At 71.8% G+C, this 54621-nt stretch carries 54 protein-coding genes and 2 tRNA genes (1 of these 56 cut by a window edge); 27 read left to right on the top strand and 29 right to left on the bottom strand.

The genetic code is table 11. The features are described 5' to 3' along the window. Window positions 1-440 precede the first annotated feature (440 nt). The 3 genes from BKA00_RS30975 to BKA00_RS30965 all read left to right on the top strand — a co-directional run bounded on the left by BKA00_RS30975 (window position 441) and on the right by BKA00_RS30965 (window position 2818). The gene (locus BKA00_RS30975) at window positions 441-1163 is read left to right on the top strand and encodes a S1 family peptidase (protein WP_185031069.1); all 723 of its coding nucleotides are present in this window, start codon (window positions 441-443) and stop codon (window positions 1161-1163) included. A gap of 29 nt (window positions 1164-1192) precedes the next feature. Next, window positions 1193-1750 (top strand): snapalysin family zinc-dependent metalloprotease, encoded by a 558-nt coding sequence (locus tag BKA00_RS30970; RefSeq protein ID WP_185031067.1) that lies wholly within the window; start codon window positions 1193-1195, stop codon window positions 1748-1750. Window positions 1751-1969: 219 nt separating this feature from the next. Continuing rightward, window positions 1970-2818 (top strand): class II glutamine amidotransferase, encoded by an 849-nt coding sequence (locus tag BKA00_RS30965; protein WP_221493355.1) that lies wholly within the window; start codon window positions 1970-1972, stop codon window positions 2816-2818. Between the two features lie 18 nt (window positions 2819-2836). Here the strand turns inward: BKA00_RS30965 and BKA00_RS30960 are convergent, their stop codons facing one another. From BKA00_RS30960 to BKA00_RS30950, 3 genes are all read right to left on the bottom strand, one after another. Further along, window positions 2837-3718, bottom strand: coding sequence for a diacylglycerol/lipid kinase family protein (locus BKA00_RS30960; RefSeq protein WP_185031065.1), 882 nt, complete (start codon window positions 3716-3718; stop codon window positions 2837-2839). Between the two features lie 154 nt (window positions 3719-3872). Further along, the gene (locus tag BKA00_RS30955) at window positions 3873-4649 is read right to left on the bottom strand and encodes a class I SAM-dependent methyltransferase (protein WP_185031063.1); all 777 of its coding nucleotides are present in this window, start codon (window positions 4647-4649) and stop codon (window positions 3873-3875) included. A gap of 88 nt (window positions 4650-4737) precedes the next feature. Next, the gene (locus BKA00_RS30950; RefSeq protein WP_230299042.1) at window positions 4738-5724 is read right to left on the bottom strand and encodes a sigma-70 family RNA polymerase sigma factor; all 987 of its coding nucleotides are present in this window, start codon (window positions 5722-5724) and stop codon (window positions 4738-4740) included. Window positions 5725-5881: 157 nt separating this feature from the next. Here BKA00_RS30950 and BKA00_RS30945 point away from each other — a divergent pair, with 157 nt between their 5' ends. Then, the gene (locus BKA00_RS30945) at window positions 5882-7303 is read left to right on the top strand and encodes a DHA2 family efflux MFS transporter permease subunit (RefSeq protein ID WP_185031059.1); all 1422 of its coding nucleotides are present in this window, start codon (window positions 5882-5884) and stop codon (window positions 7301-7303) included. Between the two features lie 45 nt (window positions 7304-7348). On the opposite strand, the gene BKA00_RS30940 is transcribed toward BKA00_RS30945, so the two are convergent. The 4 genes from BKA00_RS30940 to BKA00_RS30925 all read right to left on the bottom strand — a co-directional run bounded on the left by BKA00_RS30940 (window position 7349) and on the right by BKA00_RS30925 (window position 11076). Further along, entirely contained in the window at window positions 7349-8506 is a 1158-nt protein-coding gene (locus BKA00_RS30940) for a sulfotransferase family protein (protein ID WP_185031057.1), read from the bottom strand. Between the two features lie 13 nt (window positions 8507-8519). Continuing rightward, window positions 8520-9305, bottom strand: a complete 786-nt coding sequence (locus BKA00_RS30935; protein WP_185031055.1) for an SDR family oxidoreductase — start codon at window positions 9303-9305, stop codon at window positions 8520-8522. Beyond that, a complete protein-coding gene (locus tag BKA00_RS30930) occupies window positions 9305-10525 on the bottom strand; it encodes a hypothetical protein (protein ID WP_185031053.1) in 1221 nt (406 codons plus the stop codon). The genes BKA00_RS30935 and BKA00_RS30930 overlap by 1 nt, the downstream gene beginning before the upstream one ends. A 92-nt stretch (window positions 10526-10617) precedes the next feature. Then, a complete protein-coding gene (locus BKA00_RS30925) occupies window positions 10618-11076 on the bottom strand; it encodes a nuclear transport factor 2 family protein (RefSeq protein ID WP_185031051.1) in 459 nt (152 codons plus the stop codon). Between the two features lie 284 nt (window positions 11077-11360). Here BKA00_RS30925 and BKA00_RS30920 point away from each other — a divergent pair, with 284 nt between their 5' ends. The 8 genes from BKA00_RS30920 (at window position 11361) to BKA00_RS30885 (ending at window position 22308) form a co-directional block, all read left to right on the top strand. Continuing rightward, entirely contained in the window at window positions 11361-13037 is a 1677-nt protein-coding gene (locus BKA00_RS30920; RefSeq protein ID WP_185031049.1) for an NAD(P)/FAD-dependent oxidoreductase, read from the top strand. 9 nt (window positions 13038-13046) lie between these two features. After that, window positions 13047-13835, top strand: a complete 789-nt coding sequence (locus BKA00_RS30915; protein ID WP_185031048.1) for a glutamate ABC transporter substrate-binding protein — start codon at window positions 13047-13049, stop codon at window positions 13833-13835. Between the two features lie 28 nt (window positions 13836-13863). Beyond that, complete coding sequence (locus BKA00_RS30910; RefSeq protein WP_185031046.1) at window positions 13864-14505, top strand: hypothetical protein; 642 nt, start codon at window positions 13864-13866, stop codon at window positions 14503-14505. Window positions 14506-14521: 16 nt separating this feature from the next. After that, window positions 14522-15559 carry an XRE family transcriptional regulator gene (locus BKA00_RS30905; RefSeq protein WP_185031044.1) on the top strand — a complete coding sequence of 346 codons (1038 nt, stop codon included), beginning with the start codon at window positions 14522-14524 and terminating at the stop codon, window positions 15557-15559. 158 nt (window positions 15560-15717) lie between these two features. Beyond that, window positions 15718-16584 (top strand): helix-turn-helix domain-containing protein, encoded by an 867-nt coding sequence (locus BKA00_RS30900; protein WP_230299041.1) that lies wholly within the window; start codon window positions 15718-15720, stop codon window positions 16582-16584. A gap of 105 nt (window positions 16585-16689) precedes the next feature. Further along, a complete protein-coding gene (locus BKA00_RS30895) occupies window positions 16690-18624 on the top strand; it encodes an ABC1 kinase family protein (RefSeq protein WP_185031042.1) in 1935 nt (644 codons plus the stop codon). Between the two features lie 38 nt (window positions 18625-18662). Further along, the gene (locus tag BKA00_RS30890; protein ID WP_185031041.1) at window positions 18663-19280 is read left to right on the top strand and encodes an alpha-ketoglutarate-dependent dioxygenase AlkB; all 618 of its coding nucleotides are present in this window, start codon (window positions 18663-18665) and stop codon (window positions 19278-19280) included. Between the two features lie 73 nt (window positions 19281-19353). Beyond that, window positions 19354-22308, top strand: a complete 2955-nt coding sequence (locus BKA00_RS30885; protein WP_338072178.1) for an AAA family ATPase — start codon at window positions 19354-19356, stop codon at window positions 22306-22308. Between the two features lie 122 nt (window positions 22309-22430). Here BKA00_RS30885 and BKA00_RS38405 read toward each other — a convergent pair whose 3' ends face one another. From BKA00_RS38405 to BKA00_RS30870, 4 genes are all read right to left on the bottom strand, one after another. Then, window positions 22431-22979 carry an alpha/beta hydrolase gene (locus BKA00_RS38405; protein ID WP_221493354.1) on the bottom strand — a complete coding sequence of 183 codons (549 nt, stop codon included), beginning with the start codon at window positions 22977-22979 and terminating at the stop codon, window positions 22431-22433. 183 nt (window positions 22980-23162) lie between these two features. Beyond that, entirely contained in the window at window positions 23163-23933 is a 771-nt protein-coding gene (locus BKA00_RS38400; RefSeq protein ID WP_221493353.1) for an alpha/beta fold hydrolase, read from the bottom strand. Window positions 23934-24212: 279 nt separating this feature from the next. Further along, a complete protein-coding gene (locus tag BKA00_RS30875; RefSeq protein ID WP_185031036.1) occupies window positions 24213-24425 on the bottom strand; it encodes a DUF397 domain-containing protein in 213 nt (70 codons plus the stop codon). A 252-nt stretch (window positions 24426-24677) separates the two neighbouring features. Then, on the bottom strand, window positions 24678-25550 hold the full coding sequence (locus tag BKA00_RS30870; protein WP_185031034.1) for a helix-turn-helix domain-containing protein: 873 nt from the start codon (window positions 25548-25550) through the stop codon (window positions 24678-24680). A gap of 873 nt (window positions 25551-26423) precedes the next feature. Here BKA00_RS30870 and BKA00_RS30865 point away from each other — a divergent pair. Further along, window positions 26424-27911 carry a Crp/Fnr family transcriptional regulator gene (locus BKA00_RS30865; protein WP_185031032.1) on the top strand — a complete coding sequence of 496 codons (1488 nt, stop codon included), beginning with the start codon at window positions 26424-26426 and terminating at the stop codon, window positions 27909-27911. A 104-nt stretch (window positions 27912-28015) separates the two neighbouring features. On the opposite strand, the gene BKA00_RS30860 is transcribed toward BKA00_RS30865, so the two are convergent. After that, the gene (locus BKA00_RS30860) at window positions 28016-29311 is read right to left on the bottom strand and encodes an ATP-binding protein (protein ID WP_230298990.1); all 1296 of its coding nucleotides are present in this window, start codon (window positions 29309-29311) and stop codon (window positions 28016-28018) included. A gap of 222 nt (window positions 29312-29533) precedes the next feature. Between BKA00_RS30860 and BKA00_RS30855 the strand changes: the two genes are divergently transcribed. Then, window positions 29534-30415, top strand: a complete 882-nt coding sequence (locus BKA00_RS30855) for a LysR family transcriptional regulator (protein ID WP_185031028.1) — start codon at window positions 29534-29536, stop codon at window positions 30413-30415. Window position 30416: 1 nt separating this feature from the next. Here BKA00_RS30855 and BKA00_RS30850 read toward each other — a convergent pair whose 3' ends face one another. The 3 genes from BKA00_RS30850 to BKA00_RS30840 all read right to left on the bottom strand — a co-directional run bounded on the left by BKA00_RS30850 (window position 30417) and on the right by BKA00_RS30840 (window position 34679). Next, window positions 30417-31367, bottom strand: a complete 951-nt coding sequence (locus BKA00_RS30850; RefSeq protein WP_185031026.1) for a glycerophosphodiester phosphodiesterase — start codon at window positions 31365-31367, stop codon at window positions 30417-30419. A gap of 117 nt (window positions 31368-31484) precedes the next feature. Next, the gene (locus tag BKA00_RS30845) at window positions 31485-33173 is read right to left on the bottom strand and encodes an adenylate/guanylate cyclase domain-containing protein (RefSeq protein ID WP_185035011.1); all 1689 of its coding nucleotides are present in this window, start codon (window positions 33171-33173) and stop codon (window positions 31485-31487) included. Between the two features lie 84 nt (window positions 33174-33257). Next, window positions 33258-34679: an amino acid permease gene (locus BKA00_RS30840; RefSeq protein WP_221493352.1), complete on the bottom strand. Its 1422-nt coding sequence runs from the start codon at window positions 34677-34679 to the stop codon at window positions 33258-33260. A gap of 274 nt (window positions 34680-34953) precedes the next feature. On the opposite strand from BKA00_RS30840, the gene BKA00_RS30835 reads away from it, so the two are divergent. Both BKA00_RS30835 and BKA00_RS30830 read left to right on the top strand, forming a co-directional pair. Beyond that, window positions 34954-35031 (top strand) — tRNA-Asp (locus BKA00_RS30835). 20 nt (window positions 35032-35051) lie between these two features. Beyond that, window positions 35052-35125: transfer RNA gene (locus BKA00_RS30830), tRNA-Phe, on the top strand. A 459-nt stretch (window positions 35126-35584) separates the two neighbouring features. Here the strand turns inward: BKA00_RS30830 and BKA00_RS30825 are convergent. Both BKA00_RS30825 and BKA00_RS30820 read right to left on the bottom strand, forming a co-directional pair. Further along, window positions 35585-37000: a DEAD/DEAH box helicase gene (locus BKA00_RS30825; protein ID WP_185031024.1), complete on the bottom strand. Its 1416-nt coding sequence runs from the start codon at window positions 36998-37000 to the stop codon at window positions 35585-35587. A gap of 338 nt (window positions 37001-37338) precedes the next feature. Beyond that, entirely contained in the window at window positions 37339-37542 is a 204-nt protein-coding gene (locus BKA00_RS30820; RefSeq protein WP_089315009.1) for a cold-shock protein, read from the bottom strand. Window positions 37543-37930: 388 nt separating this feature from the next. On the opposite strand from BKA00_RS30820, the gene BKA00_RS30810 reads away from it, so the two are divergent. Further along, on the top strand, window positions 37931-38260 hold the full coding sequence (locus tag BKA00_RS30810; RefSeq protein WP_185031022.1) for a helix-turn-helix domain-containing protein: 330 nt from the start codon (window positions 37931-37933) through the stop codon (window positions 38258-38260). 226 nt (window positions 38261-38486) lie between these two features. On the opposite strand, the gene BKA00_RS30805 is transcribed toward BKA00_RS30810, so the two are convergent. Both BKA00_RS30805 and BKA00_RS39420 read right to left on the bottom strand, forming a co-directional pair. Next, window positions 38487-38900, bottom strand: coding sequence for a hypothetical protein (locus tag BKA00_RS30805; protein WP_185031021.1), 414 nt, complete (start codon window positions 38898-38900; stop codon window positions 38487-38489). Then, a complete protein-coding gene (locus BKA00_RS39420) occupies window positions 38821-39150 on the bottom strand; it encodes a site-specific integrase (RefSeq protein WP_230298993.1) in 330 nt (109 codons plus the stop codon). The genes BKA00_RS30805 and BKA00_RS39420 overlap by 80 nt, the downstream gene beginning before the upstream one ends. Before the next feature lie 61 nt (window positions 39151-39211). On the opposite strand from BKA00_RS39420, the gene BKA00_RS30795 reads away from it, so the two are divergent. Then, on the top strand, window positions 39212-39472 hold the full coding sequence (locus tag BKA00_RS30795) for a hypothetical protein (protein ID WP_185031019.1): 261 nt from the start codon (window positions 39212-39214) through the stop codon (window positions 39470-39472). A 79-nt stretch (window positions 39473-39551) separates the two neighbouring features. Here BKA00_RS30795 and BKA00_RS30790 read toward each other — a convergent pair whose 3' ends face one another. Continuing rightward, the gene (locus tag BKA00_RS30790; RefSeq protein WP_185031017.1) at window positions 39552-39950 is read right to left on the bottom strand and encodes a hypothetical protein; all 399 of its coding nucleotides are present in this window, start codon (window positions 39948-39950) and stop codon (window positions 39552-39554) included. A gap of 295 nt (window positions 39951-40245) precedes the next feature. On the opposite strand from BKA00_RS30790, the gene BKA00_RS30785 reads away from it, so the two are divergent. From BKA00_RS30785 to BKA00_RS30770, 4 genes are all read left to right on the top strand, one after another. After that, complete coding sequence (locus BKA00_RS30785) at window positions 40246-41208, top strand: esterase/lipase family protein (protein ID WP_185031015.1); 963 nt, start codon at window positions 40246-40248, stop codon at window positions 41206-41208. A 190-nt stretch (window positions 41209-41398) separates the two neighbouring features. Next, window positions 41399-42022, top strand: a complete 624-nt coding sequence (locus BKA00_RS30780; RefSeq protein ID WP_185031013.1) for a dihydrofolate reductase family protein — start codon at window positions 41399-41401, stop codon at window positions 42020-42022. 42 nt (window positions 42023-42064) lie between these two features. Beyond that, window positions 42065-42397, top strand: coding sequence for a YciI family protein (locus BKA00_RS30775; protein WP_221493351.1), 333 nt, complete (start codon window positions 42065-42067; stop codon window positions 42395-42397). Then, on the top strand, window positions 42394-43629 hold the full coding sequence (locus tag BKA00_RS30770; protein WP_185031011.1) for an RNA polymerase sigma factor: 1236 nt from the start codon (window positions 42394-42396) through the stop codon (window positions 43627-43629). Before BKA00_RS30775 ends, BKA00_RS30770 begins: the two co-directional genes overlap by 4 nt. 194 nt (window positions 43630-43823) lie before the next feature. Here the strand turns inward: BKA00_RS30770 and BKA00_RS30765 are convergent, their stop codons facing one another. Then, a complete protein-coding gene (locus BKA00_RS30765) occupies window positions 43824-44315 on the bottom strand; it encodes a hypothetical protein (RefSeq protein ID WP_185031009.1) in 492 nt (163 codons plus the stop codon). A 442-nt stretch (window positions 44316-44757) separates the two neighbouring features. Between BKA00_RS30765 and BKA00_RS30760 the strand changes: the two genes are divergently transcribed. After that, window positions 44758-45201: a hypothetical protein gene (locus BKA00_RS30760; RefSeq protein WP_185031007.1), complete on the top strand. Its 444-nt coding sequence runs from the start codon at window positions 44758-44760 to the stop codon at window positions 45199-45201. 96 nt (window positions 45202-45297) lie between these two features. On the opposite strand, the gene BKA00_RS30755 is transcribed toward BKA00_RS30760, so the two are convergent. Beyond that, window positions 45298-45651 carry a DUF4190 domain-containing protein gene (locus BKA00_RS30755; RefSeq protein WP_185031005.1) on the bottom strand — a complete coding sequence of 118 codons (354 nt, stop codon included), beginning with the start codon at window positions 45649-45651 and terminating at the stop codon, window positions 45298-45300. Between the two features lie 90 nt (window positions 45652-45741). Then, window positions 45742-46677, bottom strand: a complete 936-nt coding sequence (locus tag BKA00_RS30750; RefSeq protein ID WP_221493350.1) for an AraC family transcriptional regulator — start codon at window positions 46675-46677, stop codon at window positions 45742-45744. Between the two features lie 92 nt (window positions 46678-46769). Between BKA00_RS30750 and BKA00_RS30745 the strand changes: the two genes are divergently transcribed. Then, a complete protein-coding gene (locus BKA00_RS30745; protein ID WP_185031002.1) occupies window positions 46770-47513 on the top strand; it encodes a class I SAM-dependent methyltransferase in 744 nt (247 codons plus the stop codon). A gap of 57 nt (window positions 47514-47570) precedes the next feature. On the opposite strand, the gene BKA00_RS30740 is transcribed toward BKA00_RS30745, so the two are convergent. Further along, window positions 47571-47909 carry a hypothetical protein gene (locus BKA00_RS30740; protein WP_185031000.1) on the bottom strand — a complete coding sequence of 113 codons (339 nt, stop codon included), beginning with the start codon at window positions 47907-47909 and terminating at the stop codon, window positions 47571-47573. Between the two features lie 393 nt (window positions 47910-48302). On the opposite strand from BKA00_RS30740, the gene BKA00_RS30735 reads away from it, so the two are divergent. Next, window positions 48303-48992, top strand: coding sequence for a class I SAM-dependent methyltransferase (locus BKA00_RS30735; protein ID WP_221493349.1), 690 nt, complete (start codon window positions 48303-48305; stop codon window positions 48990-48992). A 10-nt stretch (window positions 48993-49002) separates the two neighbouring features. On the opposite strand, the gene BKA00_RS30730 is transcribed toward BKA00_RS30735, so the two are convergent. Next, window positions 49003-50253 (bottom strand): MFS transporter, encoded by a 1251-nt coding sequence (locus BKA00_RS30730; RefSeq protein WP_185030996.1) that lies wholly within the window; start codon window positions 50251-50253, stop codon window positions 49003-49005. Window positions 50254-50272: 19 nt separating this feature from the next. Then, a complete protein-coding gene (locus BKA00_RS30725; protein WP_221493348.1) occupies window positions 50273-50848 on the bottom strand; it encodes an ArsR/SmtB family transcription factor in 576 nt (191 codons plus the stop codon). Between the two features lie 216 nt (window positions 50849-51064). On the opposite strand from BKA00_RS30725, the gene BKA00_RS30720 reads away from it, so the two are divergent. Beyond that, the gene (locus BKA00_RS30720; RefSeq protein ID WP_185030992.1) at window positions 51065-51493 is read left to right on the top strand and encodes a DUF7144 family membrane protein; all 429 of its coding nucleotides are present in this window, start codon (window positions 51065-51067) and stop codon (window positions 51491-51493) included. A gap of 159 nt (window positions 51494-51652) precedes the next feature. Then, window positions 51653-53035: an MFS transporter gene (locus BKA00_RS30715; RefSeq protein ID WP_185030990.1), complete on the top strand. Its 1383-nt coding sequence runs from the start codon at window positions 51653-51655 to the stop codon at window positions 53033-53035. Here the strand turns inward: BKA00_RS30715 and BKA00_RS30710 are convergent. The 3 genes in view from BKA00_RS30710 to BKA00_RS30700 are tightly spaced (at most 12 nt apart) and all read right to left on the bottom strand, a layout consistent with a single transcriptional unit that may run on beyond the window. After that, entirely contained in the window at window positions 53032-53436 is a 405-nt protein-coding gene (locus tag BKA00_RS30710; RefSeq protein ID WP_185030988.1) for an RNA-binding S4 domain-containing protein, read from the bottom strand. The two genes, BKA00_RS30715 and BKA00_RS30710, sit on opposite strands and share 4 nt — an antisense overlap. 12 nt (window positions 53437-53448) lie before the next feature. Next, window positions 53449-54426, bottom strand: a complete 978-nt coding sequence (locus tag BKA00_RS30705) for a 1-acyl-sn-glycerol-3-phosphate acyltransferase (protein ID WP_185030985.1) — start codon at window positions 54424-54426, stop codon at window positions 53449-53451. A 1-nt stretch (window position 54427) separates the two neighbouring features. Continuing rightward, window positions 54428-54621, bottom strand: partial view of a patatin-like phospholipase family protein gene (locus BKA00_RS30700; RefSeq protein WP_230298989.1) — the 3' portion only. Its footprint extends 643 nt past the window's final position; only the last 194 of its 837 coding nucleotides appear in the window; its start codon lies off the right edge, out of view — the gene reads right to left on this strand; the stop codon is at window positions 54428-54430.

Here is a 54621-nt window from a genome sequence, read left to right as displayed (position 1 = left end):
AAGGAATCAGCCCGCTTTGAATGGCAAAGTACCGAATAGTTCTTTTACTCGCCGCGACCGTCGCGGGACGTGCGCTTGACCGCGCCGGCCCGACCGGGACGCCCCGCGGCGGCGAGCGGACACGCCAGGGCCGACCCCGGTTGGACACGCTGGAACCAGCGGGTTTCTATACCTCTCGAAATACACATTGAACATCTAGTGCTTTTCACGTTCTAGAGGAGGTCCGTTTCCCTCGGCTACTCTCCCGTAGCTGTGGTCCCCGCGAGAAGACGAATGCGCCGTCACAAGCGCAGGAAAATGACGCCCGGCTCATGCCGCCCGCCGTCACCCTTCTCGCGAACGCGTTTCCCCGCAAGCCCGTCGAGAAATGCGGGGCGGTGCTCCGTGTGCGCGGAGCGGAACGGCCCCGGCGGCATGAACCCCCCGATTGGAGAACCGTCATGCGCCAACTGCTGCGGGCGACGCTGGTCGCGTGCGCCTTCGCGCTCGCGATGTGCGGTGTGACGTCCGCGAACGCCGCCGAGCCCGCCGGTGAGGGCGGCGTGCCGATCATCGGCGGCCACAGCGCCACCGAGACCTACTCCTGGATGGTGTCGCTGAACAACGGCTGCGGCGGCAGCCTGGTCGCGGCCCAGTGGATCGTCACGGCGAACCACTGCGGCTCGGCGTCGCAGGCCCGGATCGGCTCGACCTACAAGAACTCCGGCGGCGAGGTTCGCCAGATCGACCGGCGCACCACCCGGTCGGGCACCGACCTCACCCTGATGCACCTGTCCACCCCCGCCCGTTCGGCCCCGGTGAAGATGGCGCAGTCCAACCCCGCCGCGGGGACCCCCGTGCGGCTGCTCGGCTTCGGCTGCATGAGCTGGCCGAGCTGCAGGACCGCGACCGTCCTCCAGGAGATCGACCTGACGATCCTGCCCAGCAGCCGGTGCGCGGCCGGCGGCGGCACCGCGAACGACGTGTGCGTCTCGGGCGACCGGACCCACTCGGCCTGCCACGGCGACTCCGGCGGCCCGGCGGTCGTCGGCACCCGCGGCGACTGGACGCTCGTCGGCGAGACCCACGGCCCCGGCGACAACATGGGCGAGTGCGCCACCACCACGCTCTACACCGGCATCGCGCCGTACCTGTCGTGGATCAACCAGCAGATCGGCCGCTGACCCCCGCCCCCACCCCCGTAGGAGCTCCCATGTCCCTCCGCAAGATCATGGCGGCGCTGGCCGTCACGCTCGGGCTGTCCTTCCTGGTGCCCGCGCTGGCCGCCGGGCCGGCGTCGGCCGCGGCCCCGGTCGCGGTCCGCACGATCTACTACGACGCCAGTGCCGCCCAGGAGTTCAGGACGGCCGTCGACCAGGGCGCCGCGGCGTGGAACGCGGCCGTGCCGGCGATCCAGCTCAGGCCCGCGACCGGCGCGCAGGCGACCGTCAAGGTGTACGCCGACAACGGCTGGCCCCGCACCTACATGAACGGCTTCGGCCGCGCCACCATCTACATGGGACGTGAGGCGGTCAACGACGGCTTCTACCCGCCGCGGATCGCCGCGCACGAGCTCGGGCACGCCCTCGGCCTGCCCGACAACCGCAACGGCCGCTGCGACTACCTGATGTCCGGCCACAGCTCGCCGACGTCCTGCCAGAGCACCACCCCGCACTCGACCGAGGCGGCCCAGGTCACCCGCAACGCGGGCGGCCTCGTGCCCGCCGCGCTCAGCCGGGAGACCCGGTACGCGGACTGCTTCGTCTTCTGACCGGCCGCTTCTCCACCGACCGCGTCGCACCGCGGGCACAACGGCGTCACGTGCCCGCGGTGCCGCGCGTCCGGCCGGGGACGGGTCACGCGGCGCCGTCCGCGCTGGTGCTCGCGGGCCTCAGCGGGTAGGGAGGAGGTAAAGGGACTTCGGTCCCGGCCGAATCTCGGGACGGGCCCCCGGCCGCCCCGGGCGGCGAGTCGATGCGAGGTGGTGGCGATGTGCAGGTGGATGGCCTACTCCGGGGACCCGGCCCTGGCGGAGGCCCTGCTCTTCCGGCCGGCCCATTCACTGATCAACCAGAGCCTGCACGCCCGTCTGGGGGTGGAGACCACGAACGGCGACGGCTTCGGCATCGGCTGGTTCGGGGACCGGCAGGTCCCGGGCGTGTACAAGAGCGTCCTGCCCGCCTGGAACGACCCGAACCTGCGCGAGATCAGCCGGGAGATCCGGACCCGGCTGCTGTTCGCGCACGTCAGGGCCTCGACCGGCGCCGCCGTGCAGCGCAGCAACTGCCACCCGTTCCGGCACGGGCGGTGGCTGTGGATGCACAACGGGGCCATCGCTGACTACCCCAGGCTGAAGCGGGACGTCATGCTCGCGGTCGATCCGTCGCTCTACCCCGAGATCGAGGGCACGACCGACTCCGAGGCCCTGTTCTACCTGGCCCTCACCTTCGGCCTGACGGAGGATCCGCCGGGTGCCGTCGCTCGCGCCATCGGCCTCGTCGAGGATCTCGGACGGCGCCACGGAGTGCCCGATCCGCTGCAGATGACGGTGGCCACCAGCGAGGGCGAGTCGATCTGGGTGTTCCGCTACTCCAGCCAGGGACGCACGAGGTCCCTCTTCTGCTCCACCGACATCGTCCAGCTGCGCAGGCTCTACCCCGGGCTGGACGTCCTCCAGCGGCTCGGGACGGACGCGCGGTTCGTCGTGTCCGAGCCGATCCACCACCTGGAGGGCGCGTGGACCGAGGTACCGGAGAGCTCGTACGCGATCGTGCGGCCCGGCACCCATGAGACGCACCCCCTCGTCCCCGTCCGGACGCCCCAGGAGACCACCGCATGACGTTCCGGCGGCCCGCCCTCACGCGGGCCGGGGCGGCGCGATCAGTCGCCAGGCACCGGGGCGCAGAGTCCAGGTGCGGGTCGTGTAGGGACCGGACACCTCCCCGTCGCTGTTGCTCCGGAACTCCTGGCCGCTGATCGTGACCTCGCGGGCGGTGGTGTGCAGGACGTCGTCGCGGTGGCGGTGGCTGCCGTCGCGCAGGCGCAGGGCGTAGGCGATCCGCGCGATGGGGCCGGTGGCGGCGGAGACGACCAGCTCCATCTTCCCGTCCCCCGGATGCGCGTCCACGGCGAGCTGGGCGGAGCCGCCGGCGATGCCGGGCGCGTTGCTGAGCGAGGCCATCAGGAACTTGCCCTCGGCGACGACCTCGCCGTCCGCCTCGGCCCGCAGCCGCCACCCGGAGTGGCGCAGGCCGGCGATGACGGCGCCCAGCGGGAACGCGGCGACCTTGAGGGTGCTCTTGAACCGCGTCGCGCTCTCGGCGGCCGAGGCGCCGATGCCCACGTGCACGGCGTTGAGCGTGACGCGGCCGTCCTCGTCGACGAGCATGTCCAGATCGCGGTGCCCGCCGTCCAGCAGGAGGCGGACGGCCTCGTCGGGGTCGAGCGGGATGCCGAGGTTGCGGGCGAGGTCGTTCCCGGTGCCCATCGGCACCAGCCCGACCGTCCGGTCGAGCTCGCCGCGCCGGTGCAGGGTACTGACCAGGCGGTTGATGGAACCGTCTCCGCCCGCGGCCACGACGACCGCCTTGCGGTCCCCGTCCAGCGCCTCGTCGAGGTCGCCCGGCGCCACGCACGGGCAGACGGTGACGTCCCGCCCGGCGTCCCTGAGCAGCGCGGCCGCCCGGTCCAAGGTCTGGGCGTCGTGCGTGCCGGCCTTGGCGTTGGTGAAGAGAATCATGATCCTCAGATCGGCCGTGCGGAGCCTCCGGGGGCGTTGCTCGGCGACGGAGGCCTGGGGGGAACCCACACCGCTTCTGCTTTCCCATCCGCGCGCGGATGATGCAGGTGGCGGGGTGTAGGACGCGTCACGGCACCGCGACTCCCGGGCCGCCTCACCGCGTGACGCGGATCTTGGATTGGCCGTGCGGGAGCTCCTCCCAGTCGTCCATGAAGCGGGCGGTGAAGCCGTGGCGCTCGGCCAGGGAGGTCAGGGTCTCGGTGCGGTAGTAGAAGTCCTCGCGCAGGACGTGGTGCTCGTTTCCCTCCGTGCGGTCGAAGGTGAAGTCGAAGAAGCCCCCGGGGGCCAGGACGCGCCCCACGTTCGCGAGGCATTCGTCGATGACCTCCAGCGGCGAGTGGCTGAAGACGCTGTGCGCATGGACGACCGTGAAGTGCTCCGACGGCAGGAACCGCAGTTTCAGGTCGCCGACCAGCGTCAGGTGCGGCAGTTTCTCGCGGAGGTCGTTGCGGACGAGGGTGTGCTGCGCGGCGAGCAGGATGTCGGGAGAGATGTCGATGCCGTAGTAGTTTCCGGCGTCGAGGTAGTCGATGAACCGCCAGCCGGCGCGCAGGTTGCCGCAGCCGATCTCCAGGAGCCGGTCGTCCGGCTTGAGGCCGTGCCTGAGCAGGTAGTCGAACTGCATCTGGCCGAGGGCGAGCCAGCGTTCGCGGGTGGGGCTGCCGACGGCGGCCTCCGGGCTCCTGGCCGCGTCCGCCTTCATGACGGCCCGGTAGTAGGCGACGTGGTCGCGGCTGGCGACCCGGAATTTCAGGTCGCGCGCCATGCGTGACAGATATGTACCGATCTTTTCCGGATTCTGGGCGGCGTAGCGCAGCCGGTACGCCAGGCTCGCGCGATTCCGGCTGTCGGGCGGCAGTGCTTTCGTCATCGGGCTCGTCCCCCAAAGAGCACCTGCGGTTCGCCCGGTGACCTACCCGTCCGCCGCGCCCCGTAAAAGCGGGACGCGGCGGACGCGATCACGAGTGGACCCGGGGAAGGCCGAAGTCATCGAAAATGGATATCTCCATAAAACTCGAAACGCGGGCGATTCCGGAACGGGTGCAAGTGATCACCATCAGGGAATGCGCGTGCAGGATCCCGTCCTCGCCGCGCAGGTACGCGCCGAAGGCGGGCTGGCCGTTCGCGCGGACGGGCACGAGCAGGTTCGGGTCGCGGCCGGAGGGCAGCCGGGCGGCGAGCAGCCGGCCGATGGCCTCCCGTCCGCTGAACCAGTACGGGACGGGCGGCATCTCCCAGGCCGCCTGCTCGGTGAGCAGCCGGAGGAGCCCGGGGATGTCGACCGTCTCGAAGGCCCTGGCGAACCGGTCGAGCAACTCGCGGCGCCCCGGCTCGTCCGGCTCGGTGATCTCCTCACTGGCGGGGACCAGCCGCTCCAGGCGGGACCGGGCGCGCAGCAGTGTGCTGTTGACCCCCGCGCCGGTCATCCCGAGCATCCCGGCGACCTCCGCGGCCGACCAGCCCAGCACGTCCCGCAGGATCAGCACGGCCCGCTGCCTGGCGGGCAGGTACTGCAAGGCGGCGATCAACGCCAGCCGCAGGCCCGCCCGCTCGGCGACGACCGCGGCCGGGTCCGGTGGCGCGCCGCCTCCGGCGAGCCGGTCGGGCAGCGGCTCCAACCAGGGCACCTCCGGGGCGCGCGACCCGATCGGCGGCACGTCGCCGGACGGCGAGGCGAGGCCGGAGGGCAGCACCCGCCGGCTGCTGTGCTCCAGCGCGTTCAGGCAGGCGTTCGTGGCGATCCGGTACAGCCACGTGCGCAGCGACGCCCGTCCGTCGAAGGCCGCGTACGACCGCCACGCGCGCAGGTACACCTCCTGGACCAGGTCCTCGGCGTCGTGGACGGAACCCAGCATCCGGTAGCAGTACGCCAGCAGCTCCCGCCGGTACGGGTCCGTCAACCGTCCGAACTCCTCGGGCCCGGCATCTCTCTCATCGGTCTTCACAGGACGCACCTCCCCCTGTACTGACCGGAGGCCGGGGCCGGATTCGTCGGCTTCCGCCCGCTGAATACCGCCCGCGCGGCCGGTTTGTACAGGCGATGGCGAGCCTCGCCGGCTACCCGGCTGCCCCGGCTCGCCCGGTCGTCTGGAGGGAACGCGCATGGCGCAGAGGACAAGCGGCAGGCTGCTCGGCCTGACCGCGACGGCGTCGCTGATGGTGGCGCTGGACGCGACGGTGGTGACGACCGCGCTGGCCAGGATCCGGCTGGACCTGTCCGCCACGATGGAACAGCTCGAATGGACCGTGAACGCCTACGGCCTCGGCTTCGCCGTCCTGCTGATGACCGGCGCCGCGCTCGGCGACCGCTTCGGGCGCAGGCGGATGTTCGTGGGCGGGCTCGGCCTGTTCACATTGGCCTCGGCGGCCTGCGCGGCGGCGCCCGGCATCGGCTGGCTGATCGCCGCCCGCGCCGTCCAGGGGTGCGGGTCCGCGCTGGTGATGCCGTTGGCGATGGCGCTGCTGAGCAACGGGTTCCCGCCCGAGCGGCGCGCCCGGGCCCTCGGCGTCTTCGCCGGGGTCACCGGCCTGGCGGTGGTGGCCGGGCCGGTGGTGGGCGGGATCGTCACCGAGGGGCTGGCCTGGCAGTGGATCTTCTGGCTCAACGTGCCGATCGGGCTGGCGGTCATCCCGCTGGTGCTCCGGTACGTCCCGGAGAGCCGCGGCGGCGGGGCCTCCTTCGACCTCGGCGGCGTCCTGCTGGTGACGGGCGGCGCGCTCGGGCTGGTCTGGGGCCTGGTCCGCGCGGACGGCTCGGGCTGGGACGCCTTCGAGGTGGACGGCGCGCTCGCGGCCGGGGCCCTGCTCTTCGCGGCCTTCGTCGCGTGGGAGCTGCGGGTGCGGGAGCCGATGGTGCCGATGCGGCTGCTGCGCTCGCGCGGCTTCGCCGCGGGGAACGCCGCCGGGCTCCTGATGTACGCGGCGCTGTACGGCTCGCTGTTCTTCATGGCCCAGTTCCTCCAGACCGTCCTTGGGGCCGGGCCGATGACCGCCGGGCTCCAGCTCGTTCCGTGGACGGCGACCGTGACCGTGATCGCGCCCGCGGCGGGGGCGCTGGTGAACCGGGTCGGGGCCCGTCCCCTCACCGCCGCCGGGCTGGCCCTCCAAGGCGTCGGGATGGTGTGGATCGGCCTCGTCGCCGGGCCCTCGACCTCCTATCCGGAGCTGGTCGCGCCGATGGTCGTCGCGGGGGCCGGGGTCAGCATGGCGATGCCCGCCGCGCAGACCGCGGTCATCAACTCCGTCGCGGCGCGGGAGATCGGCAAGGCGTCCGGCGTCTTCAACGCCCTGCGGCAGCTCGCCGCGGTGCTGGGCGTGGCGGTCGCCGCCGCGGTCTTCACGGCCCGGGGCGGCTACGGGACCGCGGAGACCTTCTCCGGCGGCTTCGGGCCCGCCCTCGTCCTCACGGGCGCGCTGTCGCTGGCCGGTGCGGTCGCCGGGCTGTTCCTGCCCGGACCCGACCGGACGGCCCGGACGTCCCCGGCGCCGCCGGTTCCGCGCCGCGCGCCCGAGCCGAGCCGCTGAGCCGCTGATTCGCGGGGACGCCGCGCCGTCAGGCGGGCCGGACGGTCACCGGAGTCCGGCGGCGTAGTCGGCGAAGCGCTCGTCGACCTGCTCCGGGGTGAGGCCGAAGTCCGCGAGCGAGTACCGGTGGGCGGGTTTCGCGGCGCCGGTGGAGCTCTCGCCGTGCAGCCTCGTCATGGCGGCGCGGGCGTCGCCGGTGAACGGCAGCCCGAACCGCGCGTAGACGGACTCGACCGTGCCGATCGGGTCGCGGACGAAGTCGTCGTAGTGGACGTCCGCGAACCGCGCGGGATCGTGCCGCCCGCGTTCGGCGCGGAACAGGTCGAGGCCCCGGCTCCACAGGTCGAGCTGGTCGCGGCCGATCACGGCGCCGGTGAACACGTCCGACCATCCCGCGGTGGCGTGCGCGGCGAGGCTGCACATCGACGCCATCGCGGTGCGCGGCGTGCGGTGCGTCTGGACGATCAGCGCGTCGGGGTAGACCTCCAGCAGCGCGTCCAGCGCGAACAGGTGGCTGGGGTTCTTCAGGACCCAGCGCCGTCCGGGATCGTTCAGGCCGATGAGCTGGAGGTTGCGCCGGTGCCTGCGGTAGGCGTCCGTCCAGTCCCGCCCGGCGAGCCAGGACGAGTAGCCCGGCAGGTGCGCCAGGCACTCGAAGGAGATCGACATCATGCTCTGGCGGAGCAGCTGCCAGCACTCCTCGACCGAGTCCGCCGAGATGTAGTGGACGCCCATGAACTCGGGGTTCTCCACGTGGTGCCGCCGGTATCCGGCGTCGATCGCCTGGAAGACCGGGTCGCCGGCCCAGGTCTCGCGCGGCGGGCGCGGCCGCGGCACCTCGGCCAGCCACAGGTCGAGCCCCTGGTGCGCGGGGTCGGCGGTGAGCAGCCGGTGCAGGGCCGTGGTCCCGGTGCGGGGCAGGCCGGTCACGAAGATCGGCCGCTCGACGGCGGCGGCGGCGTGCTCGGGGTGCCGCCGCCAGGCCGTCTCGGAGAACTGCCGGGCGACCAGGGCGCCGCGCAGCATCGCGCGCTGCGCCCTGTTGCCGAGCGGGGTGAGGCCGGCCTCCCCGGCCAGCGACTCCAGCAGCACCTTCAGGCCGTCGAGGTACTCCTCGCCGCCGAAGTCGTCCGAGCCGGTGATCTTGCTGGCCGAGGCGTGCAGGTCCTCGACGGTCCCCACGCTGTCGCGACCGTTCGTCATCGGTCCGCCCTTCCTAGTGGTGCCACTCGCCGGAGTTGACGTCCAGGCACTGCCCGGTGACGGCGCGGGCCAGCGGCGACAGCATGAACACGGCGGCGTCGGCGACCTCGTCGGGCTCGGGCAGCTTCCGCAGGTCCGTCGTCGCGGCGTTCTCGTCGTAGACCTGCTGCGCCGTCACGCCGCGCTTCTCCGCGAGGTGGTGGAAGTACCACTTGAGGTTGGGCGCCCAGATGTAGCCGGGCGCGATCGTGTTGACGCGGATCCCGCGCGGCCCGAGCTCGGTGGCCAGGTTCTGCGCCATCGCCAGCAGCGCCGCCTTGGCCATCTTGTAGGCGCCGAACGTCCGCCGGGAGTGCCGCAGCACCGCCGAGTTGATCATGACGACGGAGCCGCGCGACTCCTCCAGCGCCGGGACGAACAGCCGGGTCAGGCGGAGCGCGGCGAGGACGTTGGTCTCGAAGCCCGCCCGGACCGCGTCGAGGTCGACCTTCGTCAGGTCGGTCAGCGGCGGGGTCGCGAAGGCGTTGTTGACCAGGCCGTCCACGCGGCCGAACGCCTCCCGCGCGGCCGCGGCCAGCCGCTCGCACGCCGCCGCGTCCCGGATGTCGGTCGGGACGGTCGCGGTCCGCCGCCCGAGCTCCTCGACCTCCTTGGCGACCTCGGCGAGCCGCTCCTCGTCGCGCGCGGCGAGCACGACGTCGGCCCCGGCCTTCGCGCACTGGAGCGCGAGCCCCCGGCCGAGCCCCGGGCCCACGCCGGAGACGACGACGACCTTGCCTTCCAGCAGTCCCGCGCCCATCAGCCGAGCATCCTCTTCGCGACGGCGGTCTGGCGGGCGGCGATCCGCTCCGCCCATTCCCGCTTCCCGACGCGCTGGCTCTCGTAGAAGGGCAGGACGCGCGGGAGGTCCTCGAACGGGACGACCTCGACGCGCGGCCCGTCCTCCGGTGTGAGGTCGCGGGCGAGCCGCTGCCAGCGGAACTGCAGGTAGCCGCGGCGGTGCCCGGTCCGCTCGATCCAGTTGGCGAGCCCCGGATCCCGCTCGCCGACGACGTACCGGATCATGCCGTCCTCGTCCACGCGGGCCTGGTCGGCGGTGAGGCTCGTCTGGTGGTTGATGTAGTCGAGCGAGACGTACCACATGCTGCCGAGCTGGAAGCCCTGGTAGGGCGCCACCTCGCGGTCGGCGGCCGGGGCGGTGATGACCATCGCCTCGTCGTCGTCCAGGTCGTAGTGGCCGACGGACGAGAACTGCGTCGCCAGCCCGCCGGGCGTGGGCCGCGGCTCGGTCAGGGTGTTGACCGGCAGCCGCAGGTAGTGCCATTCGGGGAAGGCCAGGAAGGTGCGGATCCGCGACACCAGCATCTTGCCCGCGATCTCGTACCGCCGGGCCATCCGGTCGGACGGGACCGGCAGCGGAGAGGTCCCGAGCGTGTCCGCCCGGTGGATGCGGATCTCGCCCGGCCTCTCGTTCTCCCAGTCGCTGAAGACCTCCCGCACGATGAGCATCGCGGAGCCGGGGGCGAGCGCGACATAGCCGGGCCCGGCGTCCTCCTTCGGGGGGCCGAACCGCAGCCGGAACGTCCCGTCCTCGGCGATGTCCAGTTCGCGGTCGTCGAACGCGGTGAGGCTGTCGGGCGACTTCGCGGGCGAGTAGTCGCCGTTCATGACCTGGAAACTGAGGTCGGCGGTCGTGCCCCGGCGCCCGGTCACGACGTATTCGGCGTCGTCCCTGATGTAGGCGTGGAAGTACAGCGTGTCGGGATTGTCGAGCCCGAGCTTGGTGTACGGCCCGGTGGACGACGCGAAGAACGGATAGTCCCGCTGGTAGGCGCCCACCATGTGCAGTGACGCCTTGATGCTGCCGGCCAGGTAGTCGAGGCCCTCGGCCAGGTCCTGGTCGGTCTTGACGTGCGGCGCGGCGCGGATGATCCGCTCCGCCTCCACGACCGCGTCGGCGAACGAGCGCGTCGCGTCGCCCGGACGGTCGGTGCTGCCTTCGGCTGGATCGGTGGCCACCGGGCTCTCCTCGGGTCGCGGGCGCGAGGCCGTGCTCTGGCGGGACGGAGAGTAGAACGCGTTCTACGCGGGCGGCAACGCCCGGGTCCCGCTCAATGGGAGGTGGTGAACTTCAGGCTCGGCGCGTCGTCCAGCGACACCATGTACTCGTAGGTCCGCCGGTGCCCGGTCTTCTCGACCCGCCATCCGTCCCCGGTGCGCCGGTAGACGTCGTGGTAGAAGGCGGCGCCCCGGATGAGCAGCCGGTCCCCCGGCAGGATGATCGTGTCGTCCAGCGACCAGACCCCGGTCGCCCGGTCCCCGTCGAAGTCGATCTCCGGGCAGCCGGCCGTGTGGGCGCTGATCTTGTCCGGCCCGAGGTTGGACCGCATGTACCCGACGATCGCGTCCCGCCCCTCCAGCCTGAGCGTCTCGCCGAGCACCGGGGTGTCGTACTCCGCCACCGCGTCCTCGGTGAACACCTCGGCGAACTCGTCCCACAGCTTCAGGTCGACGCACCGCAGGTACCGGTACTTGAGCCGCCGAATCTCTTCCAGCGCAACCAGATCCATGCGCCCCAGCCTCCTAGCTCCGCCGGCAAAATACAAGAACACGTTCTACTCACGGTCCGGGTCGGTGGAAGGGCGCCGCCCTGGCCGGGCCAAAGATCCGGCAAAAGGTCCGCATCGGTTGATCGGTACACGCGCGCCTCCGTCACGCCCGGATCCCGCCGCCCGGCAAGGGAAGCGGGCACCGGCGGCAGTGGAGAGGGCCCCGGCTTCCCGCGGGCCGCCCCGCGCCCGGCGGCCCCGGGCGCCGTTCCGGCCGACCCGCGGTGATTACGCTGGTAGAGGTGATGGCACCGGTCATACTCGTGGTCGACCACGACGCGGGTTCGCGGCATGTACTGCTCGCCGACCTCACGCGAAGGCTGGGCGAGGCGTTCACCGTGAAAAGCGCCGAATCGCCTGAGGAAGCGTGCGACGCGCTGAGGGAAATGGCGCGGGCCAAGGAACCCGTCGCACTGCTGATGGTGGACGACGCCTGCGCCGACGTCCTTCCTCCGGCGCATGAGCTCTATCCCAATGCCAAGCGCGTGCTGATGGTGGACCGCGACTACACCTCGACCAGTCCGGCCGTCCAGGCGATCGCGCTCGGGTACGCCGACTACCACCTCGTCCGGCCGTGGACGAACGACGAGACGATGCACCGGGCGGTGAGCGAGTTCCTGTCCTCGTGGACGGAGGAGCAGGAACCGGTGTTCGAACTGTTCCGCGTCGTCGCCGAGATGGACGACCCGCGAGTGCTGCGGCTGCGCGATGTGATGGCGCGCTTCAACCTGCCGTTCGTGGTTCATCCGCCCGGCGAGGAGACCGGGCGGCGGCTGCTGCGCGAGGCGGGAGTCGACGCGTCGCGGCTGCCGGTGGTGATCCGCTACGACGGCCGGGCCTACGTGGACCCGCAGGTCCCCGACCTCGCGTGCGCGATCGGCGTCAGCGTCGAGAACGATCTGGAGGACTGCGACCTCGCCATCGTCGGCGCCGGGTCGGCCGGGCTCACCGCGGCCGTGTACGCGGCGTCCGAGGGGCTCGACACCGTGCTGCTGGAACGGGCGTTCTCGGGCGGGCAGGCCGGGACGAGCCCGATGATCAGGAACTATCCGGGGTTCCCCCACGGCATCGCCGGCGGCTACCTGATGGAGCGGACCTGCGAGCAGGCGTGGCTGATGGGCGCGCACATCGTCTTCGCCCAGCAGGTGGTCGGCCTGGAGGCCCGCGGCGACCGGCGGGTGGTCCGGATGGCGGACGGCTCCGAGGTCAGCGCCCGCGCGGTGCTGATCTCGACGGGCGTCGACTGGCGGCGGCTCGGCGTCCCCGGGCTGGAGTCCCTCGTCGGCTCCGGCGTGTTCTACGGCATGGCCGTGGGCGAGAGCCGCGCGATGCGGGGCCAGGACGTCTTCATCGTCGGCGCCGGGAACTCGGCGTGCCAGGGCGCGCTGCACCTGGCCAAGCACGCGCGCGCGGTCACGCTGGTCGTCCGGGGCGACAGCCTGGCGAGGTCGGCATCGACCTATCTGGTGCGCGCCATCGAGTCGACGCCGAACATCGCCGTCCGGCTGCGGACCGAGGTGGTCGGATGCGGCGGCGGCGGGCGCCTGCGGTCCCTGACGCTCGCCGGCCGGGCGGCGGGCGCCACCGAACGCGTCCCGGCCGCCGCGCTCTTCATCATGATCGGCGGCGAGCCGCACACGCGGTGGCTCCCGGACGGCATCGCCGGCGACGAGCACGGCTACCTGCTCACCGGCCGCGAGCTCTACGACCGGGTTCCGCCCCGCTGGCCCCTCGACCGCGACCCGATGCCGCTGGAGACGAGCATGCCCGGCGTCTTCGCCGCGGGAGACGTGCGCAAGGACTCGATCAAGCGGGTCGCCTCGGCGGTCGGCGAGGGCGCGACGGCCGTCCGCTCCGTGCACGAGTACCTGTCCCTTGCGCGGTCGCCTCGCGTTCATCCGGCGGCCGTTTTCCCTTGCTAGTCATGGCCCGTGCGCGCCATTCTCGTACTTTTGGGCCTCGCGCTCGCGCTCGTGGGATGCGCGACCGCCAGAGCATCGATCCACAGCCGGGACGTCATCGTGGTCGGGGTCAAGGCGGACCAGCCCGGGCTCGGGCTGAGGAAGAACGGGGTGTTCCAGGGGTTCGAGGTCGACGTGGGCGGCTACATCGCCCGCAGCCTCGGGGCGTCCCGCGTGACGTTCCGCGAGGTCAGGTCCGACGACCGGGAGCTGCTGCTGAACCGGCACGCCGTCGACCTGGTGCTCGCGTCCTACTCGATCACACCGGACCGGGCCGGGCTCGTCGGCTTCGGCGGGCCCTACTACGTCGCCCACCAGGACGTCATGGTGCGGCGAGGCGAGACCCGCGTCCAGAGCGTGCGCGATCTGGCCGGGCGGAAGATGTGCCAGGCCAGCGGGTCGGTCTCGACCGAGCGGGTGGTGGTCGGGCTGAGCATCCCCGCGAGGCTCGTCCCGGCCTCGTCCTACAGCGACTGCGTGGCGAAGCTGCGGTCCGGGGCCGTGGACGCCATCTCCACCGGCGACCTCGTGCTCGCCGGATTCGCCGCCCCGGACCTGAGGATCGTCAACACGCCCTTCACCGACGAGCGGTACGGGGTCGGGATGCGCAGGGACGACGCGGACGCCTGCGAGGCGGTGAACCGGGCCATCACGACGATGTACCAGGACGGGACGGCGGGCCGCCTGCTGGACAAGTGGTTCGGCAAGAGCGGGCTCACGCTCGTCCGCGAGGTCCCCGAGTTCGAGGGCTGCTCGTAATGTCGGCCCCCCTGGCTATGGTCGGGACGTGGCTGAGGACAGGGACGCTTGGGACGAGCTCTTGGCAGCGGGCTTCCTGCACGCCCTGCGGGAGGCCCACCGCGAGGCGACGCTGGCGGTCTTCGGCGGGCTGAGCCGGGCGGCGGGGTTCACGGAGCGGACGTACGGGGTCGGCGCCTTCGACGCGCTCGCGTCGCAGATCGACCGGGTCTTCGAGGCCGGGCCGCGGGTCGTCCGCGACGACCTGAACGGCTCCCCCGGCTGGCGGTACGGGCCGTACCGCGTCCTGCTCAAGCGGCACGAGTTCGGGAACGTCAGGGGCATCCGGTGGGACCGCGACAGCCCCACCAAGCAGGCCGTGGCGCGCCAGTCCTACGTCGAGGACCCGCAGCTCGCCCTCCCGCTGGGCATCGAGGCGCACGACACGCCCGGGGTCGTGACGCTGGTGCTCGCGCACAGCGCCACCGAGGCGCCGCTGGAGATGGAGCTCTTCCTGGGCCGCCCCCGGTGGAACGCCGACGGAGGCACCGCCTGGCACTGGGTCAGGCCCGTGGACGACACCATCGGGCTCGATCCACGTCGTAAGCTCGTCGAGCGGACGATGCCGCTGTGGGACGACCGGGAAGAGGACGTCCCGATGCGGCTCCGCGGGGAGACGAAGACGGCCTAGCAGAAGGTGGCGCGGGGTGCTGTTCGACTGCGAGCGGCTGACGCTCGCCCGGCGGCTCAGGGGCCTGCGCAAGAACCAGCTCGCGCAGGCCGTGGGGACGACGCCGAAGGCGATCGGTCGGTACGAGGCGGGCGTGCAGAGGCCCGAGGAGCCGACGGTGCGGCGGCTGGCGATCGCGCTGGGCGTGCCCGTCGAGTTCTTCCAGAGCGGCCGCAGCCCGGTCTCCATGGACGGCGCCCATTTCCGGTCGCTCCGGTCGACGACGCAGATCGAGCGTGACCAGGCGCTCGCCTACGGGCGGATCGCCACCGACGTCGTCGCCGTCCTCGAAAGACTCGTCGACCTTCCCGAGGTCGACCTCCCCGAGTACCCCGTCTCGCCGGAGGAGATCGCCGGCCCCGGGCCCGCCGAGGCGGCCAGGCTGACCAGGAAGGCGCTGGTCGAGCGGGCCGGGCCGGTGCCGCACGTGGTCCGGCTGCTGGAGTCCCACGGAGTGATCGTCCTGGTGCTGCCGCGGGCGGCCGAGCGCGTGGACGCGTTCAGCGTCGGCGTCCACCCGAGGCCGATGGTGTTCTTCAACCCGGCCAAGGGCGACTACTGGCGCAACCGGTTCGACGCGGCCCACGAGCTGGGGCACCTGGTCATGCACGCCGACGCCGAGCCCGGCGAGAAGATCGTCGAGGACCAGGCGCACCGGTTCGCGGCGGAGTTCCTCATGCCGGAGGCCGACATCGCCGGTGAGCTGCCCGCGCGCCCCGACTGGGAGCGGCTGGGGCGGCTGAAGGCGTCCTGGGGCGTCAGCATGGCGGCGCTGCTCTACCGGGCCCGCACGCTCGGGATCATGACGGAGCCGGTGTACCGCGACGCGATGAGCGCGCTGAGCTCGCGCGGCTGGCGGCGCCAGGAGCCGGGCCCGGCCCGTCCGCTGGAGCAGCCGACGATGCTGACCCGCGCGCTGGAGGTCGTGGAGGGCGCGGGCACGGATCGTGACCGGATCGCGGGGGAGGCCCGGGTCACCCGCGCCGATCTGGACCTGCTCGTCCCGCGGCGGTGACCCTTTCTGGACCGCTCCCGCCCGCGCGTTCCGCACAATGGCGGAATCTGCAAAGCGGCTGCGCCGGATACATATCTCTGGCGAGCGGTCGCCTGCGCGTTCACGATCGCCTGTGAGACCCTCCGAGAGTGTTGCCGGACCGGAACGCTGGAGATCTGGTGCTTGACAATCGGCTGGCGAGTCCCACCGCGTTGCGCATGCAGCTCGGGGCCCGGTTACGGCGGATGCGCGAGGAGAGCGGCCTCAGCCGGGCGGAGGCGGGCGAGGTGATCCGCGGCTCGGCGTCCAAGATGAGCCGGCTGGAGCTCGGACGGCACGGCTTCAAGATTCGCGACGTCCTCGACCTGCTCACCCTCTACGGCGTCGAGGACGAGGACGAGCGGAACGGCTTCGTCCAGCTCGTCCGGGAGGCCAGGAAGCCCGGCTGGTGGCAGGGCTACGGCGATATCGTGCCGAGCTGGTTCGAGCAGTATCTCGGCCTGGAGCAGTCGGCGGCGACGATCCGCGCCTACGAGGTGCAGTACGTCCCCGGCCTTCTGCAAACGCGCGACTACGCGCGCGCCGTCATCGGCCTGGAGCACCATGACGCGGCCTATGACGGCCTCGAACGGCGCCTCTCCCTCCGGATGCGGCGGCAGGAGATCCTGCACCGCGCGACCGGCGCGACCACGCTCTGGGCGGTGATCGACGAGGCGGCGCTGCGGAGGCCGATCGGGGGGCCGGGGACCATGCGCGGCCAGATCGAGCACCTGATCGCGGTGTCGGAGGGCATGGCCAACGTGAGGCTGCAGGTCCTGCCGTTCGCGGCGGGCGGGCACCTGGCGCTCGGCGGCCCGATCACCATCGTGCGGTTCGCCGAGCACGACCTGGACGACGTGGTCTACCTGGAGCAGCTGACCGGCGCCCGCTACCCCGAGGGGCAGGAGGCCGTCCGCTACCAGAAGATCATGGACCTGCTGGGCATCCGCGCGGCCCGCCCCGCCCGCACCACGGCCTTCCTCAGGGACCTGCTCGGCGAGCTCTGATCCCCCGTCCGGGCGAGCGGCTCCCCCTCCGGCGGGAGGAACGCCGCCGCCCGCGCTCGTTAGCGTCCCCCGGGACACACAAGGACGATTCCGCGGGCGGCAGGAATGGCAAGTTCAGCGACGATCATCGCGTTCCTCATCGGAACGGCGATCAACACCTGGGTCATGGCGTACGGGGCGCGGAGCCTGCTCGACGCCCGGTTCCCCCTGGTCCGGACGCTCGTGGCGGGCGCGGTCGGGCAGGCGGTCGCGAGCCCGATCATCAGCGCGCTGATCGGCGACCTGCGCGCGGACCGGGAGCCCGCGGCGCTGACGTGGCTCGCCTGCCTCGGCTTCGCGTGCGCCCTGCTCGTCTCGATGACGATCCTGGTGCTGTGGGAGGCGTTCGTCCCGACCGGGACGGTGCCCTCGCCGCTCCACTGGTACGGCGGCGTGCGGTCGCGGATCGCGCGCACCCGCCGCTACCGGCGCATCTCGTTCATCTTCCTGCGCCACGGCCTCGGCCCCTACCTGCGCGGACGCGCCCGCCCGAGCGCCCGCACCGCGCGCTCGTTCGCGCACGCCCTCGAACAGGGCGGCGTCGTGTTCGTCAAGCTCGGCCAGGTCCTGTCGACGCGGCGGGACGTCCTGCCGCCGGAGTTCGTCCAGGAACTGGGGCGGCTGCAGGACTGCGCCACCCCCGTCCCGTGGCCGCAGATCGAACGCGTCCTCCACGAGGAGCTCGGCGACACGCGCGACGTCTTCGCCGCGTTCGACCGGACCCCGCTCGCCGCCGCGTCCATCGCGCAGGTGCACCGGGCCACGCTCCGGTCCGGCGAGGAGGTCGTCGTCAAGATCCAGCGGCCGGGCGTCGGCGCGGTGGTCGAACGCGACCTCGACATCGTCGGCCGCCTCGCCCGGACGCTGCACGAGCGCGCCGGATGGGCCAGGTCGTTCGGCGTCGTCGACCTCGCCGACGGCTTCGCGACCGCGCTGCGCGAGGAACTCGACTTCCGCGTCGAGGCCCGCAACATGGCCTCGGTCGCGGCCACCGCCCGCAACGGCGACGTCGTCGTCCCCCGCCCCCACGACGGCCTCTGCACGAGCCGCGTCCTCGTCATGCAGCGCCTGGACGGCGTCGCGCTCGGCAAGGCCGGCCCGCGAGTGGACTCCGCCGGGCTGGACCGGACCGCCCTCGCGCGCACCCTCCTCGACACGGTGCTGCGCCAGATCGTCGTGGACGGCGTCTTCCACGCCGACCCGCACCCCGGCAACATCCTGCTGCTCGACGACGGCCGCCTCGGCCTGATCGACTTCGGCTCGGTGGGACGGCTCGACACCGAGCTGCGCGGCTGCCTCCAGCGCATGCTCATCGCCCTGAACCGCGGCGACGCGGTCGCGGTCACGGACGCGTTCCTGGAGGTCGTCGCCCGCCCGGACGAGCTGGACGAGCAGGCCCTCGCCCGCGCGCTCGGCGCCTTCATGACCCGCCACCTCGGGCCGGGGACCAACCCGGACATGGCCATGTTCACCGACTTGTTCCGGCTGGTCGCACGGTTCGAACTCGCGGTCCCCGCCGAGATCGCGGCGGTCTTCCGGGCGCTCGCGACGCTGGAGGGCGGCCTGAGCGAGCTCGCGCCCGGGTTCGCGATCGTCACCGAGGCCCACACGTTCGGCGAGTCCTACCTGCGGGAACGGCTCCAGCCCGCCTCCCTGCGCGAGGCCGCGAACGACGAGCTGCTCAACCTGCTGCCGATGCTGCGCCGCCTCCCCCGCCGCCTGGACCGCATCACCGCGGCGGCGGAGGCGGGCCGCCTGGGGCTGAACGTCCGCCTGTTCGCCGACGAGTCCGACCGCCGCACGGTCACCGGCCTCCTCCAGCAGGTCCTGCTCACCATCCTCGCGTCGACCGCCGGGGTGATGGCGGTGATGCTGCTGGGCCTGCGGGACGGCCCCGCGATGACCCGGGACGTGACCCTCTTCCAGTTCTTCGGCTACTGCGGCCTGGTCATCTGCTCGGTGCTCTCCCTCCGCGTCCTGACGGTCATCTTCCGCCGCTGATCGAACATGTGTTTGACAGGAATCGGTACAGTGGGGGGATGTTCCAAGGGTCGTTGCTGGACGGCACGGACGAGAGCGGTCCGCGGTCTCTGGACGCGGTGCGGCGGACGCCGCTGGAGCACGGCGCCTGGGTGGACGTCCTGCCCGGCTGGATCCCCAACGCGGACGCGCTGTTCGAGCGGTTGCTCACGTCCGTCCCGTGGCGGGCCGAGCGGCGGCGCATGTACGACCGGGTGGTGGACGTCCCGCGCCTCCTGGCGTTCTACGACGAGAACGCGGAACTGCCCGATCCCGTCCTGGACGAGGCGAAGGCCGCGCTCGACGAGCACTACGGTGAGGAGCTCGGCGAGCCGTTCCGCACGGCCGGCCTCTGCCTCTACCGGGACGGGCGCGACAGCGTGGCGTGGCACGGCGACACGATCGGGCGCGGCGCCACGCACGACACGATGGTGGCGATCCTGTCGGTCGGCACCCCGAGGAGCCTGCTGCTCCGTCCGCGCGGCGGCGGGCCGGCGATCCGCCGCGACCTCGGCCACGGCGACCTCATCGTCATGGGCGGGAGCTGCCAGCGGACGTGGGAGCACGCGATCCCGAAGAGCGCGCGCGTGACCGGGCCCCGGATCAGCGTCCAGTTCAGACCGCGCGGGGTCCGCTGAGCGGGGCGAGTACGGATCACCTCATGGCACCATGAACGGTGATTCGTGAGGAGGCCCGTTGCAGCGTCTGGTCGTGTCACACTCCTCCCCCCGGGCGTACCGGACGGTACTGGAGGCCTTGCAGGCACCGCTGCCGTACGCCGCCGCCGGGCGGCACATCCTGATCGAGCCGGGGGCGTATCCCAACACCGGGTTCCTCAGTCCGGACGACTTCGTCATGACGGCCGTGGCAGGCCCGGGTTCGGTCACGCTGGACGGCGCCACCGAAGCGACGGTCGAGGTCACCGGAAGGGTGACCCTCCAGGGGCTGATCATCCGCAACTGGAGCGACGAGGGCCTCGCGCTGGACGCGGCGGAGGGCAGCGTCCTCGCGGAGCAGTGCGAGTTCGTGACCCGCTCCGACGTGGCCGTGCGCGCGGCCAGCGGCGCGCAGATGGCCCTGAGGGACTGCCAGGTCCAGAACGGCGCGGTCGTGTACGCCGCCGCGTCCGGGCTCATGGAGAGCACCAGCGTCAGCGGGACCGAGGGCAACGCGGTGGCGATCCGCAGCGGCAGCACGGTGACCCTGCGGGCGTGCCGGATCAGCGACGCGGGCGGGCACGGCATCTGGGTGACCGAGGGGTCGCGCCCGCTGATCGAGCAGTGCACGATCAGCGGGCCTGAGGGCGCCGGGATCCGGGTGGACGACCACGCGGACGCGGCGGTCCGCAACTGCGCGTTCCACGGCTCGGGCGGGTCGTCCCTGATCGTCCTGGAGAAGGGCAAGGCGGTCGCGGAGGACTGCCTGATCGAGGACCCGCATCTGGACGGCCTGTGGGTGGCGACCGGCGGCTCGCTGACCGCGCGGCGGATCAGGATGGAGTCGCCGCGGCGGACCGCCGTGGTCGTCGAGACGGGCGTCATGCTGCTGGAGGACTGCGAGATCAACGGTCCGGGGAGCAACGGCCTGTCCTTCGTCGCGCACTCGGACGTCACGGTCGTCCGGGGCCGGATCACCGGCGCCGGGAAGATCGGCGCGGGGCTCGGCTCCGGCGCGCACGCCCTGCTGGACGGGATGACGATCAGCGGCAGCGGGCTCGCCGGCGTGAGCGTCGACTCGGGCGGCCGGCTCACCCTCCGCGACTGCACGGTGGTGGACACCCGCGGCGTCGGCGTGGTCGCCGACCGGGGCGCGCACCTGGACGTGAGCGGGCTGGTCAGCGAGCGCAACCAGAAGCCGGACAGGCTCGACCCCGAGGCGGACGCCACGGCGACCGTGAAGGTCATCGAGCCGACGACGGCGGAGCCGCAGCCGGACGAGGAGTCCGGGGCCGCGCAGGACGTCAAGGCGGCACCGCCGGTCGCGGGAGGCGCCGACAGGGAGTCGGCCGACGTGCTCCTGGGCCGGTTGGAGGCGATGGTGGGTCTGGCGGGGGTGAAGCGGGAGATTCGTAAGGTGGCGAATCTGCAGAAGGTGGCTGAGCAGCGGCGGCGTGCGGGGTTGCCGCCGGGTCCGGCGATCGGGCGGCACATGGTGTTCGCGGGTCCGCCGGGGACGGGGAAGACGACGGTGGCGCGGCTTTACGGGGGGATCCTCGCCGCCCTCGGCGTGGTCGAAAAAGGCCAGGTGGTGGAGGTCAGTCGCGCTGATCTGGTGTCGGAGAACGTGGGCGGGACGGCGCTGCGGACTTCGGAGGTGTTCCAGCGCGCCCTTGGCGGGGTGTTGTTCATTGATGAGGCTTACACGTTGTCGCGGAAGGCGACGGGGACTGATTTCGGGCAGGAGGCCATTGACACGCTGGTGAAGTTGATGGAGGACCACCGGGATGAGGTGGTGGTGATCGCGGCGGGGTATTCGGCGGAGATGCGTGATTTCCTGGCTGCGAATCCGGGGTTGAAGTCGCGGTTCTCGCGGACGGTGGAGTTCGAGAACTACAGTCCGGGTGAGTTGGTGCGGATCGTGGAGTCGCACGCGGTCAAGGACGGGTACCGGTTGGCCGATGACGCGCGTGCGGCGGTGCTGGCGCATTTCGCGGGGCAGCGGCGTGATGCGACGTTCGGGAACGGGCGGGCGGCGCGGCAGGTGTTCGAGGGTGCGGTGGAGCGGCAGGCGCAGCGGCTGGCCGATCTTCCCGAGTTGCCCTCGGGTGAGGAGTTGAGCCTGCTGGTCGCGCAGGATCTGGATGTGGAGGCGGGGCTGGCGGCGCGGTTCGGGGAGGCCCGCGATCCCGGCCAGGTCACCGACGTGCTGGACCGTCTGGCGGCGATGACCGGGCTGGAGGAGGTCAAACGCGAGATCAAGGATCTGCTGGACCTGCTGGCGTCGGCGCGGCGGCGGCGGGCGGCGGGGTTGGAGGCCGAGCCGTTCACCGGGCATCTGATCTTCGCGGGCCCGCCCGGCACGGGCAAGACCACCATCGCGCGCCTTTACGGGGAGTTGCTGACGGCGCTGGGGGTGTTGGCCCAGGGGCAGGTGGTGGAGGCGGCGCGGGTGGACCTGGTCGGTCAGTACGTGGGGCAGACCGCGTTGAAGACCACCGAGGTGTTCCAGCAGGCGCGGGGCGGGGTGCTGTTCATCGACGAGGCCTACACGCTGTCGCGTCCGGGCGGATCGGGGCACGATTTCGGGCAGGAGGCCATCGACACGCTGGTGAAGCTGATGGAGGACCACCGCGACGAGGTCATCGTGATCGCCGCCGGCTACACCGGTGAGATGGAGGGGTTCCTGGCCACCAACCCCGGCCTGGCGTCCCGGTTCGCCCGCACCCTGACCTTCCGGCCCTACCCCGTCGAAGGGCTGGTGTCGATCTTCGTGGCCAAGGCCCGGGCGGCCGACTACCGCGTCCCCGAACCCACCCGCCAGGCGCTGACCGCGTATCTCACCGGCCACCGCGACCGGTTCCGCGAGGGCAACGGACGCGAAGTCGACAAACTCGTCCGCTCCGCCATCACCGCCCACGCCCGCCGCACCGAACAACTCGCCGGCACCGGCACCCAACTCACCACCGAACAACTCGCCACCCTCCTCCCCGAAGACATCACCCCGTGACCTCGCTCGCCGAGATCACGGGGTGACGCGCGCCCTCAGGCCGATCGCCCTCCGTAGGCGACACGCTCCGCGAGAGCCCCGAGGAACTTGATCCGCGCCGCCCCGCCCCGGACGGCGGCCGGTCAGACGGCCGGGCAGGTGGTGCCGGGTGGAGGCAGGGTGAGGGTGGTCAGGTACGCGTCGATCGTGTTCTGCATGCAGGGACCGCGGTCGTAGCTGCCGTGGCCCGCGCCCGCGTACGTGAGCAGGCGGCCTGCGGGGCCGAGTTGCCGTGCGACGTTCCGGGCCCAGGCGTAGGGCGTGGCGGGGTCGTGGACGGCGTTGGCCAGCAGGATCGGCGCGCTCCCGCGGACGCGCAGTCGGTGCTGCGGGTTGCGGACGGGCTGCGGCCAGCCGAGGCAGGCGGAGATCGCCATGACGGGACGAGCGAACGTCATGTCGGGGGCGACCCGCTCCGTGCGCCGCATGAGCTTCGCGTACTCGCCGTAGTCGCGGACGGGCAGGCTCCAGTCGGAGCAGAACTGCGCGGTGAAGGGGTCGGTGGCGGTCTCACCCGCGGCCGGGGCGGCCACCGGACGCGAGCCGGACCCGAGAGGCGGGGTCGCGTCCAGCGCGGCCAGCTTCGACGCCAGCCCCGCCCAGTCGGGACCGTAGAAGCTCTTGTAGGCCATCAGAACGAGGCTGAACTCCGGCAGCGCAGCGCCCGGTGACGAGGGATCGGGCAGGTTCCCGCGGGCGGCGCGGGCGCGGAGGCCGCGCCAGACGGCCCTGACGTCCTTGCCGTGCAGGGCGCACTCCTGGGTGCGCCCGCACCAGGCGACGAACTGGTCGAAGGAGTCCTGGGCGGCGGCGAGTTACGACGTCAGGAATCGCCGGGCGTCGGGGATGCTGTGGTCGTCCACGCTCTCCAGCACCATCGCCCGGACGCGTTCCGGGAACGTCTCGGCGTACATCTCGCCCAGCAGCGTGCCGTAGGAACTGCCGTGGAAGGTCAGCTTCGACTCGCCCAGGGCGGCGCGGATCGCGTCCACGTCCCGGACGGTGCTGAGCGTGTCGGCGTGGTCGTAGAGCGGGCCGGTGCGGGCGCGGCAGTCGGCCCGCAGGCGCGCGTTGTGGTCGAGGGTCGCGCGGAACCGCTCCGCACTCTCGATCATCGGCGAGGGGGCGGCCCTGAGCAGGTCGGCCGAGCACGTCACCGGATGGCTGGCGCCGATGCCGCGCGGGTCGAAGCTGACGATGTCGAAGCGCCGGCGCAGTTCGTCGCTGAAGCGGTCGATCCCGTTCTCGACCCTGGTGACGCGCTGGACGCCGGAGTCTCCGGGACCGCCGGGTCCGAACACGAGGGTGCCGACGCGCGCGTCCGGGTCCAGGGCCTTCCGGCGCGCGATGGCGAGGCCGAACGCGGGGCCGTCCGGCCGGGACCAGTCGATCGGCAGCCGCAGGGTCGCGCACTCGGCCTTGCCGTCGTCGCCGCACGCCCGCCAGTCGACGGCGGACGGCGAGCGCGGCGCGGACGGTGCGGCGGACGGTGCGGGCGAGGCGGTGGCGGGTGGCGCGACGCCGGCCAGCGCCACGGCCCCTGCCGCGACCGCGCCCAAGACGGCGAGCCTGTTTCCGCGCAGCATGGAGGTCCTTCCGGTGGGGACGTCAGGGCCCGCGTCCTCGGAGGCGGGCGGCGGTCCCCGGCCCGGCCGTGGCCGGGACCGCTGACGATCAAGCTAGGGGCGGTCCCCGCACCGGAACAGGTCGATCAGGGGCGATTCAGGGTCGGTTCAGGGTTCGCTCAGGGGCGGACCGGAACCGCCCGTTCGCCCGCGTTTTCATCAAGATTCGCCAATCAGTACGTCACAACGTCGTGGTATTCGACAATTCCTGAGGTTGGCGGGAAAATTGAGTCCAATGACTCAGCGACCGTCCAGGTCCCCGTTCTGAATCGTGTTCAGGAGGGCCTGCCACTGCGCGGGAGCGAGGGCGAGGAAGCCGGCGGAGGGGTTGCGCGAGTCGCGGACCAGAACCGACGGCCCGGAGGCCGCCACCTCGACGCAGGCGTTCTCGTCACCGCTCACGCTGCTCTTACGCCAGTTCAGCACCACCCTCGGGGTCGACCGGTACACCATCCAACCTCCATCCGTTGCCGACGCGTGCGGCCTCACCGACCGTTCGGACGAGGAAACAAGCGCGGGGCGGGCGACCAAGTAGGGCATGACAAACCACGACCTTGTGGAAAATTTCCCGATCACGAGTGTAAACGGTTCTAGTTATCCCGCCTACAAGGGAACACAAGATCACCCTGCGTGCTATGACGGCCACTCGCCTTGTGGGTACCGGATGCGGCGGTCACCTCCCGGCCGGGTCGGTTGCGAACGGGGTCAGCCCATGAGTTCCTCGGCGGCCTGCCGCATCAACGCGACCGACTCGTCCGCCGACAGCGCCTGCTCCAGCAGCAGCTCGAAGGTGTCGCGGTACTCGGCGATCCGGAGGTCCTCGCCGGTGACCATCACGCTGGCGCCCGACCGCCCCTCCAGGTACAGGACGTCGTCGAGGTCGCCGTCGAACTCCAGGAGGCTGAACGGCCCTTCCAGCCCGAGGTGCGCCCCCGTGCTGAACGGGATGATCCTGACGGTCACCAGACCGTCCCGCTCGCACACGTCCGCGATGTGGTTCAGCTGGGCGGGCATGATCGCCGGGTCGGTCTTGATTCCGACATGCCGGCGGATGACGGCCTCGTCGATGATGTAGTGCTGGCGCGGCGGGTTCTGCCGCTTGGCGAACTCCTGCTGGCGCTGGATGCGCAGCTTCGCCGCGAGCACCCGCGCCTGCTCGGAGACCTTGCCGGTGGCCAGGACCTCGGCGTACTCGGGCGTCTGGATGAGCCCCGGGACGACCGTCCCGTGGTACTGCCGGATGAACGCCGCGCCGGCGGAGTATCCGACATAGGAGAGGAAGGTCGGGTCCAGATCGCCGCGGTAGGCGTTCCACCAGGCGGGTTCCCGCGCGCCGCGGGCGAGCGCCTGGAGGCGCTCCTGGCGCCCCTCCGAGGTGACGTCGTACACCGTGAGCAATGCCTGCAGATCGGTACGGGTGATGGCGTTCTTGCCGCCCTCCACCCGGATGAGCTTGGACGGGGACCACTCAAGCTGCCGTGCCACCTGCTCCTGCGTCAGCTTCTTCTCTTTGCGCAGGCGGACGAGCTCGGTGCGCAGGAGCGCACTCTGGACTATGGGGCCCTGGTCACTGACCATTGGTTCGCTCACTCTGAGTAGTGCATGCCACCCAACTGGATGCTACATGGCAGACGGGGACCTGGCATCCCACTCCCCGACACGACGCTACATGTCCCGGACATCTGATCTTCGCTCCGCCCACCAGACCCCGCCATATCGCCCAAAACTCGCGTCGGTAGCTTCCAGAGTGCTGCATACCGTCGGACTCTGTTGTAATGTGCTACATAGCAGATTAGCAGACGACGTGATGCAACAAGACGCGTTGCCACATCCGAGCAGAGATGAAGTTGAACACAGGGTGAAGGCCCGGGTCGGGGACGGCGCGCCACGGCCGGGGCGAACCGCAGGCGGACACGGGCCGGCCGCAGGCGGTGGAGGGAAGGGCCGCACGCGCCACACGGGGAGGCCGCAAGGGGAGACGAGAGTCCGGCGACGCCAGAAGCGGCGGCACCGGGCGGGGAAGACAGAAGAGGCGATACCGCGAAGGCAACAGAGTCGCCCGCCGCTTCCCGCCGATCAGAGGTCTGGCAGCCACGACGATCGGAGGGAGAGCGGAGAGCGACTCCCGGGGCCGCACGAGACAGCCCGGCCGATCCGCGCCCATCCTCTGCGAAGACGCAGAAAGATCCGCGCTGACCTGCCAAAACGTCTCTGCGGACTCATCTAGTCTAACCGCGACCACGCGGTGCGGACCATAGGTGATGTGACTCCGGTCACCCGCAGGCCATACCGGACCTACCCGGCGGCCCGCGGACTCCGGAGTCGCGATTCGAGGCATGGGGTCCCTGACATGTCCAGACAGCACGTACCGTCCCCCACCTCCGCCGTCCACCCCACGAGTCCGGCGGGCCCGCCGACGCCCGCGCGGCCGGGCGCCGGGCGGGTGGGCCGATGAACGAGCACGCCCGCCACCACGACCCGGACAAGATCGTCCCCAACGAGGTCGTCCCGCGGCAGCGGTCCGTCCGGCTGCGGGCCGACGGCGCCCGGCGGCCCGGCTTCTGGAACGGGCTCACCACCGCCGAGCGCGCCGCCTTCCTCGCGCGGGCGCGGGAGGTCGTCCACCCCGTCGGCGCCGTGCTGTGGACCGAGGGCCAGGACGCCGACCACACCTTCGTGATCAAGTCGGGCTCGGTGCGGATCTCCGTGGAGCGCGACGGACGCGAGCGCTTCGTCGCCTTCCGCGGGCCCGGTGACATCATCGGCGAGCGCGCCGCCCTGCTGCTGCGCCGGCGCTCGGCGACCGTCGTCGCCATGGACGTGCTCCACGTCCTGTGCCTGACCACGCAGGAGTTCGTCGCCTACCTGAGCGACCACCCGCACGTGGTCGCCGTCCTCGAACGCGAGATGTACGACCGGATGACCGAGCAGGGGCCGGGCCGGCCGCCGCGGCGCGCCCAGACCCCCGGCGGCGCGGCGCACCCGTACGGGCCCGCCGCGCAGTACGGGGCGCCGCAGCCGTACGCCGTGGCGCAGCTGCCGGTCACCCCGAACTACCCGTACGCGATGGCCGGGCCGTTCGTGGTGGCCGCCCCCTGCGCCGTGCCCGACCCGCGGGCCGGCGGCACGACCCGCGTCGTGGAGCCCGCCGCCGCGATCAACGGCGCGAGCGCCGCGTCCGACGCGGCCCCGACCGTCCCGTGCCGCACCGTGCCCGCCGGCTCCCTGCCGCCCGGCAACTCCCGGGCGCCCGCCCGCTCCCTCCGGCAGGCCCTGGAGGCCGTCGTCGAGACGTCCTGGGAAAGCCCGACGCAGCCCATGGTGCTGCCGGGCGGCGACACCCCGTCCTGGGCCGGCCAGAACTGCACCATCGTGTACACCGACGTGGCCGGGTTCAGCTCGCCCGCCCGCAACGACGCCGACCGGATCGGCGTGCGCCGCGCCATGTACCGGGCCCTCCGCGAGGCGTTCGAGGAGTCGGGCATCCCCTGGGACGCCTGCCACGTCGAGGACCGCGGCGACGGCGCGCTCATCGTCATCCCGCCGCAGGTCCCGACGGCCACCGTGACCGACCCCATGCTGGTCTCGCTCGGCCTGCGGCTGCGCCGCCACAACCACCGGGCGGCCGGGGCCGTCCGCATCCAGCTCAGGGTCGCGGTGAACGTCGGGCCCGTGATGCCCGACCCGCCTGGCGTGTCCGGCTCGTCCATCATCACGACGGCCCGGCTCCTCGACGCCGGCCCGCTCAAGGACCGGCTCGCCGCGACCGGCGCCGACCTCGGCGTCATCGCGTCCCGGTTCGTCTACGACTCGGTGATCGTCCCGAGTCCCGGCCACGTGGCCGCCGCCGAGTACGAGCGGATCACCTGCCGGGTGAAGGAGTCGCACCTCGAAGGCTGGATCCACCTGCGCGGCCTGGCCGCCCATCCGGCGGGCTGACCGCCGTCCGCCGGCCCGTCCCCCGCGCGGGCCGCCCCGGCCCGCCATGCGCCCGCGCGCACCGCCGCCGCGGGTTTCTCCGCTTCTGACGTCCCCGCGGCCCGCTAGCCTCCCGGCCCGCCGCCGTGGTTGCGCGGTATCCGCAGGACGAACCGGGCGCCGCGCTCGCTGTCCTCGATGGTGAGGCTGCCGCCGTGCAGCCGCGCGATCTCCCGGGCGATCGGCAGGCCGAGCCCGGTGCCCCCCGGATCGCGGGCCTTGCTGTCCTCCAGGCGGGCGAAGCGCTGGAACACCAGGTCCCGGTCCTTCTCGGCGACGCCCGCACCGTCGTCGACGACCTCGAGCACGGCCGTGTCGCCCTCCCGCGCCACCGTGATGTCGACGCGCGACTCGGCGTGCCGCTCGGCGTTGTCCAGCAGGTTCGTCAGCAGGCGGACGAGCCTGAGCCGGTCCCCGCGCACCGTCACGCCCTCCTGGAGATGCGGGACGATCCGCTTCGTCCGTTCCGACCTCGCCACCTCGATGGTGACCAGCGCGCCGAGGTCGATCGTCTCGACCTCCTGCCAGGCGGCGGCGTCCAGCCGGGCGAGCTGCAACAGGTCCGTCACGATCGCCTGGAGCCGCTCCAGGCTCTGCAGGACGCTCCGCGCCGTCCGGGGCCAGTCGACGTCGTCGGGGTACAGCAGCGCCTCCTCGATCTGGGCGCGCGCGGCCGCGATCGGGCTGCGCAGGTCGTGGGAGGCGTCGGAGGTGAAGCTGCGCTGCCGTTCGAGGGCGCTGTCCAGCCGGTCCAGGGTCGCGTTCGCGGCCTCCGCGAGCCTCCTGATCTCGTCCCGGCTCTCCGGCACCGTCACCCGGCGGCCCGACCGGTACGCGGTGATCTCCGCCAGCTCGGTGCGGATCGCGTCCACCGGGGCGAGGGTCTGGTCCACCGTCGCCCACGCGCGCAGGCAGCCCAGCAGGATCACCAGCAGCGAGACGCTGGCCAGGAACATGATCAGTCCGGGGCTCACGTACCAGGGGACGATCGGGACGGCGGCGTAGATCAGCCAGTCGCCGCCGGGTTTGAAGACGCGGAAGCCGATCACCCACAGGCACCGGTCGCGCCGCACCGGCGAGCAGACCTTCCGGGAGGAGTAGACGCGCGTCTGCGACGGGACGAAGCGGGCGAGCGGCCGGAGGGCCGGCGCCCGGCCCGGCGTCCCCGCGATCACCCGCCGGTCCTCGTCCATGACCTGGAGCATCACGCCCGGCGTCCCGTCGATCCGCCGCGGCACGGGCTCGCGCCGCAACGCGTACGACAACCGGAGCGCCGCCGCGGTCGCCTCGCCGCGGGAGGAGTCGGTCTCCGAGCCGCGCGCCTCCACGAGGATCAGCGTCGTCACGATGGCACAGATCACGGCGGTGACCGTTCCGGCAATAACGGTCATCCGCACCCGTATGGGCCATGTGCGCCGTCCGTACACCCGACCTCCCGCAGGTGAGGTAATCACCGCACACGCCCGGATCAGTCCTCTGAACAGCAGCGATGCGGCCAAGACCGGCAAAAGAAATGGTTGCCGGACCGACCGGTCACTCAGAAGCCAGGGCGATGGGAAGCGCCGCGATTATCATGTCCGGTTATGGAGCTGCGGCAACTTGAGTACTTCGTGGCGGTTGCGGAGGAGGCCGGCTTCACCCGGGCCGCGGCGAGGCTGCACGTGGCCCAGCCCGGCGTGAGCGCCCAGATCCGGCAGCTGGAGCGGGAGCTCGGCCAGCCGCTGTTCGACCGTTCCGGCCGGACCGTCCGGCTGACCGAGGTCGGCGCCGCCGTCCTGCCCTACGCGCGGGCCGCGCTCGCGGCGGTCGAGGGCGCCGGGCGGGCGGTGGACGAGCTGACGGGCCTCCTCCGCGGGCACGTCACGATCGGCACGATCGACTGGATCCGGTCGCTCGACCTGCCGGGGATGCTGGCCGGCTTCCACCGCGACCACCCCGACGTGGAGATCACCGTCGTCCAGGAGGACTCCGCCGCGCTGACCGAAGGGCTCCGCACCGGACGGATCGACCTGGCGTACCTCAGCCTCGGCGCCGACCCGCCCGAGGGCCTCGCGACGCGGGTCGTCATCGAGCAGGAGCTCGTGGCCGCCGTCGCCCGCGCCCACCCGCTGGCGCGCAGGTCCACGATCACCCTGCGGGCCCTCGCCGGGGAGAGCCTGATCTGCCTGCCGAAGGGCACCGGGCTGCGGTCCGTCCTCGACGCGGCCTTCGCGGACGCGGGCCTGCGCCCGCACGTGGCGTTCGAGGCGGGCGAGCCGCCCGTGCTCGCGGAGATCGCCGCGCACGGCCTCGGCGTCGCCGTTCTGCCCGAGTCCGCCGCCCGCGACCGCCCGGACGGCCTGCGCGCGCTCCCGGTCGTCCGGCCGCGGCTGACCGGGCGGATCGCCCTGGCCTGGCGCGCCGAGGGGCCGCGCGGCCCGGCGGCGCGGGCGCTGATCGCCCGCGCGCGCCGGTGGCCCGCCTGAATCAGGCCGCCCGCTCGGCGGAGTCGTCCAGCACGCGGTGCAGGACGTCGGGCCTGTTGGTGATGATCCCGTCCACGTCGAGGTCGATCGCCCGCTCCATGTCGCCGGGGTCGTCGACCGTCCAGGTGAGCACGTCCATCCCGGCGTCGTGGACCTCGTCGACGTAGTCCTCGGTCAGGCCGCCGAAGGGCGGATTGACCTGGTCTGCGTACTTCGCGAGCTTCGGCAGATCCGCGGCCTTCGGGGTACCGAGCAGGCCGGTCGGCACCCTCGGCAGGACGGCGTGGAACCGCCGCACCGAGGCCCAGTCGAACGACTGGACGACGAGGCGCCGCTCCCGCGGGTCGTACCGGAGCCACGACGGGGACCGCCTCAGCTCCGCCGCGATGCGCCGCTCGATGCCCGGGTACAGCTCCGGGTTCTTGATCTCCAGCAGCAGGCCGAGGCCCCGTCCGCGCATCGCGGCCAGCACCCGGCCGAGCGTCGGGACGCGCTCGCCCGCGTACCGCTTCGAGAACCAGCCGCCGGCGTCCAGCCTCCCGATCTCGGCGAGGGTGAAGTCGGCGACCTTCCAGGGCCCGCGGCCGGGGTAGACCTCCTCCGCGTCCGTCGTCCGCGCGAGGGTCGTGTCGTGCAGGATCACGAGCTGGTGGTCCTTCGTCTCCTGGACGTCCAGCTCGAACATGTCGGCCTTCCCGGCCTCGGCGTGCCGGAACGCCGCGAGCGTGTTCTCCGGCGCGTACGCGGACGCGCCGCGGTGCGCGACGTCCAGGACGCCGGCGTCCGGATCCGGAGCCCGCGCCGGCGCGGTGCGCGGGCGCGGTTCCGGGGCGCCCGGCAGCACGGACAGGGCCGGGTCGGGGCCCGGACGGGCGCCGGCGGGCGCCACCGGGACGGCGACGGCCGCGGTGGCCAGGACGGCGATGAGCGCGAGACGATTCCGCCGGTGCATCAGTCACCTCTCGGGAGCCGGGGCTGTCCGCCCCAACCCTCGGACCGTCCGGTGACACCCGAGTTACGGATCGGTAGCAGACCGTGTACCGAAGGTGACGATACGCATCGGGTCCCGTCAGGACGAGTCAGACACGGCCGGACCGCCGGAATGCCCTCCGGGCTCCTCCGCGCTCCCCGGCTCCCCGCCCCGCGCGCCCTTGGCCGCCTTCGCCACCACCAGCGCGCCGAACAGCAGCCTCCTGCTGCGCCTGAGCGGGCGCGGGAGCCTCGTCCGCCCCGCCTCCGGCTCGGGCCGCGGCGCGGGCACCACGGGACGCGCAGGGCGGCGGGGCGTGCCCAGCCGTGTCGGACGGCTCCGCCCGCGCAGCGTCACCGACCGCCCGAGGTCCCACTCGTCGGACTCGGCGAGGTGCGCCAGCTCCAGCACGGTCGCCGACGCGAGCACCCGCCCCTCCTCGTCCTTGGCGAGGTCGCTGAGCCGGGCCGCCTCGTTCACCGGATCGCCGATCACCGTGTACTCGAACCGCTCCTCCGCGCCGATGTACCCGGCCACGACCGGCCCCGCGGACACGCCGATCCCCGCGTCCAGCATGGGCACCTCGGCGCGCAGCCGCACCGCCAGCTCGCGGGCCGCGCCGAGCGCCCCGCCGGCCGAGTCCTCCACCTGCGTCGGCGCCCCGAAGATCGCCAGCGCCGCGTCCCCCTCGAACTTGTTGATCCAGCCGCCGTGCTTGGCCACCGCCGACACCACGACGCCGAAGAACCGGTTGAGCAGCCCCACCACCTCGTCCGGGCCGCGCGTGTCGGCCAGCCGCGTGGACCCGGTCAGGTCCACGAACAGCACCGCCACCTCCCGCGTCTCGCCGCCGAGCGTGACGACGCCGCGCTCCAGCGCCAGGCCGGCGACCTCCTCGCCGACATGCCGCCCGAACAGGTCGCGCAGCCACTCGATCTCCCGCAGCCCCGCGACCATGTGGTTGAAACCGGCCTGCAGCTGCCCGACCTCGCTCGCGTCGTACACGTCCACCTCGGCGCCGAGGTCCCCCCGCTCGACCTGCGCCATCCCGCTGCGCACCGCCTTGATCGGATCGGCGATCGCCCGCGTCGCCATGTAGATCACGCAGACCCCCGCCAGCAGCGCGGCGCCGCCGAGTCCGAGGATCGTGATCGCGAGCTGGGTGACGTTGATGTCCGGCGAGGCCAGCGCGGCGATCGCGACGCAGATCAGCCCGAACACCGGGATCGCCGTCCCGAGTGCCCAGGCGAGCATCACCCGCGTCGTCACCCCGGGCAGCCGGAGCCTCTTCGGGCGCTCCGCGCCCAGCACCAGCGCCGCCGCCGGCCGCAGCAGCCGCTCCGACAGCAGGTAGACGATCGTGCAGGTCGTGCCCGCGCCGAGCAGGCAGGTCAGCCCCGTCTTCACCGCCAGCCGCCCGGTGAACAGCATCAGGTCGAGCGCCGCCCAGCCGAGCGCCCCGACCGCCCACAGCGCCCCGACGAGCAGCGTCAGCCGCAGCGGCCCGAGCAGCACGGCCCTGCGCTGCCGCCGGTCGGGTTCTCCCCCGTCCCGGACGAACGTGACCACCGGCCGCCACAGCCACAGACCGCACAGAAGCGCCGCCGGCGCCGCGACGACCGGATAGCTGAAGAACGCCACCGCGTTGACCAGATGCACGTGGTCGCGGTCGTCCAGGGGCGGATCGGGCACCACGAAGGTCGCGAACAGCAGCACCACCAGCGAGCCGATGACGTTCGCGACGCCCACCACGACCAGCAGGACCCACCGCACCCGGATCTCAAGCATGCTGGTCACGCGCGCCTCCGGAGGAAGGAACCGCCATGGGGGATCATCCCACGGCGGGCGCCGCCCCGCCGTGGGATGCCCCCATCAGGCGCTCGTGCTCTCCTCCGCGAGCGGAACGGGGACCCGCGCCTCCTGCGAGTTGCGCCGGACGAACGGCCAGCCGACCACGACCAGCGCCCCCCAGGCGGCCATCACGTACAGCGCGATTCGCGTGTCGGCCTCCCACGCGATCGTCACGGTGACGAAAGCGAAGAACGCCAGCACCGCCCAGCTCGTGTACGGCGCCCACGGCATCCGGTACGGCGCCTTGGGCAGTTCCCCGGCCGCCGACCGCCGCCGGTAGGCCATGTGCGCGAGCAGGATGACCGTCCACACCAGCAGCGCCCCACCCGTCGACACCGACGTGATGTACTCGAACGCCTTCTCCGGCACCACCGCGTTGACGACCACGCCGATGCCCATCACCAGCGCGGAGATCACGACGGTCAGCACGGGCACGCCGCGCCCGTTGAGCCGTCCGAGCACCTTCGGCCCGTCCCCGTTGACGCCGGCCGTCCGCAGCATCCGGGACGTCGAGTACAGCCCGCCCGCGTTGCACGACGACAGCGCCGCCGTGAGCACCACGAAGTTGACGATGTCCGCCCCGCCCGGGATGCCGATCCGGTCGAACGCCAGCACGAACGGGCTCGCCCCGCCCTTGAACGCCGTCCACGGCACCACCGCGAGGATCACCAGCAGCGACCCCAGGTAGAACAACGCGAACCGCACCGGCAGCGCGTTGATCGCCCGCGGGATGTTCTTCTCCGGGTCCTTGGCCTCGCTCGCCGTCACGCCCACCAGCTCGACGCCCAGGTAGGCGAACATCACCATCTGCAGCGTCATGATCGTGGCCCCGGCCCCCTCGGGGAACACGCCCCCGTGGTCCCACAGGTTCCCGACCCGCGCGGTGTCCCCCGCGTCGCTGAACCCGAAGACCAGCACCCCGAGCCCGACCAGGATCATCATCACGATCGCCGCGACCTTGATCATCGCGAACCAGAACTCCAGCTCCCCGAAGAGCTTCACCGAGATCAGGTTCACCGTGAACAGCACCACCAGCGCCACCAGCGCCGTCTGCCACTGCTCGACGCCCGGCCACCACTTCTGGATGTACTTGCCGGCCGCGGTCAGCTCCGCCATCCCGGTCGTCACCCAGATGATCCAGTACGTCCAGGTCGTGGCGTAACCCCAGAACGGCCCGAGGAACTCCCGGGCGTACCCGGCGAACCCGCCCTCGGCCCGCCGGTACGTCAGCAGCTCGCCGAGCGCCCGCATGACGAAGAACAGCGCCAGCCCCGCCACGGCGTACGTCAGGATCAGGCTGGGCCCGGCCTTGGCGATGTTCTCCCCGGCACCCAGGAACAGCCCGGTGCCGATCGTCCCGCCGATGGCCAGCATCTGGATCTGGCGGGTCCCAAGCCCGCGTTGGTAGTCCTCCGCGCTCTGGTCTGGGAGCTTCGCGACCACGCGGCCTCCTCTCTACAGCCGCCCCCGCCAGGGGGGGAACAGCGCCACCCTCCGGTCACGCACCGTTGCGCAACCCGGACAGAGTAGGAGCCCCAAGCACAAACACGAAACACTCTTGTCCGCCCGGTTTCTCCCCGCCCGGATCGTCCCCTCACCCGCCCGGGGTAATCGAGTTGGCGCCCCCCTCGGGCATCGCGTATGCTCTCGGACGTCGCCAAGCGCCGGGAACACCGGCCAAGACACCCCTCCAGGGCCGATAGGCTCGGAGACGCAAGGTCCTGTGGAGCAGTTAGGAGTGCTCGCCACCCTGTCAAGGTGGAGGCCGCGGGTTCAAATCCCGTCAGGACCGCCAGACGCGCCGACGCGCGTCCTGGGCAGGTAGCTCAGTCGGTACGAGCGTCCGCCTGAAAAGCGGAAGGTCGGCGGTTCGACCCCGCCCCTGCCCACCTCTCTGAACTGCAAAATAGGCCCCTAGACGTCAGTCTCGGGGCCTACTTTTGTGACAGCAACGCGCCAGCGAACGACCGTCCGCCTTGCGCCTCACGGTCAGCGCGACGCAACGGGCCAGATGGGAAGCTGCTCGGCTGTAGCGCCTTCTGACAGCCTCATGGAGCAGAATGCGGAACTCTGCGGATGGCGGTCACGCTGCAGCGGGCCCGATCGCAGCGGGGCAGCTGTCGCGAACGCAGCCAAGCGACTCTGACGGCCAGCCTCACCTGTTTCCTAAGTTGGCCTCAGGCTCGTGGTGACACGACCCAGCCCAGGGGTGCAGCAGGTCGCCCAAGAAAGGATGGGCGACCGGCTGAGCCGCGAGGTGGCCGGCCCGTTGCCCTCCACCCCCGACTCCTCGCCGTCGCCTTGGCGCGACGCGCCACGGTGAAGTGCCGCGAGCGTCGACCGGTTGCCTATCTGCCGGCGCGCTCGGTTGTCGCGAATCGCTGGGAGCGGCGGTTTCGTGCGGGACGGCGGTTACGCCCGGCCCCGCTGTCTCGCCGTCCTTCGGAGGCCGGAGCGGACATGGTGATGGGGATGCCGGAGGGCGGTCGGGCACCGGTGATGCGGTTGAGTTCGGGATCGCCGGACCGCACCCGCGCGGAGTGCGGCGTGATGCCGGCCGTCACCATCATCCGGTCCATCTCACGGCGCTGCCTGGGCAGCACCAGGGTGACCACGGTGCCGGACTCGCCCGCGCGTGCAGTGCGGCCGCCTCGGTGCAGGTAGTCCTTATGGTCGTTGGGCGGGTCGACGTTAACGACCAGATCCAGTCCATCGACGTGGATGCCGCGCGCGGCCACGTTCGTGGCGACCAGGACGGAGACGTCTCCGTTGCGGAACTGCTCCAGAGTACGGTTGCGCTGCGGCTGGGACTTGCCTCCGTGCAGTGCCGCAGCGCGTACGCCGCTGCTCAGGAGGTTGCGGGTCAGCCGGTCGGCGGCATGCTTCATGTCGACGAACATGATGACGCGGCCGTCGCGGGCGGCGATGTGCGTGGTGGCATCCTGCTTGTCCGCCTCCGTGACATGCAGCAAGTGGTGCTCCATGGTGGTCACCGCTCCCGCCGACGGATCGACCGAGTGGACGACCGGGTCGGTGAGGAAGCGCCGGACCAGACGGTCGACATTGCGATCCAGCGTCGCGGAGAACAGCATCCGCTGACCACCTGGGGCGACCTGGTCGAGCAACGCGGTGACCTGCGGCAGGAAACCCATGTCGGCCATTTGGTCCGCCTCGTCCAAGACGGTGGTGCGTACGTGCTCCAGGCTGCAGGCGCCCCGGTTGATCAGGTCCGTGAGCCGTCCCGGGGTGGCGACCAGGATCTCCGCGCCGCGATGGAGGGCGGCGGCCTGCCGGGAGATCGATACGCCGCCGACAACGGTGGCCGACCGAAGCTTGAGCGACTGGGCGTAGGGCATGAGGGCGTCGGTGACCTGCACGGCCAGTTCGCGAGTCGGAACGAGCACCAGGGCCAGCGGCTTACGCGGCTCGGCGCGCCGACCGGCGCTTCGGGCGAGCATCGCCAGGCCGAAGGCGAGGGTCTTTCCCGAGCCGGTACGTCCACGGCCGAGGACATCGCGGCCGTTCAACGCGTCCGGAAGGGTCGAGGCCTGGATGGCGAACGGCTCCGCCATCCCCTGTCGAGTCAATGTGGACAGCAGGGCCGCCGGCATTTCCAACTCGGCGAACGACGCGGCCGGAGGCAGCGGCGGCGTGGAACTGACGGGAAGCGCGAAGTCGTTCTGCCGCCGGGCGGCCGGTTGGCGCGAGGCCCTGGTAGGCGAGTGAGAGAAGCGACGTTGAGACGGACGGGTGCCATGGGTCATGTGCAAGGCCTTCCTTGAAGTGGGCACGTTTCGAGGAAGACTCCACAGCCCGTGGCCGGAGCGATCGCAAGAACGAACCAAATGAACCGCGAAGCGACGCCGAAGCCGAAAAGGGCGTTGCGCGATACCGCGCGGAAGGCGGCTGAAGGACGGGCTCTGGCTGAGCGGTGTACAGCCGAGAACCCGCCGCCAAGTACTTGGGGGAGCCGCATGGCGGAACGCCATAGAAGGGCTACACCCCTGAAAGATCAGACGTGGGCATCGACAGGAAGATCGTTTCCTGCCGGCAGGCGGGTCGCCGGGCTCAGGTTCGGGTCCGGCACCGCACTGTTCGGTTTTCAGGCGGGAACGATGTTCTCCGCTTGCAGGCCCTTCTGGCCCTGCGTGATGTCGAACTGGACCTTCTGGCCCTCCTGGAGCTCACGAAAGCCCTGAGCCGCGATGTTGGAGTAGTGCGCGAAGACGTCGCTGCCGCCGCCGTCCTGCTCGATGAAGCCGAAGCCCTTTTCCGCGTTGAACCACTTCACGGTGCCGGTGGTCATGTTCGTCCCTTCCGAAAGGCTATTACGGAGCCCACACTCTGCGAGCCACGCGTCGCCGTAATGACCCCATCCGGACGGACTACCGGGGAAACAAAAAATGCGCCTGAGGTGAGTACCAGCAGGCGCACATAAGCTCATGGGAACCACAACTGCAACTATCGCCAAGCTACCACCGGTGGGTGGATCAGGCAACATGCCGCATGGCGGTGTCCGGCCGACGTGCTCCACTGGCTCGCCGTCCGATCGGAGCCAGATGACCAGATCGCGCGATCTTCCTTGTGGCTGGAGAGAAGGCCGGACAGTGGTCCCGCTGGTACGACGATGCCATCCAACTGGCCGAAGCCCGCTACGCCGAGTACCGGGCCGCGAAGGACAAGGAGGCCGGACGATGAGCACCGGACGCCGCTGGCAGGACATCAAAGCCGAAGCACACCGCCGCAACCCGGAACTGGGCGAGCCTGAGCGCCAGGCACGTGCGCGTGCCGAACTGGACGCCTACGTCGCCGGCCACCACCTCAAGGAGCTCCGCAAGGCGGTCGGCAAGACGCAGGCCGAGGTCGCCCAGATCCTGGGCGTCTCACAATCCCGGGTCTCCCAGATCGAGAACGGCGACATCGAAGCCATGGAGTTGGAAACGCTCCGCGCCTACGCCACAGCACTCGGCGGCCACGTGGACATCACCGTCAGCGTCGGCCCCCACTCAATCAAGGTCGCCTGACGCGCGAAAACTGACAGCAACAGTAGGCACCACCACCAGCCATGAGCGCATCCCGGCAGCCGGTCAGCCTCGGTCGGTGCTCGCGCGGTAGGGGTGTTGCTATAGCGGAAAAGCGGAAGGTCGGCGGTTCGACCCCGCCCCTGCCCGCACCTCGTAACCAGCGAAAACGCCCCGAAGCCACACGACCCGGGGCGTTTTTGACGACAACGCTGACGACAACAGTCCCTCATGACGGCTGCCACGGGCCGAGCGGCCGACCTCTCTCAACGAAGTCCCTGTACTCGTAACCAAGCATCCCCAGGTTGACCCACCAGCGCGGATCAGCGCCCAACTCCCGCTCGGCCAGCTCCAGCGCCTCCCCCGGTGTCGGGGCAGTGCCCATCGTCCGGGCGCCCTCTCTGTTCGCGTCCTCCGGGTAAAAGGCATCATCGCTCGGATAGAGAAGGCCGCCGTGCCGGTCCAACTCCACCGTGTCCTCAACGGCCGAGCAGCTTACGTAGAAGACGCCGCTGCCAGTTGGGTTGATCACGGCGTACCGCACTCCCCGACGCCCGCCTTCCTCAAAGCCGCCGAGGAGTTGCTCTATCCCCCGCCCGCGACGCAGAGCCCCCAGCGCAAGGGACATCGGCAGGTACCGCATCCGCCGACCCTAGATCGGCCCCAGCCCAACCCTCAAACGCATAAACGGCCCCGGACTCAGGTCCGGGGCCGTCGTGGGCAGAGGAGTCAGCCGAGGGCACCCCCGAGCTTGCGGTGGGCCGCGTTTCGTCGAGGGCCGCGTGCGCGTAGATGGTCATGGTCACCTCGATGTCGCTGTGCCCGACGATCTCTCGCACGATGTGCGGCGGGACGCCGAGGTCGAGGAGCAGCGGGACGCAGGTGTGGCGCATGTCGTGCAGCCGCATCGAGCCGGTCTCGCCGCGGCCTGAGGCGCCGAGTTACCGTCTACGCATGGACGAGGCGGAGGCGAGTGGGCGGGTATGGCGGGCGCAGGTTCGCCGCCGCTGGACCGCGGAGCAGGACAGGGACGCTTTGGCCCGTCTCATCGAGTACGACGCCGACCCGGTCGAGATCGAGTTGTACGAGCTGGCGGCTGATCCGCGGACGCTGCTCATCGACCGCGCCCAGCGGCGCCGGGCCGGTCAGCATGAGCGGCACATCCGGCGGTTGAAGGACCGAGGGCGCCCCGCCGCCGGCGCGGATGGCCGATGAGGCGGACGTCCTCCGAGGGCGGCGCGAGGAGTTCACCGCGCCCTCGCACCGAATGATCTCTATCTGTACGTGGTGAGGGTCAGCGTCTGCGGCGCCAGGCGAGGACGAACAACCCGACCAAGAGGATCATGGTGGTGGAAATGGCGATGACCTTGAACCACACATCGCCGGCGCCGGAGGTCGTGGCGGTCCCGTCCAAGGCCCGGACCTCGATCGATCTGCCGACGGCGTCCCGGCCCGGCCCGACAACGGTCCCGGAGACGGTCGTGCCGTCGGACAGAACCCACGTACCGGTGCAGTTCGGCTTCCTTCCGCCCGTACACTCCTCGACGCGCGCGGTCGTCGACTCCCCTTTCATGAAGACCCGCATCTCGTCCGCGGCCAATAGTCCGTAGATCGAGACAACGGCCACCAGGAATGCGGTGATCAGCAGCAGCGAACACCCGGATGACTTTCCCTCCGGTGTTTCACTGGTCATCTATCCTCCATGCGGTTCTGACGTCCAGGCTCCGCGTCCGGTTCACCGATTCCCTTATCGGCGCCCTCGCTCAGGCGGTACCGGCAGGAAGGTGCTCAGAGGGTCCTGCGCGGCCGCGACCTGCACGGAAGGGCGGTTGTCCGGCTCCCAGGCCTGGGATTGTTTCCGAGATTCCTCCAGCCCGCCAGGGCCCTAGGGCCCCAGAATTCCGTCGAGGCATTGAGGCCGTTCCGCCCTGTCCGCCTTGATTCGCCTTGAGTAGCTTCTCCGCAAGTTACCGAAGGGGAGGCCAATCATGACGATCACCATCCGGAGAAAGGCCGCTTTCGCCGCCGCGGGCCTCGTGATGGCGACCGGCCTGGGCCTGGCGGCATGCGACGCGACGTCCGCCCGGGAGACCAAGCTGAGCGCCGGAGACGCCAGGACCGGCCAGGCGGCCCAAAGCCTCACCGCCGCGCAGATCGCGGCCGGCTCCACCCGCGTCAGCGGGGACTCGGCGAACACGCCCGTCTACCTCATCAGGGGGTACAGGGAGAACCTCAGCGACACCAACTGCGCCGACAAGTGGACGGGCGCGGTGAAGGCGATGCGCGGCTGGGGCTGGACGGGCAAGTTCCACCGGGTCGGCTACTACTCGACCGACGAACCGAAGAACTGTGTGCGGATCGCCAAGGGGTCGACCGACACCCCCATCAAGGAGCTCGGCAGGCAACTGGCCCAGAACATCTACAAGAACTACTCGTCCAAGGGCCAGAGCGTCGACATCGTCGCGCACTCCATGGGCGGCCTGGTCGCCCGCGCCGCGATCGCCGGCTACGAGCGCCACGAACCGGGCTGGCCGCCCAAGCTGCTGATCCAGGACGTGGTCACGCTCGGCACGCCGCACCAGGGCGCCATCGTGTCGACGTTCTGCGCGTCCGACAGGCAGTGCCGGGAGATGGGCGGGATGAACTCGTTCATGAACTGGATAGGCACGCGGCTGCCCCAGGCCGACGGCGGCACCGACTGGACGCTGATCGCCACGGACAGGGACCGGGCGGTCAACTCCACCAGCGCCGCGCCGCAGTACATCGGAGCGCAGCACCGGGTGCGCTACGCCGGGATCGCCGGTCTGGGCCACAGCGACCTGCGCACCAGGGCCTCCGGTCACTACCGGCTGAACTACAGCCTCAACGACGCCGGCTGGAGGCACATCCGGAACGGCGCGCCGCCCATCCGCGTGGCCATGGACGCCATCTACTGGTCCGACAAGTGGTGAGCGAGGGCTCCGGGGCAAGTGAACAACTCCCGTCCTCCCGCCCTCGCGGGTCGCGAGAGGGGACGCGGCTCGGCGTCCCGGAAGTCTTCTCGAAAATTCTGGGGGGCGGTGTCGGATCGGGGTGGTGGCGTTCGTGGCAGGGGTGAGGCCGCCCACGAGGGGGCGGCACCGAGGCAAGGGGATCGCGATCATGAAGCTGACGACCATCACCCAGGTCACCGTCGATGGAGTGGTGCAGGGGAACGGGGGCGCGTCGGACGAGGACCGCAGGAACGGGTTCGAGCGCGGTGGTTGGGCGCTGGGGATGGGCGACGCCGAGACCCACGCGTTCATCAACCAGACCTACCAGCGGGCCGAGGCGTTCCTGTTCGGCCGGCGGACCTACGAGCTGTTCGCTGGTTCGTGGGGGTCCTGGACGGTCCAGGACGTTCCTGACTGGGAGCCCGTCATGCGGGCGTTGAACACGCGGCCCAAGTATGTGGCGTCGGCCTCGCTGACCGATCCGGCGTGGTCGGACACGACCGTCCTGTCCGGAGACGTCGCGGCCGCCGTCCGGGAACTGAAGGCGAAGCCGGGGGGTGAGCTGCAGGTGCACGGCAGTGGCATGCTGACCCGGTGGCTGCTGGAGAACGGCCTGGTCGACGAGATGACTCTGATGACCGTTCCGGTGGTGATCGGCCAGGGCGCGCGGTTGTTCCCGGACGCGGGTCCGGATCTCGCGCTCGACCTGGTCGAGTCGCGCGTCGACTCCAAGGGCGTGACGATCCAGGTCTACCGGCCGGCCGGGCGCCCGCACCACGCGTCGGCGGCCTGAAGTCCCGGCCCCGAACCACGTCGCCCCGACACCAAGAAGGAGATGATCTTGATGCGGTACCTGGTCTCCGTGATCGACGACAAGAGCGATCCCGGCAGCACCGACAGGCAGCCGGCGATCAGCGCGTTCAACGAGCGGCTGATCGACGAGGGGTACTGGGTCTTCGCGGGCGGGCTCGCGGACACCGGCACGGCCACGGTCATCGACAACCGGGGCGAGGAGGCGGTGTTCAGCGACGGGCCCTTCGTGGAGTCGAAGGAGTACCTCGCCGGGATCTGGGTGTGGGAGGCCCCCGATCTGGACGTCGCGCTCAGGCTCGCCGCCGAGGCGTCGAGGGTCTGCGACCGCAAGATCGAGGTGCGGCCGTTCCAGTGAACGACGTGGAGGAGGCGGTGACCCGGGTCCACCGCGAGGAGTGGGCCCGGGTGGTAGCCGCCCTGACCAGGCGCTTCGGTGACCTCGACATCGCCGAGGAGGCGGCCGCCGAGGCGTTCGCGACCGCCGTGCAGCGGTGGCCGACCGACGGTGTGCCTCCCAACCCCGGCGCCTGGTTGACCACCACCGCCGTGCGCAAGGCCATCGACCGGATCCGGCGCGAGGACAAGCGCGACGACAAGCACAGGGAGGCTCAGATGATCTACGACGACGATCCGCCCGAGCCTGTCGGCGCCATCGAGGACGACCGGCTCCGGCTGATCTTCACCTGCTGCCATCCGGCGCTGGCGGTGCGGGCCCGCGTGGCGCTGACGCTGCGCATGGTCGGCGGTCTGACCGTGCCCGAGATCGCCCGCGCCTTCCTGGTGGCCGAGACCACCCTGGAGCAGCGGATCACCCGCGCCAAGGCCAAGATCAAGGCGGCTCGGATCCCCTACCGGGTGCCGTCCGCCGAGGATCTTCCGGCTCGCGTCACCGGGGTGCTCGCCGTCCTGTACCTGGTGTTCAACGAGGGCTACCTGGCGACCGGCCCCGGCACCGATCCCCTGCGCCACGACCTGACCGCCGAGGCGATCCGGCTCACCCGCCTGATCCGCGTCCTCCTGCCGGACGACGGTGAGGCGGCCGGGCTGCTGGCGCTGATGCTGCTCACCGAGGCCCGCCGCGCCGCCCGGGTCTCGGCCGGCGGCGAACTGGTCTCCCTCGCCGAGCAGGACCGCGGGGCCTGGGACGCGGCGCTGATCGCCGAGGGCCACCGGCTGGTGCGCGAGCGTCTCGCCGCAGCCGCCGCGGGGGCGGCTCCGGGCCGCTACCAGATCCTCGCCGCGATCAACGCGGTGCACACCTCCGCCGGCGACGTCCGCGACACCGACTGGTCGCAGGTCCTCGCCCTCTACGACCAGCTGATCCGCCTCGATCCTTCGCCGATCGTCGCCCTCAACCGGGCCATCGCGGTCGCCGAGCTGGACGGCCCGCAGGTGGCGCTGGCTGCCGTCGACCGCCTCGGGGACACGCTGGCCGGCTACCACGCCTATCACGCCGCCCGCGCCGACCTGCTGCGCCGGCTGGGCCGAAGCCGGGAGTCGCGCGCGGCCTACGACGAGGCGATCGAGCTGGCGGGCAACAGCGCCGAGATCGCCTACCTGACGCGCCGCCGCGACCAGCTGCGGTAGTGCCCGCGAATCCCGGCCGAGTCGCCGTGCGCTGCGGCGGCGGTCCTGGCGCGATCGGGAGGCCCGGATAGTCGGGGGCGTGGCTGACCCGTTCGTGAACTGGGGCGGGCCCGGACCCCGGGTATGCGGGTGAGGCGTCCATCCGAATGGAGGGACGCCTCTTCCGTGATGACCTGGCGTGTCCGCGCCCGGGCTCAGTAGATGGTCGGGGTACCCGTCAGGTTCCAGGTCTTGCCGCCCAGCCCGTCGAGGTTGATGTCGTAGTTCACCGCGCCGTCGGCGCTCCATCCGTAGTTGAGGCTGGAGCCGGAGACGGCCCAGCCGCAGGAGAAGGCGCTGGAGCTGTTGTTGTTGATCAGGTTGGTGAAGTCGCAGGTGTGGGTGTCGTAGACGGAGTCGTACCGCTCCACCCGGACCTTGAGGTCGAAGTTGTCGAACTTGTCGGTCGTGCCGCCTCCACCACTGAAGGTTCCGTAGGCGACCGCCTGGTGGTAGCCGCCGCTGGCGACGATGCACAGCTTGATGTGGACGCTGACGTTGGTTCCGGGAGTACCGATCGTGGTGTCCTGGTAGCTGGTGCACTTCTCTGTGTAGGCCATGGCCGGGGTGGCCAGGTAGCCGAGGCCACCGGCGAGCAGGGCAGAGGCGGCCACGGTGGTGGCCAGACGGCGCGTCTTCTTGCGCATGGGGGTACTCCTTGCCGAGGGGCCCGATATGGCCGTAAATGTAACCGGAACCGTCCGGATTCTGATCCGATCTTCCAGTTGCTCACAGGAGCGTGACCCAAGCGATATGGAAGATCGTTCCGACCTGCTAACCGTTTTCATTGTCGTTTACCACTGGCAGCCGTAGAAGCGGAGATGGTTTAAGGCCCTCGTGACGCGTCGCTGCCGTCGGCTGCGTTCCGTGATCGCCTGCCCGGCTCACGGAGCCGGGCCGCGGAGCCGGGCGGCTCAGGCGGCCGGCCCGCTCTGCCGCCTGCGCTCGGCGGGGGAGCGAGGAGCACGACGCGGCCGAGCATCGCGGGAAAGGCGCACCGCCCGCCTTTCCCGATGACCAGTCCGAAACCCCTTTTCGGCAGCAACGGCCAGGGACGAAAGCAGCACTCGTCACGTAGCATCACCGTCCATGGCACGTCCGCGCCGGTCGGCTTGGCTCGCCGTCCTCGTAACCTGCTGCCTTATCGGAGTGTGGTCCTTCGTCTCCAAAGGCCGGGACGCGAAGGAGCGAGACGAGGCACGAGCTCGCGCGGCCCTGGTCAGCTATCTGGACCTCGTGCGAGACCGCGACTGGATAAAGGCCTGCGCTATGCAGGACGACAGTTCCCGGGACTCCGACTGCGAAGAGTTTCTGTCAAGCGGACCGCGCCTTGTGGCCTTCGACGTGGGGGGCGCTCGGTCGACGAGTTGGAACACCGAAGGCACCTTCATCAGGTTTCCGGTTTCGCTCATCTACGCTGGCGGGGGCCACGAATTCATCGAACTCGAGGTCGGTTCCAAGGCCGACGGCTACGCCGACACCATCGTCGACAGACCGTCCTCCCACACCCTCGAACGCCCCTACGACGGCTGAACGGCGTCCGGCCCCGGCGGCCAACCCCCCGACAACCCAGGTGGCGCTCCCGCGGCCTGCTCGACTGCCCCTCAGGGTGAACAACGCCGGGGTCGGTTACGCGCCCTCGGCGGCATCGTGAAGTACGGCCAGACCGGTGATGAGCCCCAGCACCGCGACGACCGCCAGCACGCAGACGAGGAGCAGCAGCCAGCCCAGGACGATCCCCAGCAGCGCCATTCCGCGCCCGTCCCCGTCGAGGCGGCGGCCCCGGAACCGGCCGACGTGCCCGGCGATGATCGCGGCCAGTGCGCACAGCATCGCGAGTGCGACGAACACGGGCGGGTTGATCCAGGCGATGCCCGTGGCGAAGTTCGCCAGTGCCGCGATACCGAAGCCGGCGAAGAACATGCTCACCTTCGCCGACCGGTTGCCGGCCGGTCCGGTCCACCGCTCCCCGGCCACGCTCATGATCGCCCCCTCGGGTCGCTGGGCACCCTACCTGAGCAGGGGACGAGAGTCCCGCGTCCGCGGTCCGGGCAGGTCCGTCGTACCGCGTCGTCACGGCCAGGCCCGCTCGGCGCGGCGCCATCGCTGCGGGGTGACGCCGTAGCGGTTGCGGAAGCGGCGGACGAGGTAGGCGGCGTCGCGCAGCCCGGTCCGGGCCGCCACGGCGTCGAGCGGCAGGTCGGTCTCGCGCAGCATCCGCCGGACCTCGATCATGCGCCGTTCGGTGATCCATTCGAGGAGGGGGCGGCCGGTGCGCCTGCGGAGCACGGTCGTGAGGTGTCCGGGGGTGTAGCCGAGCGCGCGGGCGACGTCCGCGGCGGAGACCGGTTCGCGGAACGTCGCCTCGATCTCGGCGAAGACCTGCTCGACGAGGGGGTCCGGGCCGCCCGGGGCGGCGGGCGCCAGCCGCGCGGCCGCGACCAGGAGCCTGGTGAGCGTGGCGGAGACGGCCTCGCGCGCCCCGAGACGGCTCGGGTCGGCGAGTTCCTCGGCCAGGTCCGCCAGGAGCGCCGACCATCCCGGCCGGTGGGATTCGGCGACCCGAGCGTGCCCCGCGCCGGGGGCGAACAGGGCCAGCAGGGGGTGGTGCGTCCAGGTCAACGGGGAGACCGAGGCCAGGGCGGGGACGGCGTCCGGTGTGAACGCCACCGACCACGCGCGGCTGTGGGCGAGTTCGGCGACCTCCGCGACGCCGATGACCTGCCCCGGCGACACGGCGTGGACCTCGCCGGTGCGCAGCGGCCGCTCGACGCCTCCGATGGCGACCGAGCCCGCGCCTTCCTCCACGTAGACGAGGACGAGGAAGTCGTGGGCGTGCCGGTGGTCCGGCGGCAGGTCGGCGTGGGCGGTCTCGGCGTCGAAGCGGGTCACCGTGACGGGAGGCAGCCCGGGGCGCTGCTGGTAGCGGTAGACGGGTGTCCCGTCGAACCGTGTCGTGCGCAGCCTCGACGGGGGGCCCAGCATGGCGCCGACCGAAGAAAGTCCCATGACGCCAAAGGTATGTCCTGCTGGGGAGCCGCGGAATGTCCAAGACTTGGAGGTGACGGCAGATCCGCCACCGGACGCGCGAAGGGGCAACCATGGACGTACGCATCGTCGATCAGCGGACCCGGGAGGAGCGGGGCCGCCCGTTCCTGCCCGGCGCGGGCAAGACCTGGCTCCTCCCGTTCTATGACGTCTTCTCCAAGGTGGTCGGCGTCCGCGCACTGCACGAGCGCGCCGCCCGGCTCGCCGGCGTCGGGCCGGGCCAGGCGGTGGTCGACGTCGGCTGCGGAACCGGCAACCTGTCGTTCGCCGTGCTCGCGGCCCAGCCCGCCGCGCGGGTGACCGGCCTCGACCCCGACGCGGACGCCCTTCGCAGGGCCGCGCGCAAGGCGCGGCGCCGCGGCGCCGACCTCACGCTCGTTCAGGGGTACGCCGACCGCCTTCCCGCCGAGGACGCCTCGCTCGACCATGTGGTCTCGGCGTTGGCCCTGCACCACCTCGACGACGACGGCCGGGACGCGTTCGCGCGCGCCGCGCTGCGCGCCCTTCGTCCAGGAGGAACGGTCACCGTCGCCGACTTCGGCGGGCCCTCGCCCAATGCCGAGGACGCCGGCCACCACGCGCACGGCCACGGCCGCGGCCTCGTCCATGCACTCCGGCACCTGCCCGGGCCGAAACGTTCCCGAGGAGCGCGCGGCCCGGTCGTGTCCCGTGACCACGGCGACGGCGTCGTCGCGCTGCTCGCCGAGGCCGGGTTCGACGACGCCCGGGAGGTCGCGCACGCCGACCGGAGCTTCGGCCGGGTCTCGTTCGTGCAGGCCACCCGCCCCCTGCCCTGACGAAGCGTGGCCCTTCCCGAAGGATCCGGAAAGGACCACCCGCGTGCAGGACGCCGCTTACGCGGCATCCCTGGAGATGTAGACGTCCACGATCGCGGCATAGTACGGGGCCGCGGCGTAGCGCCTTTCGGACGCGGCCCCGAAGAACCCGTCCCTGAGCCTGACGCGGAGCGGGGCGTCGGGGGCGACCCGCCCCCGGAGACGCCGCTTCGCCTCGCGAAGCGCACTGCCCTCCAGTTCCCGCCTGCTGCTCCCTCGGATCGTGTCGAAGAGGGTCAGCACGCGGTCACCGGCGGGCTTGTCGACCTGCGCGGCTCCGCTCAGGAGCACCTCCACGACCACAGTGCGGGCGTAGAAGCGTTCCTTGGTCTCGATGTAGGACGGCGTGCTCTGCACACCCTCCTTGAACCGCACGGTACTCGGCGCCAGGACCGAAGAACTGACGCGCCTTGTGGAGCGCCTTTCGCTCGATCTGCCGCATGCTGTTCCCCGTGACGCTCGCCACCGGGAACGTCAGGCAGGGTCGCTCGTCGAACTGCGGAGGGCCGCTCAGGACCGCCTCGACCTCCACGAACATGGATGAGAGACGTCCTGTCCCCCTCGGAGTACAGAGAGTGGGACTGGGCGACGACGATCGGCTGGCCCTTCATCAGCCGCGATTCGTAGGTCGCCGGCTCCACCGGGGAGGGCGCGGCGACGCTGCGCGCCCGTGGCGCGTGAACCGGCTGCGGGCAGGGGCGGAAGTAGGGTTGGGGCGTGTTCTCTGCTCGGGGTCCTTCCTTGCGGGAGTTGGCGGTTCAGGCGCTGTCGTCGGTCGAGCGCGGGTATGACCTGCTGGCTCCGAAGTTCGACGAGACGCCCTTCCGGACGCCCGACAGGGTCCTCGACGCGACCGCCGAGGCGCTGCTGCCGTACGGGCCGTTCGGTCAGGGGCTGGACGTGTGCTGCGGCACGGGGGCGGGCATGCGGGTGCTCGGACGGTTGTGCGAAGACCGTGTCACGGGTGTCGACTTCAGCGCGGGGATGCTCGCCCGCGCGCGGCAGGCCCATCCGGAGGCCGAGTGGGTCCGGGCCGATGTCCGGGCCCTGCCCTTCGGCGCGGCCTTCGACCTGGCGGTCACCTTCGGGGCGCTCGGGCACCTGCTGCCCCGCGAGCGGCCCGCGATCTTCGCCGGGGTGTACCGGGCGCTGCGGCCGGGCGGGCTCTTCGCCTTTCCCGTCGGGGCGCCGCCGCCCATCGCGTCCCGCCTCTACTGGGCGCTGCTCGGCTTCGATCTGGTCATGCGGGTCCGGAACGCGGTGTGGCGTCCTCCGTTCGTCATGTACTACCGGACCTGTCCGCTGCACGCGCTCCGGAGCGACCTGGCAGCGGCCGGGTTCAGTGTGACGACCGTTCCCCTGGCGGCCTTGGGCAGGCGTGAGGACGGCAGTCCGCGGGGGCGGCTGGTGCTGGCGCGCAAGCCCGGCCCACGGGACTGAAACCCCACGCTCAGCCGGGACGCGACGGGAGGTCCCGGTCGCGGCGGAAGGGGCCTGCCAGGAGGGTCAGGCCGGTGAGGGCCAGCGCGCCCGTGGTGACCCACATGGCGGGACGGACGCCCAGGGCCGTGCCCAGCGCGCCGCCCAGCAGGGCGCCGAGCGGGATGGTGCCGTAGCTGACCAGCTGCATGCTCACGGTGATGCGGCCCAGCAGGGGACGGGGACTGTAGGTCTGCCGGAAGGTCCCTTTGAGGACGTTGCCCGCGGCGACACCCGCGGCGATGACGAACCCGCCCGCGAAGGCCGGAAGGAGCCCCGCTCCCGGTCCGGCGAGGGGGATCAGGAGGCCGAACGGGGCGGCGCCCATCTCGGCGGCGAGCAGGGTGCGGGCCGAGCCGAGGCGGCGGGACGGGACGGACGCCCCGGCCGCGCCGACGACGGCGCCCAGGCTGGTCGCGGCGGCGAGGGCGCCGACCGTGCCCGGGCTGACGCCGACCTCGCGGACGAGGAAGACCACCAGGATCGACTGGTACCCGAACAGGCAGATGTTGCTGGCGGCCGAGAACAGGGTGAGCACCCGCAGGTAGGGGTCGCGGGCCACGAAGCGGAGGCCCTCGGCGATCTCCTGCCGCAGCGTCCCGCGCCGGTCGCGGACGGGACGGGCCTCGCGGGCCCGGATCGCCAGCAGGCAGACCGCCGAGACGAGGTAGCCGGCCGCGTCGAGAAGCACGGCGTTCACCGCCCCCGCGAGATGGATGACCACTCCCGCCAGCCCGGGGCCGCCGACCTGGGCGGCGGCCTCGGTCGCCTGCACCCTCGCGTTGCCCTCGGCCAGTTCGCCGCGGTCGAGCAGGGACGGCAGGTAGACCTGGTAGGCCGTCTGGAAGAACACGCTCGCGCAGCCGGCGCCGAGCGCGACGGCCGCGAGGTGGGCGACGGTCAGCCGGCCGAGCCAGGCGGCGGCCGGGACGCTGAGGAAGAGCAGCAGGGCCAGCAGGTCGCAGGCGAGCATCACGGGGCGGCGCGGCATGCGGTCGATCCAGGCGCCCGCCGGGAGGCCCAGGAGCAGCCAGGGCGCCCAGGCCGCGGCGGAGAGCAGCGCCACCTGGAAGGTGCCCGCGTCGAGGGTCGCGACCGCGACCAGCGGGAGGGCCACGCCGGTGACGCTGCTTCCCAGCTTGCCGGTGGCCTGGCCGATCCAGAGCAGGCGGAAGTCGCGGTGCCCCCGCAGGCCGCCGCGCGCCGGGGCGGTGACGGTCACGGCCGCGTCGGGGCGGCGGTCACGGTTCGGCCGGAACGCCGTGGGCGAAGAGGAAGACGGGCTCGCGGGCCTTCCCGTCGTCCGGGACGTCCCGCCGCTCCCACCGTTCGAGCAGCGCGAGGATCTCCCGCTCCAGCTCGCCCAGTTCGGCGGGCGTCAGGTGCAGCCACTTGTCGACGGAGAAGGCCGCCCCGTTCCACGCCTCCCGCTGCTCCCGGACGGCGTGCCAGGCGCGGACGAGGCCGATCTGCCGGTCGAGGGCGAGCGAGACGGCCGCGCCGGCCACGGCCTGGCGGGCGGGGTCGTCGTCGAAGTCGCCGGTGACCCAGCGGAGTTCCGGTGCGGCGAGCCGCCACCAGCGTTCGCGGCGGTCCCTGGCGAGCTCCGGCGCCTCCACGGTCAGGCCGGCGGCGGCGAGCACCTTCAGGTGGTGGCTGATGTTGGCCACGGCCTGGCCGGTCCGGTCGGCGAGGCCGCTCGCGGTGGACGGGCCGTGGACCTTGAGGACGTCCAGGAGGCGCCGCCGGAGGGGGTGCGACATCGCCGCCAGCACCCGCGAGTCGGTCACCTTGGGCACGTCGTTGGGCTCGGTCACGCGGCCATCGTCACATATGCAAGGAATATTGCGCAAGATCTCTTGCACAACACGGGAAGGTCGAGCCGCGGCGGCCCGGGGGGAGAGCGGACGGCGGGGGGCACACCGCCGCCACATTTGCCTCAAAGGGACGTCAAATAACTGGGCGGCATGGTTTGCCTAATATGCACCAAAGGGGACTTCTCGACATGAACACGCAGCTCGACGGGAGGTCTCATGACGACCAGGATGACCCACGGGGGCCGGTCGGTCTCAGCGCGCCAGAGCTACCAGCTCTCCGGATGGCTCACCTTCGCGGGTGTGCTCTCCATGGTGGTCGGCGCGTTCAACGTCATCGACGGGGTGGTGGCCCTTTTCAAGGACAACTACTACGTCGTGAACTCCAACCAGATCCTGGTCTTCAACTTCACCGCATGGGGCTGGTACTGGCTCGTCCTCGGCGCCCTGCAGATCGTCGTCGGTGTCGGGATCCTGACCGGGAAGATGTGGGCCCGGGTGGTCGGCGTCGCGTTCGCCTTCCTCGCCGCCATCGGGCACCTGGCGTTCCTGGCCGCGTTCCCGATCTGGTCGGTGCTGACCATCGCGCTGTGCGTCCTGCTGATGTACGCGCTCATCGCCCCGCCCGCCGGCGCGCGCGGGGACTGACGCCCGGCCCGGTCGCGGACGGCCGGGCCCCGGGGCTCCGCGGTCGCGGACGACGGCGGAGCCCCAGGTCATCGGGCGGGCGCGGCCGAACATACCCCGGCCGCGCGGGGGCAGTAGAGCGCAATGGCACCGGCTTCGGCCCCGCGGCCGTGGAGGCGAATGACCACCGCGCTGGCGGACCGGCTGGGCGGCCGGCGCCAGGCGCGCGTGGTGGTGCTGATGGCCTGCGTCCTCGCGCTGAACGCGGCGGACACCGGGGTCATCGGGGCGATCGTCAACGAGCTGCGCACCTCCCTGCACATCGGGAACACGCAGGTCGGGGTGCTGACGGCCGCGCCGGCGGCGGTCGGCGCGGTCGCGACGGTGCCGGTGGGGCAGCTCACCGACCGGGTGCGGCGGGTGCCGCTGCTGGCGGGCAGCGTGGTGCTGTGGAGCGCCGCGATGGTGCTCGGCGGGCTGGCGGAGTCGTACGGGTGGCTGCTGGCGTCACGGGTGGCGCTGGGCGCGGTGACGGCGACGGCGGGGCCCACGGTGGCGTCCCTGATCGGGGACCTGTTCCCGCCCGAGGAGCGGGCCGCGACGTACGGCCGGATCCTCGCCGGAGAGCTGGTCGGGGTCGGGTTCGGGCTGCTGGCGGGCGGCAACATCGCCGCGTTCGCGAGCTGGCGGGTCTCGTTCTGGTTCGTCGCGGCACTGGGATTCGTGCTGGCCGTGCTGCTGTGGCGGATGCTGCCCGAGCCGGCGCGCGGCGCGCAGGGGGGCTCCGGCGGGCGGGGCGGGGAGGAACTCGCGCGGCGGCAGGTGGACGAGGCGGGCGTGCGCCCGGACCCGCGCAACGTCCTGGCGGAGGACCCCGAGCGGATGACGCTGGCGCAGGCCGCCCGGTACGTGCTGGCCATCCGCACGAACGTGATCATCATTCTGGCGTCCGCGATCGGCTACTTCTTCTTCGCCGGGATGCGCACGTTCGCGCTGGTCTTCGTGATGGAGCGGTACGCGGTCGGGCGGGGCGGGCTGTCGGCGTTCCTGCCGGTCATCGGGGCGGCCGCGCTCGCCGGGGTGCTGGTCGGCGGGCGGCTGGCCGACCGGCTCCTGCGCGGCGGGAGCGTGACCGCGCGGGTCGCTGTGCCGGGCGTGGCGTTCGCCGCCTCGGCGCTGCTGTTCCTGCCCGCGCTGCTCACCGACCGGGCGCTGGTCGCGCTGCCGCTGTTCACACTCGCCGCCGCCGTGCTGGCCGCGGCGAACCCGCCGCTGGACGCGGTGCGGCTGGACGTCGTCCACTTCCGGCTGTGGGGGCGCGCGGAGGCGATCCGGACGATCGTGCGCATGTCCGCGGAGGCGGCCGCGCCGGTGCTGTTCGGCTGGCTGTCGGGGGTGCTCGGAGCGGGCCGGGCGGCGGGCGTCGGCCTGGACCGGGTGTTCCTGCTGGCGCTGATACCGCTGCTGGCCAACGGCCTGCTGCTGCTCAGGGCACGGGGCGCCTACCCGCGGGACGTGGCGTCGGCGCTGGAGTCCGAACGGCGCTACCCCACCGGCTCCTAGTCGTCCTTCGGGGGCCCGTTCAGGACGCGGTAGCGGTCGAGGACGCGTTCGAGCTCACGGCGGTCGCGCTTGGTGGGACGGCCCGCGCCGCGCTCGCGGCGGCCGATCGGGATGAGCGCCTCGCGCGGCGGCGGGGGCGGGCTCTTGTCGATCAGGCATTCCTGCGCGACGGGCGCGGAGACCCGCTTGCGGATGACCTTCTGCACGACGACGATCCGCTCCCGCCCGTCGTGGCGGAGTCTGACGACGTCCCCCGGCTTGACCGAGGTGGACGGTTTGGCGCGCTCGTCGTTCACGCGGACATGGCCCGCCCGGCACGCGGTCGACGCCATCGAGCGGGTCTTCAGCAGCCGCACGGACCAGATCCACAGATCGACCCGCACGGACCCCTCATCGCCCATGCGTCCATGATGTCACTTCGGCGCGGGCGCCCGCTGGGCGCTGATCCACGCGTCCGCGCGCTCCCAGTTCTCGTAGAGCCAGCTGACGCGGGCGTCGCGGTCGCCGGGCACGTCCTCGGCGGGCACACGCCACCAGCGGGCCCGGACGGGGCCGGTCAGCGGCACGCGCCGCCACACGTCCCCGGCGGTGGCCATGCGGTCGAGCCCGCAGTGCGCGACGAACACCACGTCGGCGGACGGGGCGGAGTCGAGCGCGGCCAGCACGCCGCCGGGCCGCGGCGGCATCACGTTGCGCATCGCGGCGGCGCGGACCGCCTCCTCCGCCCGGCGCATCCGGGCCAGCCGGCGGATCGCGCGGCGGCGCCGCTCCGGGGAGAAGTTGCCGCCCTCGGGGAAGATCAGCAGCGCCTCGCCGGGGCCGAGCCCCTCGGCGAGCCGGCCGACGGCGTCCGCCGCGCCGCCCGGGGTGACGAACACGTTCGGGACCCGGTTGGCGGCGATGTCGATGCAGGGGTCGAGCTGGAGCAGCGCCTTCATGACCACCAGGGGACGGCGCCGGTACTCGGTCAGCAGGTGGTGGACGATCAGGAGCGCGTCGCCCGGCCCGGCGTGGCGGCTGAGAACGATCAGGGGCCGGCCGGCGGCCGAGCCGTCCAAGGCGGCGTCCCAGGTTCCGTCCACCTCGACGCGCAGGCCGAGCCGGCGCTGGGCGGACGCGTAGAGGGCGCCGACGTAGCGGCGGATGATGTCGTAGTGCCGGTCGTCGTTGGTGCGGCGCCGGAGCCACAGCCACCCGCACTCCAGGACGGCCGCCGTCTCCCGCGTCCCCCACGTGAGACTGAACCAGAGCAGGCGCTGGGCCCGCTTGCGCTCGCGCCCGGCCAGGGACGTCACCGCGAAGGCCACCGGGAAGAGCACCACGACCAGAAGGGTCAGGACGAACAGCAGGGGCGTGCACACCAGGCGGCGCACGAAACGGGGTGGCAGCATCTCACGCTCGCTCTTTCAGGTACCTCAAAGATGCCTGATAGGCGCGTTCGATGTGAGCCTGGATTCCGGACGCGTTCCTGTAGCGGACCTGGGTGAGGTCGACTCCCGCCTTCTGCGACCTGGCCCCGGCGGGCAGGACGTGGACGGTCAGGCCGTCCGGGAGGTTCGCCATCTCCTCGAAGAACCGGTGCCGGC

This window comes from Actinomadura coerulea (genome assembly GCF_014208105.1).
Taxonomy (GTDB): Bacteria; Actinomycetota; Actinomycetes; order Streptosporangiales; family Streptosporangiaceae; genus Spirillospora; species Spirillospora coerulea.
Note: the sequence above shows the minus strand (reverse complement) of the source record. Positions and strands in the feature narration are given on the sequence as shown.

What these genes read in the sequence shown, in the direction of transcription:
- BKA00_RS30850 (WP_185031026.1), bottom strand. Translation starts at nt 31,367, where the DNA reads ATGCACCGGCGGAATCGTCTCGCGCTCATCGCCGTCCTGGCCACCGCG.
- BKA00_RS30790 (WP_185031017.1), bottom strand. Translation starts at nt 39,950, where the DNA reads ATGACCAGTGAAACACCGGAGGGAAAGTCATCCGGGTGTTCGCTGCTG.
- BKA00_RS30820 (WP_089315009.1), bottom strand. Translation starts at nt 37,542, where the DNA reads ATGACCACCGGCACCGTGAAGTGGTTCAACGCGGAAAAGGGCTTCGGC.
- BKA00_RS30965 (WP_221493355.1), top strand. Translation starts at nt 1,970, where the DNA reads ATGTGCAGGTGGATGGCCTACTCCGGGGACCCGGCCCTGGCGGAGGCC.
- BKA00_RS30870 (WP_185031034.1), bottom strand. Translation starts at nt 25,550, where the DNA reads ATGGTCAGTGACCAGGGCCCCATAGTCCAGAGTGCGCTCCTGCGCACC.
- BKA00_RS30960 (WP_185031065.1), bottom strand. Translation starts at nt 3,718, where the DNA reads ATGATTCTCTTCACCAACGCCAAGGCCGGCACGCACGACGCCCAGACC.
- BKA00_RS30765 (WP_185031009.1), bottom strand. Translation starts at nt 44,315, where the DNA reads ATGCGCAAGAAGACGCGCCGTCTGGCCACCACCGTGGCCGCCTCTGCC.
- BKA00_RS30810 (WP_185031022.1), top strand. Translation starts at nt 37,931, where the DNA reads ATGAGCACCGGACGCCGCTGGCAGGACATCAAAGCCGAAGCACACCGC.
- BKA00_RS30705 (WP_185030985.1), bottom strand. Translation starts at nt 54,426, where the DNA reads ATGCTGCCACCCCGTTTCGTGCGCCGCCTGGTGTGCACGCCCCTGCTG.
- BKA00_RS38405 (WP_221493354.1), bottom strand. Translation starts at nt 22,979, where the DNA reads ATGGCCTACAAGAGCTTCTACGGTCCCGACTGGGCGGGGCTGGCGTCG.
- BKA00_RS30975 (WP_185031069.1), top strand. Translation starts at nt 441, where the DNA reads ATGCGCCAACTGCTGCGGGCGACGCTGGTCGCGTGCGCCTTCGCGCTC.
- BKA00_RS30845 (WP_185035011.1), bottom strand. Translation starts at nt 33,173, where the DNA reads ATGCTTGAGATCCGGGTGCGGTGGGTCCTGCTGGTCGTGGTGGGCGTC.
- BKA00_RS30715 (WP_185030990.1), top strand. Translation starts at nt 51,653, where the DNA reads ATGACCACCGCGCTGGCGGACCGGCTGGGCGGCCGGCGCCAGGCGCGC.
- BKA00_RS30805 (WP_185031021.1), bottom strand. Translation starts at nt 38,900, where the DNA reads ATGCGGTACCTGCCGATGTCCCTTGCGCTGGGGGCTCTGCGTCGCGGG.
- BKA00_RS30775 (WP_221493351.1), top strand. Translation starts at nt 42,065, where the DNA reads ATGATCTTGATGCGGTACCTGGTCTCCGTGATCGACGACAAGAGCGAT.
- BKA00_RS30895 (WP_185031042.1), top strand. Translation starts at nt 16,690, where the DNA reads ATGGCAAGTTCAGCGACGATCATCGCGTTCCTCATCGGAACGGCGATC.
- BKA00_RS30940 (WP_185031057.1), bottom strand. Translation starts at nt 8,506, where the DNA reads ATGACGAACGGTCGCGACAGCGTGGGGACCGTCGAGGACCTGCACGCC.
- BKA00_RS30760 (WP_185031007.1), top strand. Translation starts at nt 44,758, where the DNA reads ATGGCACGTCCGCGCCGGTCGGCTTGGCTCGCCGTCCTCGTAACCTGC.
- BKA00_RS30875 (WP_185031036.1), bottom strand. Translation starts at nt 24,425, where the DNA reads ATGGTGTACCGGTCGACCCCGAGGGTGGTGCTGAACTGGCGTAAGAGC.
- BKA00_RS30720 (WP_185030992.1), top strand. Translation starts at nt 51,065, where the DNA reads ATGACGACCAGGATGACCCACGGGGGCCGGTCGGTCTCAGCGCGCCAG.
- BKA00_RS30925 (WP_185031051.1), bottom strand. Translation starts at nt 11,076, where the DNA reads ATGGATCTGGTTGCGCTGGAAGAGATTCGGCGGCTCAAGTACCGGTAC.
- BKA00_RS30855 (WP_185031028.1), top strand. Translation starts at nt 29,534, where the DNA reads ATGGAGCTGCGGCAACTTGAGTACTTCGTGGCGGTTGCGGAGGAGGCC.
- BKA00_RS30970 (WP_185031067.1), top strand. Translation starts at nt 1,193, where the DNA reads ATGTCCCTCCGCAAGATCATGGCGGCGCTGGCCGTCACGCTCGGGCTG.
- BKA00_RS30755 (WP_185031005.1), bottom strand. Translation starts at nt 45,651, where the DNA reads ATGAGCGTGGCCGGGGAGCGGTGGACCGGACCGGCCGGCAACCGGTCG.
- BKA00_RS38400 (WP_221493353.1), bottom strand. Translation starts at nt 23,933, where the DNA reads ATGCTGCGCGGAAACAGGCTCGCCGTCTTGGGCGCGGTCGCGGCAGGG.
- BKA00_RS30935 (WP_185031055.1), bottom strand. Translation starts at nt 9,305, where the DNA reads ATGGGCGCGGGACTGCTGGAAGGCAAGGTCGTCGTCGTCTCCGGCGTG.
- BKA00_RS30785 (WP_185031015.1), top strand. Translation starts at nt 40,246, where the DNA reads ATGACGATCACCATCCGGAGAAAGGCCGCTTTCGCCGCCGCGGGCCTC.
- BKA00_RS30795 (WP_185031019.1), top strand. Translation starts at nt 39,212, where the DNA reads ATGGACGAGGCGGAGGCGAGTGGGCGGGTATGGCGGGCGCAGGTTCGC.
- BKA00_RS30890 (WP_185031041.1), top strand. Translation starts at nt 18,663, where the DNA reads ATGTTCCAAGGGTCGTTGCTGGACGGCACGGACGAGAGCGGTCCGCGG.
- BKA00_RS30750 (WP_221493350.1), bottom strand. Translation starts at nt 46,677, where the DNA reads ATGGGACTTTCTTCGGTCGGCGCCATGCTGGGCCCCCCGTCGAGGCTG.
- BKA00_RS30710 (WP_185030988.1), bottom strand. Translation starts at nt 53,436, where the DNA reads ATGGGCGATGAGGGGTCCGTGCGGGTCGATCTGTGGATCTGGTCCGTG.
- BKA00_RS30825 (WP_185031024.1), bottom strand. Translation starts at nt 37,000, where the DNA reads ATGACCCATGGCACCCGTCCGTCTCAACGTCGCTTCTCTCACTCGCCT.
- BKA00_RS30745 (WP_185031002.1), top strand. Translation starts at nt 46,770, where the DNA reads ATGGACGTACGCATCGTCGATCAGCGGACCCGGGAGGAGCGGGGCCGC.
- BKA00_RS30920 (WP_185031049.1), top strand. Translation starts at nt 11,361, where the DNA reads ATGGCACCGGTCATACTCGTGGTCGACCACGACGCGGGTTCGCGGCAT.
- BKA00_RS30865 (WP_185031032.1), top strand. Translation starts at nt 26,424, where the DNA reads ATGAACGAGCACGCCCGCCACCACGACCCGGACAAGATCGTCCCCAAC.
- BKA00_RS39420 (WP_230298993.1), bottom strand. Translation starts at nt 39,150, where the DNA reads ATGCGCCACACCTGCGTCCCGCTGCTCCTCGACCTCGGCGTCCCGCCG.
- BKA00_RS30780 (WP_185031013.1), top strand. Translation starts at nt 41,399, where the DNA reads ATGAAGCTGACGACCATCACCCAGGTCACCGTCGATGGAGTGGTGCAG.
- BKA00_RS30945 (WP_185031059.1), top strand. Translation starts at nt 5,882, where the DNA reads ATGGCGCAGAGGACAAGCGGCAGGCTGCTCGGCCTGACCGCGACGGCG.
- BKA00_RS30955 (WP_185031063.1), bottom strand. Translation starts at nt 4,649, where the DNA reads ATGACGAAAGCACTGCCGCCCGACAGCCGGAATCGCGCGAGCCTGGCG.